Origin of the sequence: Flavobacterium hibisci, from assembly GCF_020026925.1 — a bacterium.
GTDB lineage: Bacteria > Bacteroidota > Bacteroidia > Flavobacteriales > Flavobacteriaceae > Flavobacterium > Flavobacterium hibisci.
The window spans coordinates 57,672-109,412 of the sequence record NZ_JAIQDW010000016.1; the positions used below are offsets into that span (position 1 = coordinate 57,672).

Below are 51,741 nucleotides of genomic sequence, written 5' to 3' on the forward strand. Positions count from 1 at the left end.
TCTGGAAATGGCATATTTTAGCTATTTAGGTGATGAATTTTAATTTTATAAAAAGAAAGCTTATCTATAAACTATCTGAAATTTTAAGCTAACTCTTTTTTCTAATTTTATATACTTTCAAACAATTGAGATAATGTTTGAAATTCTCATTATCGACAGCACTCGGACTAAATTCATAATCTCTTTTAAGCGTGTAAAATTTTATCGAATTAATGGTGTTAGCATTAAGCTTTTTTATATCTGCACCTGTGAGTTCCATAACAGCCGTACCGTCACAATTTACTGAAAATGAATTATTTAAAATATACATATCTCCATTTTTGAAATAAAGTTCTAATGGCTGTTCCTGCTTTACACAAACATTATCTGTAAATATTTTAAAGTATAGATACAAACTACCTTTTCTTTTCCCAAGCTGCAATACCGCATATTCAGAATCTTCATTAAAAACTCTCAACAAAATTGGAGGTGCACTTGCAAAAAGTTTCCCCGAAAGCAACAAATCATTTTGCGAAACAGGGCAGTTTATTTCACTTAGTACAGGCATTTTTTGAGCTTTAACCGAATTTGAAGCTGTTAACAATACAGTGACTGCAAGAAAAATTTTCAGTAGGTTCATAAATTTGAATTATTTGGTTTGACCATTCAAAAGATCAATGTTTTGTTTAAAAAGGAAACATAAAAATATGTTTCCTTTTTATAGAGCTATTACTATTATTTTTGTTCGTAATCTGTATCCCATTCAGCTCCGTCATCTCCTTTGTGTCCATCCATTTTGATAAGGAAGTTTTTTGCAGGGAAATAAGGTTTCATATGGATATCCATATAAATTCTGTCTTTCTGAATTGGATCCTGCTCGAATCTGCGGATTTCAAAATTTTCAATCAATTTATCAGGACCTGTGATTCCGTCAAGGAAAGCTACAATCTGATTCATGATTTCTTTACGCGTTTTTGCTGTAAAGTTTTCGAAAGCACGACGATTAAGGAAATCCATTAATACTTTGGTCACATAATCAAAAACACGAACAACTGAATAGGTCTGTAATCCTAAATTATCACCGCTGAATAATGTTTTGGCAGAGAAAGCCATTACTTTTCCGTACTCGTTTACCATAGGAACCAGTCCTAAGTTTTCAAGGTTCGCAATTTCACTTTTCTTAAGATCAAATTTTACTCCGTCAACTTCATTGATTCCACCGAATTTTTTACCAGCTGTAACCTGAGACATCAACGTTTTGTAAATTTTTCCGGCAAGTGCTGCAGAAGGAGCTATGTGTAAGTCTTCATTTTCACCAATCTGGTCAAATCTGCCACGTCCTACTAACCAGTTACAAGTCATAATTACATTAGAACGGTACACATCTCCACCTGTTAAAGAAGCCGCATCAAACATTTCCATTACATCATCCGGTTCGTCAAGGTGTTCGAAATCGGTAACCAGCATTACTTTATTTTCATGTGCAATTTTTGCCCATTTTTCGATTACTTTATTTGAACCTAAATAGCCTGGAATTACCAAAATACCGTAGTTATTTTTAAGATCTAAACGATCGTAATTGTCTACCAGTTCACCATGAATTGCATCGATAAAACGCGTGTTATCAAGATCCTTTAATTGCTCTAAATCAGCATTTACGATCGTTACATTTTTCACTTTATCTGTTTCCGTGTTCTTGAAGAACAAGGCAACTGTTCTGTAAGCTGCTTCGATTTCCCTTGTATCTTCAACCGCTTTAGCAAGGTTCTTTTTCAACAATGCTTCAGACTCTTTGCTTTTGTCTTCACTTTGTGCCACCATATCAGTCAAAGCTTCGTTGCTGCTTAAAACTGAAGACCATAATTCTAAAGTCTTTAAAAGTGTTTCTCTTTCTTTTGCTTTGTTTACTTCTCCAAGGAAGATTTTTCTTCTTGCTTTTCTCTCCGGATTAAGATTCTGAATTCCTTCAATTGACATTTCCAGTAAATCAAAACCGCCGTACTTAGCCAGTTTTTCAACATTTTTTTCAATTGAACCTGCTCCGGCAATTACTCTAGGTTCTAATACTGCAGTATCTCCGTCGTTATTTTTATATGCTTCTTTATTTGACATCTCTTCGTATTTTTAAAATTTTATTTATTTTGTTTTAGTTCATTGATAAGCGTTCCAAGACTTTCTAATAAGGCTTTTTTTGCTTCTCCGTCTTCTAAAGCCGCTTTCAGGATTTTGTTAGATTTTAACTGACGGATGATTTTTTGATACTGGTCTTTTTCTGTTTCCAGTTCAGATAAAAAGTTACTTTGTGATGTAATTCCTTTTATTCCAAAATCTCCCAAGTTTTTAAAATTTAAAGCTTCCACTTTTGTTGCTCCTTCAGCAGTTTCAAAGTTCACCTTTACTTGTGGTTTAAAGTGTTCAAATGCTTTTTCGATACTTGTGATTCCTTCAACCAACTCTGGTTTAATAGGCGCATCAACCGTTAATTTCTGAGCAATAAGTGTTCTGTTTTGAGGAATAGCACTGATGGCTTCATCAGCATCTAATTTTACTTCATTACCTCCAATTCCATAATTTGATAACATAATTTTTAATTTTTAGTGATTATTCTATTAATTCTTTTTACTCTAATTCTAATTATTGATTTTGATAAATCTGGCGGCAGACGTCCAGATCCCTGCTTACTTTTTCCAGCTCTTCTTTATAGGTTTTTGCCGATTGGTTCAAACTGTCAATAAGGTGTGAGTTATGTGTAAGGCCTCTAATCTGTTTTTTATAGTCGATAATATTTTTATATGCTAGAATGATATTGTTATACAGCTTTTTATTGTCTGTCGTATCTTTTGGGATTTTCTGATACATATTGGCAATCATAACATTCGCCAGTCGTTGCTGAAAATCATTATCAACTTTTGGCGAATTAATCGAATCAATCGTCATCCTGATACTGTCAATTTTTACCGAAAAGTTAGTTTGGTAATCATATTCCCTTTTCATCATTTCGTTTTCTGCCTTAAGCAATTTATTTTCTGCTTTTGGCATATAAAAATTAAATGATACAGCAATTAACATCACTGAAAAAGTCAGGATAAATGCTATTAAAAAAGCTATAAATGCTTTTTGACGTTCTTGTTTATTTAATACTTCCATATTTGTTATTCGTAATTGTTTTTAATCTTTTATGAAGAAACTGTGTCTTTTAGAAGTATGAAGAATATCTTTCTGATCTGTTTCGGCAACAAACAACTCGATATTTTCTTTCTTCTTACCTATATAATCCAGTTTGTTTAAGGTCTCGTATAACTTTTCAATCTTAACCAGGAAGTTCATGACCAGCGTTGCCGTTTTATCGATATGCACATGATCGTATCCGGAGTTAATAAGGGATGCAAAAAGCATTTCCAACTCCCCTTGTGATATATCACACCATTCGGCGAAATAGTTAAGCAGTTCTTCTTTACCCGCTCCCGATTTTGAATCAATAAAATTTTTGATGACTCTTGCAAATGATACTACGGTAGTCAGCATTGCTGCAGGATGCTGATGCAAAGCGAACCAACGAAACTGTGTAAGACAACTTCCTAAATAATAACTGGTTGTATCTGTTAACTGAATTACCGTCTGAGGTAAAATTCCAGATTGCTGAATACGATTAATTTTTTGAGAAATCTGAACCGAATAAATTTCGATCTGGCCAAACGTACGTGCAATCTGTGCGTGCATATCAACCAGTTTTGGATGGCAGGCAACAGTTACCGATGGCGGAATATAATTTTCATCAAGGATTGTGTTATCCCCAATTATAACTTTACCAATAGCCAGATAAAAACCACCATACCCTATTCCGGAACGAAATTCCTCAGCTTTAATTAAATGAAGTTTATATTCAGGTTGCGTGTATGGATATCTTGGCGGAACCTCTTCAGGATCGGGCTCTCCAAACGGAATCCTTTTCTTCGAGTTTACCGAAATACAAGCCAATAAAACCAATTGTTCTCCATCTTTTATTTCATAAGTGTCTTCCGGATACGGAACCTGAAGATCTAATGTATCTGTACTACTCCTGCTAATTTCAATTCTGGATCCATTTGGAGTAATGGCATGACATTCTTCTACGCGAACGCGCAGTAATTTGTGATTGTCGATTCCGAGTGTGATTTTGGTAGCCTCCTTATTTTGATTTCCTGAATACAATAAACCGTAACTCATCGGTGTGGTATGAATTCCTATTGCATCATTTACCAATTCAGAAACATTGTTCTGCATGGACAAGAAATGGCTTTTGTTTATTTTCATCCCGTCTATCCAGTTTACGGGAAAATGATTTAATTTTTCTATCATATATTTTATGTTTTTCTTTTAAACAAACCTTTATTGCATTTTTCCTTTAACCCGAATAATGGCATTATCATAAACCGTATTTTCTTTTAATTCTTTGGCGAGTTTGTAGTAGTTTAGTGCTTCTTCAAAATCATTTTCGTTTTCAAAAATCTTAGCAATATTGTAATAAGCACTGGCTTTTGTGGTGTTAATTGAATTACCCGAAGCATACGTTATTGCTTTTCTGTTTGCGTAAATCGCTTCTGCCTTATACCCTTTTTTGATATACATAAGACCTAAATTTCCGTATGCCTGACCAAATGTTGGATAGTATTCTATGGCTTGCTTGTAAAATTCTAAAGCTGTATCTACATCTTTATTTTGATAGGCCAAATCTCCCTTTTGGTTCAATTGAAGAGCTCTTTTCTTATCTTCATTAGACACATAAATCTCTTCTTCTCTATCATCACTAGAATTTCCACCTATACCAACTTCCTGTGTCGTTTTAGAAATAATATTATTTATATCTATAATTTCCCCATTCTCATTTATCTTAAATAAATTCCAGACATTTCCTTTTTTATTTTTTGGCATGTAATACGTTTTAACTAATGACTGCCCTACGTAAACAAATACTTTTGCTTCGCTTGCAGAAAGTTTATATGAATCCAGGTCATTCTTATTGGAATAATCATGTACAAAATAATGATAGGTTTCTCCAAACTTTTTGTTTTCAATTGTTATGGTTTCCGGTCCGTAGCTATCAGTATCATCTACGTCCAGATTTGCCAGGCTTCCTTCCTTTTGTTGAAAAAAGATATGATTTCCGGGAAAAGTAAGATGTGAATCTAAATCAGAGGGATATTTTCCCCAGTTCAACACTATTCTCATTCCATCAAGATTTTTCATGTATGGACTCAGTGCATACGTCATATCGTTGCAAGGACATTTTACCACTAAACTTGAATAGTTGTCTTTTTTGATAATCAATAATGTGTTTGAATCATCCGGAAATCCACTATTGATTGTGGTTCGACCCTGATTATTTGTCAAACTCTTTGCCGATGATTCACCATTTCTCTGAATCATTACTTCTGCATTACTAATCACTTTATCTTTCTCAACTGCTGACAATACCTGTACATATATATTTTGTGCGCTTACCTTATTGCTAAAAGCAAGAGCTAAAAAAAAGATTGTTAATTTAAATTTCATTATGTTTTTTTATTAAAAAATTACTTGTATCATATGTGTGTTAAAGGTTTTTATTTAAAGATTTTTTGGGTTAATTTTTTATATTAAACAGGTTTAATCTTAAATTTTTTTAATTATTAATTCAATTTACTTTGTGAGGACGAATTGCAAATTTGTGCTATCGGGTTTAATTTTATTCCTTAGTTAAGTCGAGACTAGACTCATCTTTAATTAATTTAACCATTTGCGAACCTTCTAATATATATTTTTCACCATTATTTATATTAGATATTTTTAAAGTACTTCCATTATTCATTTTGAATGTTAACGAATTTGTTTCTTTGTTAATTAGTTCTAATTTTGAACTTTCTTCTCTTAGACTATGTAATTCGTATATTAAAGAGTCTTTAGTTATATTTATATAAACAGTTGCCCAACTTCTTGGGTCATTATATTCTTCTTTAAATTGCAAAAAGGATCCTTTATATATCCCAAACCATTTGTCTTCGATCTGTGACTCTTTATGCCCTAAATTGTCTTTTATAGGTAATATGAAAGAGTCACTTATATTTAAATTTATATCATCATATCCACTACCTAATTTTAATATCAGCTTATTATTTGTTTCTGATACATTGAAATTATATTTTAATTCTATTTCATTTTTATCAAGTTTCACATCAAAGCTTTTACTGCCAATATATTTTATAGTATCTATATTAAATTGATAAACATAAAAAGTATGTCCATATTCTAAAAAAGAATCTATAATTAAAATCATTTTTGATTCATTTTCAAAGAGAAAACTATTAATACCTAACTCTGAAATGGATTCGGTAAGTGAATGATTAAAAGTTTCATTTTTATATTTAAATTCAATAAATGATTTATTATTAGCAACAGAAAATTTATAAAATAAATTCTTTCCATTATTCCCACAATTCGTCGGAGCAAATTGTTCACCATCACAATTTATTGGAATTTGAGAATAATTTGAATTAATTGGCTTGTCCTTTTTTGTTTTAATATCAACTTTCGGCAAACTTGACACAGAATTCATCTTATCGTCTTTGCAAAAGGATAATAGAATTAACAAAAAAATGTATTGAATGTATTTCATAATTGTAAATTTTACTGCCCCGATAGCGTGGATTGTAATCCATTCCTATTCAATTACTATGATTGATTAAAAAATGAACCTATTCATTAGTCGGATTTACATTTTACTAAAACGATATTGCCTTCAGGATTATGAAATTTATAATTTCTACTCATTTTAATATAATAAATCTTTTTAAAACTAGACTTTTATCAGCAAACGCCACACGAAAGGATTCGTGCGGGAGCGGGGGACTACTTCTATTCTTACTTGATAATTCATTTATAAGAGTAAGATCATCAGAAGTGACTTCTGTTTTGTTTCTAAAATCTGTTATTTTATATAAATAAAAATTCTCTTCTGATAACTTACCTTTAATAATAACTTCATTATTTTGATTTAATAATGAATAATTAATATCATTGAACTTTCCGAGACTAAAGATTTTCTCATTATATTTAAAAGTATAAATACCTAAATCATTGAAATTATTTGACGCATCAAATTTAACTACATGAAAAGTTGGTAATTCTTCCGTACAAGTAGGAATCATTAAATAATAAAAAGAATCCTCTTTAAAAAGCTTGAATTGATTCTTGGCTTCTTCCATTGAAGATGTATTGATACAAAAATCTACAGAACTATAATTATTAGATTGTTCAACTTCTAAATAACTTGTCTCTTTATCCTTTAAATAATATATGCGGAAATTGATTAAATCGGTTTCAAAAAATATTTCTGTTATAAACTCATTTTCGGACAATAAGATTTTCACAGGAATTGATGAATTTTCTTTTGCTTTTTTTTCTACAAGGATCGAAGATTGCTTTCTATCTGACTCTTTATTTTTACAATTAAATAATGCAAAAAATGCAAATAGAAAAAATATTTTTGTTATTACCCTCATAAAGATTTTAATTTTTGAAATTTTCCATATTATCATAATTCAACTTATTTTGTCCTTCAAATTCTATTATCTTTCCTTGCTTAGCTTCAGTTTGTTGATCTAATTTCTCTTGCTCCCCGATATTGCGGATTATAATTTATGTTTCCTAAGAATATATTTTTCTTTTTTACCATCAGAATAGGTATAATCTAAATATGGAGAAATCCATAAATATTTTTTACCATCATATATTAAATATCCAAATTCTTTTTCTTCTGCTAATTTGTTATCATTTTCAATATAAGTAGATTCAAACTTAATTAGTCTTTTATATTTTAAATATAGTTTTTCATGTTTTTCAATTACTTCTAATTGATACTCTTTATTTTCAGCAAGGCTTGTTACCTTAAAAAGGCAACTATCAGAAGTTAAATTAAGTTCAATAGTTTGTAAATATTCTTGAGTGCTAGAAATATCGACAAAGTATTTCCCATACCATTTTGGTGAAATATCTATTATTGCTAAATTTTTTAAATCATTTATAATTCTTGAATTGTGTATATAACCTTTATTTTTTTCTTTTGTTTCTACTAAATACCAATCATCAGAATCATCTAATATTGTAATCTCTTCATTTTGAATAACTTTTTGAATTATTTCAGAATTTTTATTTTTATCTTTTCTAAGATTTGTATAGCCATCAGAGTCTTTTATATAACCTTTTTTGATATTTTTGTTACTTTTTAATTTCTCATCAATTAATTTAAATGTTTTTTCATCTTGTTTAAAAAAAGCCAAAACATTTTCATCAATTTTTTGATGTTTTTTTTCTAAGTAATTTAAAAGTTTATTAGTGTCATAAATAATTGCATTTTTGTAAGTTTCAACATAAAGCTCAGCATCAGCACCATCGACAACTTTCCTTAATGAATCCAAAGTAGTATACGATTTTTCATTTGTTGTATGATTATCTATTTGAAATTGAATTCTATTCAATTTTTGAAAATTAGAGATGTCTTTCCCTTGTTGAGAATTGCAGGATATAAAATTAATCAGTAAGATTATCAGTATAATAATTCGATTCATTTTTGTAATATTTATTATTTGTTATTCCTTTTTTTAATATGTCCTCATTTTCTGGATTCTCTATAACTTCCAAATAATCATCAGGAGTAAAATACTTTTTAGAAACTGTATCGTATTTCAAAGTATGATCAACATTAATCAAGTGATTTTCCTTTTTATTAGATTTTTTTTCTAAATTTTCAACCTTTTTTTTAAGCGTAGCTATGGCATCATCAAAAACTCTTAAACACCCACCTGTGTTCCATAAATAAGGATTTGATTCATTGGCTTGTCTTCCTCCGTGAATTTGAATTTCTTCTCTTCCTATTGCTTTAGCCTCACCAGATTCATAAGTCATATCCAATCTATGATTAGATCCATAAATTTCACTACTACCATCATTTCTCCAATTTTCAAATTTATATACTCCTGTTGGAGTATCTCCATATTTTTGTGTTCTACTTTCACCAATTTTATTTGAATATCCTTGAGCTCTGACAATTGTTCTCCAAACTTCTTGATTATTATCATTTTTTAATACAAGAATACCATAACCCATATCCTTTCTATTTGACCATAAATGAATGTCAATGTTCCATCCTTTTCCTTCCAGAGGTTTTATTTCATTTTTATTACAACATTCAATCTTGAAATCTTTTAGAAAACCTTTTTTTAAGTGTAAGTTGCTTTTATCTGCTAATTCTTGTTTCAAAAATGTTTCATAATGTGATAAACATTTATCCATAGGAGTTGCTGGTTGTGGTTTACCATTTAATTCATATTTGCTATTATCTCCTTCATGTGGCAAACTTGCATAAATTGAACTGCCAAATTTCCTTATAGCTTCTTCTATTTTTCCATCTATAATCAATTCCAACATCCCTTTCCTATCTTTCATAAGACAAATACATAATTTATCTTGAGATTCGGGTTGATAATCTATAATATTATATGTTTTTCTATAATCATGATATGATTCGTAGACATCTAGTACTTTAAAATATTTACCTGTCCATTCTAATTTACTTCCTCCTAACCAAGCATAAGTATATCCCATTATCTGATAAGCTCCGGCTGCACTTGATCCACCACTATAAACTTTGTTTGGATGCGTACTTAAATCTGTTATCTCGTTACCTCCAAATGCTGTAGTATATCCTTTTTGAAAGTCATGAGGAATATATATTGTTTCTTTTTTATTGTAATCATAAGATTTTATTAATTCTCCTGTTCCCTCACCTACTCTCAACATTCTCATAAACGCTCTTATTCGCGCTTCACACTCACATTTCTTTCCAATCACAAAATACTCCCCATCTCTTTTCAAAAATTCCTTTTCGTGTTTTACAGTCTCACCCTGGCATTCGGCTTTTAACCAAAGACTTTCGGCTTGTGTTTTGTAAATATCAAAACTAATCGTGTCACCACTAATATAATCTTTGCTTACTAAAGCTTTTTCTACATCGTCTGCAAAGGCTGTTTTTCCGGTTGCTATCTTGGTATTGCCTTGTTTTCCTTCTTTTGCATTTTTTAGTATTATTCCTGCAAATTTATTTTTATTGTCATCTGTAATAGTTGTTTTTTCACTTTTAAATGTATAAGTGTAAGTTTCTTCTTTTTTTCCTTTAAGCAGTTTTTCTTTCCATACTTTTAAATCTTCATCTGCTTTTGGGCGCAATTTCACTTTTACCTTTGCTATGCCGTTTTCAACGGTTGCTTTTAGTGTTGTCAGTTCTGCTCCATCTTCTTTGGCTTCTAAAACAGGTACAGCTGCATCAGCATCCACCATAATGGCTTCTTTTTCTTTTATTGTAATAGAAACTTCTTTTCCATCCAATAAAAATGTTTTAGCAACCACATATACTTCCTCTTCTAGCGGGGCATTATTTATTTTTATATAGTTTGCTCCTAACTTGTACAGATCAAAAGAAACAGGGTCCCCAATATCATAATTATTTTCAGTCAATGCATTTTTAATATCATCAAGTTTGGCATATTTTTTATCTGCTTTTACTTGTGCATCTACTCGTTGTTTGATGATTTTTGCTGCCTTATCTCTGTCGATAGGAGCATTTTTAGTTTTAAAAACGTATTCATGCTGACCCACAGCCTCTGAAGTTTCCAAAGAAAATTCTTCTTTAGCAAAATAAGCCGTGACAATACCTTCTGTTCTTACTATTTCCTCAACAGGAGTTACATCAATTGTCAATGGAGCTGTATTAGTTGGTGCTTCAAATACTGGTATTGTGATTATACTGTCTGCTTTTATTATATTAAACGAAAGTATTTTGTCATTTCCACTTGCATTTTTAATGTAATCTTCTTTAATATCAATTACTTTTATATAAAAATTTTCTACATCGTCAGGCAATCCTGGAAATCCCCAATAACAAGACATCGTTTTAAATGTCGCTTTAATTCTTCCATCTACACATTTTGTTCTTACAGTTTCTAAAGCTTTATCCGTTTTTCTCGCACTATACAACTGTAATGTTAGTGAATTACCATTTATACCCTCTGCTTCTAATGTAATGAATAAGTCATCACCATAACTTATTGCACTATGATCTGCTGCATTTTCTTTTTTACTCCAGGAAGATGAGATTATTTTTTCATCACATTTTCCATATACATGCAGTCCCGTTTTTCTATGATCATGTCCACCATATAAACTAGCTTCTAAATAAAAGGCATAATTCCCACAGAGTTTTTTTGGCAGGTTAACGCCATAAGGAATTCCCGCAGGTTTTATTGTTCTTTTAAAAATCGTTCTTCTTTTTTGATCCATCCATAGCCATGTAATGTCTCTTCTTTTGTCTTCTTCAGGGGTTTCATTATACCATTCGCCAACAACAAACGGAGCTTCTTCGTTTGGTCTGACACAAAGTATTGTATCTTCCAAACTATGATTTCCCAGTACGCCACCAGAACCAACCCATTTTATTTTTTTTACTCCCTTTGCCATTTTATGCTTTTAGAAATAGTGAAATCATTTTTTAACTATATAATATTCCTTCATCTGTATGCTTCCTTTGAAATAGTTCTTCTATATCTACCATCGGGTTTATTTGCTTTTGGACTTCGGTTTTGGCATTCTTTACATTCTGTTCAGCCACTTCTGCTTTTTGTCCGTGTTTATCTACTTCAATACAATCAGCACCTCCTATAGGACAGGTGGCTTTACTGTCTTCCAGTAATATTTTTCCTTTATTAGACAAGATAACTTTTTCATAAAAACCACTCCATTTTGTAATTACTGCCTGACATGGCAGGTAATCGCCACTTCCGTTGGGTTGCATTTTACATTTACCAAAAGTATTTTTCTCAAGTGTCTGCCCAATTTCTTTATCTGTGGCTATGAGTTTATTTGCAGCATCTTTGTCATTCGCATAATGCTTACTATGCGTTTTTACCTTAAGTTTATCTAACTTAGGTTCTACACTAAACTTACATTTTACGGTCGCTCCTTGTACCACTACATGTTTTGCACTCATAACCTTACCTTTTAGATGTTAAAAAAATTACTCTCCTTTTATTTTCAATTAGTTCATCTTTTTTTTTCATTTTCAAAAGCTCAATTTCAATTGTTGTTTTTATGGACTGAACTTTCTCAATATTGCATTCGACATTCATTTTCTCTATAGTATAAGTATCCGAATTTAGAAAGTAAACGGCACTATAATTCACTTTTAAATGGGCATTTCCATATAAAAAACCAAACCCAGAATCTGTATAATTTCCTTTTTGCTCTATTCTAATATAACCCGCGTCATCTAAATTGGGAGCCATTTTATGCTGTACTCTAAATACGGATTCTGTTTCTTTTTGTAACGGAAATGACAAATCTTTCTCAAATTCATAATCAGCTGTATAACCTATATGAATACCATTAAAAAAAGCCCTCAAAAAATAATCCGAACGTAGTGAACTCAATACTCTCTCTGAACTCTCAAGTGTATCTTCTGTATGTTTTATATACTTTTCTACTACTTCACCTTCATAATAATCTAAAATTTCACTTTTAATTTTTCCCCAACGACTTTCTATTTCAGCATGGTTATAAATATCAATCCATTCACCAAATTCATCTACAACAATTTTTAACGGATATAAAACTTCTGCGGTTTTTACAGCCAATCCGTCCATCATGGTGTCAGGAATTCCACCATTTACGTAAACAACTGATGCTCTGCTAATTTCAAAAAGATGGTACTTGTTTTTATCCGAAGCAATCCATTTTACACTCATCTTCATTTCTGTAACATCAATCTCGTCTCCGGCATCATAAGTATATTTTACTTTATAAATTTGGTCGACTTGTTCAGGCGTAAAAGGCAATCTGTAATTTTTTCCTAAATTGACTTTTTTAGGCTTTTTATTAACTTCTTCATCTTCATTTCTGGTTGGCGCCAAAATCAAGAACTCCAGATGCCTGCTAAAATCAGCTTCTATCAAATCTGAAATATCACAATACATATTATGATACCGTCTGAGTTCTTGTGCATCGAAACCTAAATCAACTGCCACACTTTCGAGCGTATCGCCTTTTTTTATTTCATAAAATCGGTGTTTGGTATATGCGGGTTTCTCAGATTCTTCTATATAATACATTGCTGAAGTGATTTCAAATTACAGTTATTAATTCATTTCTGCTTTTGCTCCATAAACAAATTCAGGATCTTCTGACTTGCTTTTTTTGTTTATTTCAACCTTTTTTTCTTTTTGTCGTTTACAGATTATAACCGAGTTTTCTGTAATTCCATTCATTCCTAATGTGTATTTTGCATCTACATATCTCGCTGGCTGATACCATTTTGGCTGAAGAAAAAACACCCAGTTGCAATTTTCTCCTTTATACTTTAATTGTATTTTACTCTCTGCATTATGTTTATTATATCCTGTAACCGTATGATAAAACAAAGCCCCAAAATCAATTCTTACTGGTCCTTTTGATCTGATAGACGTATACGTTTCGCTATTGTCATCTTTTTGAATTAATAAAGTAATCAACAAAAGATCTTTCATTTCTACATTCTCTACTACTGGAAAAGGGTTCTCTCTTTCTGGAATTTTCCATGTGACATATTCTTTTGGAGGTATCTGCATCATATAATTAAAGACGGCGTAAATTCCGGTAGGAACTATAAATACAAGAAAGTGTGAACACATCAAAAAAGTAAGTCCAATACCACTTAATGCCGTATAAATAATGATAAACAATACACTCGAATAAAGCATTATCAAACACGAAAACAGCAATTCATTAGCAACCAGCTTTTGATTAAACTCATTAAAATAAATGCGGTATAAGTAAACATGAAGCGTTCCGAATAGTAAAGAAGCTATCTGGTAAAAAAGGAATTCATCTGATACTTCAGTAAATAATTTGTTGTAGCCTAAAAAACCAACCAAAGCATAAATAAGTACAGCTGAGAAAATATAGATATAAAATTTCTTTTTATATTTTACTGCAAATTCTTTTACTTTATCACTAAAAACCATTGTAAGCAAAATACTTACGGCTATAATTACAACCAAAAATACAATGAGCCTGACATCAATAAGTGCTCCTAAATGCTTTTTTACCATTTCTACAATCGTGTTGAATAGCCCAACACAGGCTCATTATTAAAATTAAACTTTTCTGTTTCGTTGTTTATCAACAATACTATTTTTACCTCTACTTCCATCGGAAAAAAATGTTCGCAAAAGCAGTCTATAAACTTTTTTATATCTCCTTCATTAATATAATTATGAAAGGGTTTGTTAATTATCGGTCCAATTTCTATGGTGACATTCATAGAATAATCGGTATAATTTTTTCCGCTGATAAAATCGACTCCTAATCTGTTTTCGCCTAATATAATCTGCTCACCTTCTTCACTAAGTTCTTTTGATGTTGTGGTTTCAAAATTCACTTTTTCTTCTATAATCGTTGATAAACATTTACATGCCAAATCAATATCGCCAACAATTTTATACGCATAAGGCAAAAGCCTGATAAATTTTGAAACCAATACTGCCGGATAAATATGCGGCAGGCCCCAAAAATCATAGAAAAACTCTAGCGACTTACCTGAATTGAGTTTGTATAAAAAATCTCTTTCAACACCTTCTATTTTGGTTTTGTAATGAAAAATTTCATTCTCAAAAGGACTAAAAAAAGTACGTGCTTCGGCTTCCTGCTTTTTCTGGTGTTTATGTTCCCTGATCATCTGCTGGACAGATTTATCAGCATTGTTCTCTTTTAAACTGTGTATATACCCTTCTGGCAGCGTATCATAAATGCTATCTCTGGACAAGAGTATAGTAAGATATTCGCGTTTATCGTAATTATCATCTTTAATACCTGCACCTAAAATATCACTTCTGAAAGCTCGTGAAAACTGTCCCTGATTAGAAATCATAATTTCGTCCTGAGCAACGGCAGTATTCTCCAGAAGCTCATTAGCGATTACTTCAGCCCTTATGTCGTCTGAAATATTCTCTATTTCCCGAACAAGATCTTCAAGATTCATATTATTTTTTCTTTGTGTCCTCATTGATTCTTCCTGCTCCTATGTATCGCAACTGAAAATATTCGTCGTTAAAATTATAAATCGCCATTCCCTTGCTTGTACATGCCAAAATCCTGTCATTATGGAGGTATATCCCAACATCTGAAATTGGATGATCCTTATCGTATCTGAAAAAAACCAAATCTCCTTCTGCCAAAAAGCTTCTTCCGGTAAAAATCTGTATTGATTTTGATTTCCACATACCGGCAGGGTCTTTAGGAAGCGTAACTTTATAAATTTCACTGTAGAGTGACTGAACGAAATAAGAACAGTCAACACCTGTGCTGGAAAAACTTTTTTCTTTATAAGGGGTATTCACCCAGGGATCTATGTATGAATATAATTTGTAATTCGTAATCTTGTTTGGTATGACACCCAGCACTATAGAATATTTTTCTTTTAAAGCCAGAATGGCATCACTTAAATTCTCTGAATTATCATTTACAACTGTTTTATTACTCAAACCTGAATCCTCCATTTTAGCCTGCTTTTTCAATGTTTCCAAAGAATAATCATATTTAAAAGGAACCTGAGAAATATATTTCTTACTACTGCATCCTACACCAAAGAGCATAATGAGCACTAATACAATTGTTTTATTCATAAAAAAATACTTATTGTTATGCCATGTAATTGATGGCAATGATAAAATCATTTATAACTTATTAATCTTTTCGGATCAGGAACTGACTGAAGTGGTATTTGTCAGTTGATATGTTTTTTACTCGTGAAATAATTCCTTTCACAAATATTGAGGTCGCAAACCTAAGAAAATATTTTGTAAGAATTGTTATGAAATTTATAAAAATTTACGGTATTTTTTTTACAATTTTAAAATAATAAAAACTACTTTTGCCAGCGTCTTTATAAAAAATATCTTACTTAATTATTAGCCCCCGAAAAAAAGATGAATAAAAAAAATATCGATATCAGGGTTGTATTTTTCTTTGTGACCCTACTGTTAATTGGAATTATTGCTTTTATAATTCAATTTTTTAACCACGTTGATTGTGAAGATGTACGATTTTATGTTTTGGCAGAAAATCCAAGAACCGAGGAATCCATTGAGTTTTTTGATAAGACACCAAATGCAAAATCATGGAAGTGGGATTTTGGTGATGGCTCTGAAACTGATGTAAGAAAACATACCTTTCACGTTTATAAAAGACCTGGAAAATATCTAATTACCCTGACCATAAACGGGGAATGCATTCATAATAAAGAGATTACAATTAAAGATAAATATCTAACTGACAAAATAGGAACCCCTAAAATTATTGTCTCAAAAATTATTACTGCAGGACAGCCTACCTATTTCAATTCAGAATCTGAAGATGCTAAAACCTGGGAATGGGCTTTTGGAGAAAATAAAGGCATTGATGATACCTCTGCTAATCCTGTATATACCTTTTCTACACCAGGTGAAAAAACGGTTACCCTTGTTGTTAACGGAAACTTTGGTACAGTGGCAAAAAAAATTATTTACGTACATCCCAAAGTAATAAAAAAAACAAATCCGCTTAATCTGACTTCTTACGAATACGAAAAAAAAGCAGAAGCTTTTTCACTGCCAAGAGGTGCCGCAAAAAAAGACCCGCTTGAGGAAATGCTACAATACGTGCCTGTAGCTCCTAAGACTAAAACACAAAAAGACAGCATTGTAGCAATTAAAAAAGCACCTAATATATCTGAAGACCAATTTGAAATTTTACTGAATAAAGTGGCTGAAGGAAGTAAAGTAAAAGATGATTTTTCAGAATATTTATGCGATGATTTAGATATTCCTATTGTGAAAAATGACACTGATTTATTGACATTTTCTCAACTATGTGCCTCCATTAAAGGAAAAAAAATAAGAATCGAATCTATTCGTCTTAACAAAGACAAACAAAATAATTGCATCAAAGGATTAAATATTAGTTATAAAGTAAAAAAATACCTGATCTGGTCTAAAGATTAAATAAGGATGGAAGAAAAAAATATTTTCAGTACAGAATTACTCAGTGCATTTGAAATTGCTAAAAAAATTGCTAAAAACAATTCAAATAAATTTTACTCTGCATCACATTTGTTAAAAGCCATCCTGAACCGGGATTTATCTCTATTAAAACGTCTTGAGGCTATAGGCAAGGATGTTTACTATCTTGATGAATGGGCTGAAGTCCGTATGGAAGATGAGCCAAAAACAACAAATATTTCCGATGCTGAACCAAGTGATCTGATCGATGAAATTATAAAAGAAGCAGAATCGGTAAGTGGAATTTTAAGTGAAGATGAAATTAGTCTTTATGCGATATTAGTCGCTTTGAGCTCTCCGGGAGTTGGTTTTAATTTCGACCAAATGAAGACCTATCCTATTTCCCGAAACGAATTATTAGAAAATCTTGCAATAGCTGAGCCTAACGTTAATAATACTCATCAGGAAGTAAAAAAAGGTTTCCTGAGTAAATATTGTATCCACAAAAATGCTGAAAAAAAGAAAAGGATTTTGGCGATTGGCCGCGAAACAGAGTTAAATACAATGAAGGAAATCCTGTGCCGATTTTCTAAGCCTAATATTTTATTAATTGGTGACAGAGGTATCGGAAAATCAATTTTAATCGATACACTTGTTCAAAATGTAATTACAAATCAGGTCCCTGAGGTATTAAGTAAAATACAGCTTTTTGAACTGGATTTATCCACACTAATTGCAGGTGCATCTTACAAAGGCGAAATCGAAGACCGGTTAAAAAATTGTATTCAGGAATTAAAACAATTTCCTAAAGCAATATTAATTATCGAAGAAATCCATACTCTACTGGATAAAAACGGAGGCGACTCGGGGGTATCCAACGTGTTGAAAGGCGAATTATCAAAAGGATTAAATATCATTGCCACTTCTACAATTGAAGAATATTCCAAAAGAATTGAAAAAGAACAGGGGCTTTCAGGAATGTTTGAAATTGTAAAATTAGAAGAATCTAATGATGAAACGCTATTCCGAATGATTCGCGAATCGATAAAACCCTATCAGGAGCATCATAAAATTCAAATTGATAACGAGACCATTACAGAATCAATCCGATTATCAAGAAGGTATTTAAAAGAGAAAAGCCTGCCGGAATCTGCCATAAACCTTATTGATCATACCATGTCCGTTTTAAAGACATCAGGTGAAACTTATTTAAAAGAAAAACAATCCCTTTTGGATAAATTATCGCTTTTAAAACAGAATGAAAATGATTTACCTGAAGATGAGTTGCTAAAAGAATACCAATGGTTTCTTTCTGATCTGATTCGTAAAACAACATTTTTAATGATTACAGATGATGAAAATGAACCACAAACTTTTCAAACTTCTGAAGCTATTCTTAAACATATTGAAGGCCTTATCCATATCCTTGAAGAGAGAGCACTTGATAAGCGTATTCATATTGAAGCTTTTGATTTATCACTTATAATTGCTCAAAAAACAGGTATCCCTGCTGGTAAACTTAAAGAAGAGGAAAAACAAAAGCTGAATACTATTGAAGATGTTTTAAACCGCAGGGTAATAGGTCAGGACCATTGCATTGCAACAGTTGCAGGATCAATTTTAGAATCAAGATCCGGATTGAGCAAAGCAGGACAGCCTATTGCATCCTTCTTCTTTTTAGGTCCAACTGGAACAGGAAAAACAGAACTAGCCAAAAGTCTGGCGGAGTTTCTTTTTCAGGATGAAAATGCGATTATCCGTTTTGACATGTCTGAATTTAAAGAAGAACATTCAGCAGCCCTGCTTTATGGAGCGCCTCCGGGATATGTAGGTTATGAAGAAGGCGGACTACTGGTAAATAAAATCAGGCAAAAACCGTATTCTATCGTTTTATTTGATGAAATCGAAAAAGCACATGCCTCTGTTTATGATGTTTTCCTTCAAATTATGGACGAAGGAAAATTACATGACCGACTTGGAAAAGAAGGCGATTTCTCTAATGCCATTATTCTTTTTACTTCAAATATCGGGTCAGATCATATTGTAGAAACCTTCAATAATGGTCAGATTCCAGGTTCATCTTCGCTAATGGAAATCATGGCTAATTATTTTAGACCGGAATTTTTAGGGCGATTGACAGAAATTGTACCTTTTGCGCCTATCAGCAAAGAAAATGCTTTAAAAATATTTGAAATCCACCTCAAAAAAGAGTTTTCTGATTTACTCCAAAATATAAAAATCGAAGTTGAAATTCCAATGGAAACCAAACTTCATCTTGCAGAAAATGGGTATAATGCCAAATATGGTGCAAGACCTATAAAAAGTATCATTAGAAGTCATTTGCGAAGACCTTTGGCAAAGAAAATAATTTCTGGTGAAGTAAAAGATGGCGATAAAATGATTGTTGCTGTAGAAAATGGAGAAGTCAAATGGATTAAAGAAGATATTTTGATAGTATAAAATTTTAAAGCATGGTTTCTAAAATCATGCTTTTTATTTTTTTTCGAAAAAAAGCACCGACTACTCTTCATACATCTCCATCCATAATCTTGTTTCTTCCAAATCCAGTTCCTTCTCAATTTTTCTGAAAATTTCCTCGTTGACAGCACCAGATTTATGCATTGACTCGAGTTTATTTCTTTCTACATTAAGTAAATCGATTTGCAGTTTAGTAAAATCATTGAAGATCTCACCTCCTATCAGATTTCCTTTTCCGAAAAAATTGGCCGGAAGTTCCGTTTTCTGAAGACGATTGAATTTTACCTCATATTTGCTCTTGATATTGTGGAGTAAGTCATCATTGATCAGAGAGAAATTATCTTCGATATGGGTAATCGTCTGAGAAACGATTATATTTCGAACCTCATATTCTTCTGCAAGAATGGAGTATTTTTCAATTTTCAATTTTTTTATCAGCCATGGCAAACTAAATCCCTGAATAACTAAAGTAGAAAGTATGACACAAAATACCAGATAAATAATGAGGTTTCGTAAAGGAAATTCTTCTATCTCGTTCATCATTAGCGGAAGTGCCAAAGCAGCTGCCATCGATACCACACCCCGCATTCCTGACCAGCCGAAAATAATCATGTTCCGGTAATCGAATTCTTCCTGAAGCCGAATCTTTTTACTAATTATCCTGGGGAGCAAAGCTGCGGGAATCACCCATAAAAAACGCACCACAATAACGGTGACACTCACCAGAAAGCCCCATACAAATAACGACCAGCCGGAATAATCTTGAATTCCTGACATAATCTGGCGCAACTGCAAACCAATTAAGACAAAAATCAATCCGTTTAAAATATTGGTTAAAACATTCCAGATTGTTCCTGTCATTATCCTGCTTTCATGCGAGAAAATCGTACCCGATCTTGCGGAAAGAAAAAGCCCGGTTGCTACTACTGCCAGAACCCCCGAAGCTTTAAAGTGTTCTGCAATTAAATACGAAGCAAAGGGCGTCAGTAATGTTAAAGTAGCTTCGATAACCTCATCGCACACAAACCTTTTATGAATAAAGCTCATGATATACCCTACAAGCAAACCAATAGCGATTCCCAGAACTGCCATCACGACAAAATTCAATCCTGCCTGCCATAATACAAAATTCCCGGCTGTAATAGCTGTCAGTGCATACTTATATGCCACCAGACCGCTGGCATCATTTAAAAGACTTTCACCTTCAAGTATTGCAATCAATCTGGGATGTAAACCCAGTCCTTTTGTGATTGAAGTTGCTGAAACCGCATCAGGAGGAGAAACAATTGCCCCTAAAAGAAAAGCCAACGGCCAGGAAATATCATCAATAAGCATGTGGGCGACAATTGCCACTGCAACGGTTGTAAAAAGCACTAAACCCACTGCAGCCAAAGTAATAGGCCGAATGGCCTGTTTAAAATCAGACCAACTGGTGTACCATGCGGCATGATATAAAAGTGGCGGAAGAAAGATAATAAAAACGACTTCAGGACTTAGGGCAATTACCGGAAGTCCGGGGATGATACTAATGATAAGCCCACAAATTACCAGCACAACAGGAATAGGAAAATTGTATCTTTTGCTTATGAGGCTTAAGAATGCAACCCCAAATAGTAGCATAATAATTATGGTAATATTTTCCATTTTTACTGTTGTTGGTGTATTATTTAAGAGCACGAATATACTATTTTAAAACTTCGGGCACTATTCGTTCAAAATTTTATTTAAGAAGATAATTTGTAAAATAAAGTAATGCATTATATGATTTCGTATGCTAACTGAAGCTCAGTATTTATTTTTAGTAACATTTAAAAATCCACGAGGAATAACCCAATGCCTATTATTGGTGAATGACCCTTTAGATTACTTCCGTTTTTGTTATAGCTATTCAACTACCTCACTACTTCTTTTTGTACCTTGAAATTTGATAACAAAAACAACCTTATCTTATAAATGATTTAGTCCTGCTGCTGTTATTTTTGAATTTCCAGAGTTGGTTAATTTAATTAACGAAACCAACGTAAAATGTTTTTAAAAAATACAACTGTCAAATTAAAAGATACATTATATGAACTCCATTTTTAAAAAAAATCAGGAAGTACGCCAAGAGTTTGGCGGTCCTGTCATGAAGGTAATTGGTTTTGAACCTGAACTGATTGAAAATGTTATTACCCAATGGGAAGATGAGGAAGGAACCATCATAACCGGAAAATTTATGGAATCTGTACTTGTACCGGCAGCTGAGTAACTGGAAGTAAAATTCCGCTTTACATCATCTGCTTATCCTTTATTCTTCCGTATTTCGTTTACTTCCCTCTTTACATCTAAAATTAATTCTTTCAAGTCCTGAATTTCATTCAATTCCTGTTTTTTGTCTGTGCGCCCTATATTGCAGCGGTATTCCCAGATTTCGATAATATCTGAGAGCCTGACTTCATAATTTGGATAGAAATTATTGTCTGATTCTAAAACCAAAGCGTTCTTTTTATTTTTATTAAGACGCTTGTACACCATTCCTTCATTTTTTGTAATGAGGATGTAGGTTTTGCCGTCCTGTACATCTCCCAGCCTTTCGACATAGCGCCCTACAATGATGCTTCCGTCTTCGTGCGGTGGCATTGAATCCCCTTCAACGGGAAAGCCTCTGTGTTTGCCTGGTCCCAGAAAAGGAAGTGAAATTTGCTGGAGACTTTCAATATATTCGGGATCTGCGTAGCCATTGAGATAACCCGCTTTTACTTTTTGAGTTACTACTTCAATATAATTTTCTCCCTGATGATCTACCATAATCGGCAAAACCAACCTGTTATTTTCCAGTTTTAGTAAATGCTGGATATCTATTTTACGGATATCTACCGAAAGCAGCAAATCAATACTCATGTGATAATAACGGGCTATTTTCTTTAAAATTTCATAAGGAGCCTCAGAAGTACCATCTTCATATTTGACATACCTGCCTCTCGTAATCTGAAGATTCTCTGCTAATTTTTCCTGTGAGATTTTTTGCCTAACCCTTAAGACCCTGATGTTATCTGAAAATAAGGACATATTTTATTTGTTACAATTTATAACTACAAATATAGAAAAAATTGTTACTACCTGTGTTAATTTTGTATTTTCCAAAACAATGAAAATGACGCTTTTTAATGATACCGAATTGTTTTCGAGCGGTACAGGAGGCAAAAAACAGTTTGATGTTCCTGATGCTGACCTGCTTTTAATCGACAATTTTTTTTCGAAAGAAGAGTCTGATTATTATTACACTACCTTACTTCATCAAACGCAGTGGCATGAATATGATATGCCTATGTATGATAAAATAGTTACCGCACCCAGAATGATTTCCTGGTATAGTGACGACAATTTAGATGGAAGCGAATCCAGTCAAAGCTGGCCGGCTGAACTGCAAGTAATCAGAGAGCGCGTAGAAAAAGAAACCCATATACAATTTAATGCCGTACTGCTTAACCTTTATCGAAACGGAAAAGACGGTGTGGGATGGCACAGCGACAAGACCAAAAGCAGCAACAAGGACATGGACATTGCCTCTGTTACCTTTGGAGAAACCAGAATATTCAGGCTGAGACACAAGTTTCGAAAAGAGATTCCGCAAATTGAGATTCCGCTGCATCATGGCACATTTTTACTGATGGCAGGCGCTACAAACAGTTTCTGGCAGCATCAGGTTCCTAAAACCTCCAGAGATGTACTAACCAGAATTAACCTTACTTTTAGGAGGATTCTTAAATAATTAAGGCACACAAAAACCTTACTAAAACTCTACTTTTGACAATACTCCAGCAAAGAAATAAATGTTTATAACTTCCATTTCTACTTTGCCATAAAATTGCTGTATTCTATGATATAACACCCTATAATAGCGTTTTTGCATCCTTTTATTAATATTAAAAAACATGTTAAAAAAAAGTTTAAATTCTCTATTTTTTCCTGTTAAATTTATTTTATATTTGACCGCCGTAAAATCTATTATAATAAGTCTTTCTTTACAAAGGTTACTGTGCAAAGAATCACTTGATATCACTTAACCTGTCTGCAATTGAAAAAAACTACCCAAAAGTTCACATATTCCTTTTTTTATATTATTTTATTTATCATTTCTGGCACTTTTGCCCATGCAAATGATACTATTACTGCTCAAAAAAAACAATCACTTTTATTAAAAAAAATACCGCAAAAAGAGGTTTCTTCCCTTAGTCCATCTTCGATATCGGTACCAGCAGAAAGTGAATTTACCAGTTCTTTTATTCAAAGCCATTTCCCAATTTCAGCCCAAACCAGCAATGACCTAGGCAAGGCGATGTCTACCTGTGAAGAAATTGACAAGAACATGAGCCTTCTGACGGATTTTCTGGAGCCCAAAAAGCTTTCAACCCTGCCGTTAGGAATCAAAAAAACAATTGGCGGCATACAATATCTTTTAGGGATCAGCAATGCCAAATTTACTCCGGAATATACTGAATTGACCGCTTTTGTAAGGATTACTCTTCCTCAAACTGATGAAACAGGAAAACAAAAGCAGTTATTTTTTGGGGCCAATAATATCAAACTTTCCCATAAAGGCGGCTTGGTTGGCGCTACTAATCTGGTTTTACTTGGCGATGTCCCTATAAAAATCAATGGTGAGAATTTGTTGCTGATTTTAAAAGGCGGCATGGAAATGTCAACCGGCGAAGTAAAGAATAAAACTTATGTAACTATAGATTGTAACGGCTTTAAGGAATTGGGACTGGAAGCTGATGTTGTTTTTTCGAGAAATTTATTAGAGCCGGTCGATGCCAGTTACAATCCTCTTCCTACTGAAAAAAGAGTTCAGGCTTCTTTTAAAACTATTGTATCGAACTGGAATGATATTTTAGTAGAAATATCACTGCCTACTTTTCAACTGACCAATTATAAAGGAACCTGTTTTGAACTGAACAAAGCCGTAATTGATTTCAGCGACCTTCATAATTCCAGTTCTATTGTCTGGCCCAAAGATTATCAAAAAGATTATCTGGTGCCCGGAAATGAAAATTTATGGAGAGGATTATTTGTAAGTTCGTTAAAAGTAGTCCTTCCTTCCCAATTCAAGGAGAAAGGAACCGATAACCGACTTACATTTAAAGCAACCAATCTGTTAATAGACCGAATGGGTGTATCCGGAAATTTCTCTGCCGACAATGTTCTGGATTTAGGAAAAGGCAGTGCTGCAGGATGGCAGTTTTCTGTTGATCATATTGAAATGGAATTCAGGGCAAATTCACTAATGCATGCCAAATTTAACGGAGCTATTGTTTTACCGTTATCTGATAAATCTAAAAAATGCGCTGCTAAAACACGTGGTGAAATTTCATATAATGCTCTTATTAATCCTGTTGACGATGAATATTTATTAAAAGCGGAAGTAAGCGAAAATGTCTGCTTTCAGGCGTTTAAAGCTACCGCCCGATTTGACAAGGGATCTTACATCGAGTTAAAGATAAAAGAAGGCAAATTTTTACCGAAAGCTTTTTTAAATGGAAGCATTACCATAAAAGGAAGTAATAAGCCAAATGCTGATCAGGAACCCGAAGCTTCCGGACCTCCATTATCTTCAATGGGGCTACCGATGGCACAAGCTACCCAAACTAAAACCACTACAACAACTCCAACTCCAGCTCAAGCAGTAGATGAAGATGAAGATGAAAAAGGTGCCGTCGCTTTTCAGGGCATCTTATTTCAGGATTTAGAATTACAAACGGTAACCCCCATTTTCAAAGCGAAATACTTTGGCTATAAAAATGAGGCTGAAACCGATCCTAATTCTTCTAAAGTAGCCAATTTCCCAATCACGATCCATGAGATTGCCCTTATAGCTGATGATGCATCCGCATCCCTAAAAATAGATTTATCTGTTAATTTGATGAAGGATCAATTTAGCGGGCGGACAAGATTTAATGTCGTAGGTAAATTTGGAAAAGACGATGGCATACAAAAGTGGAAATTTTCTCATTTAAAATTTGAACGGGTAGATATTGCTGCCGACTTAGGCGGTATGAAATTCAAAGGAAGCATTGAAATAATGGACAATGACCCTGTCTATGGCAAAGGTTTTAAAGGATCACTAAAAGCTGATTTTTCAGGAGGGATATCTGTTGAGGCCAATGCTATTTTTGGTTCTACCACTTTCAGATACTGGTATGTAGATGCTATGGTGGATAACCTGAATATCCCGGCTGGCGCTATTACTTTTAAAGGTTTTGGCGGTGGTGCTTATTACCGAATGAAAAAAGACGGTTTTAGCAACCGGTTTGCTGCTTCAGGCTCTAATTATGTTCCTGATTCCGAATCCGGTCTTGGGGTAAAAGCCATGATTAAATTTGCCGGAACTGCTACTGCCGATGCTTTTTGGGGAGGTGCCGGTTTTGAAATCGCCTTTAACAATCATGGTGGTGTAAACAGAATCAGTATTTACGGAGAAGGCCATGTAATGCAGCCATTTGAAATACCGGGTGCAGAAGAATTGCAAGGCGCTTTAAAAGCTGTAGCAGAAAATGAAAGCCTTATGTCAAAAGTAGCTTTAGAGGCTCTAAAAACATCTAATCTATCAGAAGCTGCGGCTACGTTATATCCAAATGATGTAAAAAGCTCTATGGGAATCAATGCTTTTGCTGCTATTGAATATGACTTCAAAGCCAAAACTTTACATGGCTCATTTGATCTATATATTGATACCCCCGGTGGTTTTATAAAAGGCCGTGCATCCGGAAATAGAGCCGGATGGGCTGTTTTACATTTTGGTCCGGATAAATGGTACATACATATGGGAAAACCGACCGACCGATTAGGTATTAAATTAGCCATAGGATCAATTGAAGTGGAAGCCGGTGGTTACTTCATGCTGGGTGACGATATTCCGGGCAGTCCTCCACCGCCTGCTATTGTCGCGCAACTTTTGGGAGTTGATGCTTCCAAACTGGATTATATGCGTAATGAAAATATGATTGATTCAGGAAGAGGATTTGCGTTTGGTGCAGATTTTAGCATAAAAACAGGGAATTTAAGCTTTTTAATGTTTTACGCTAATTTTCAAGCCGGATTCGGATTCGACATTATGGTAAAAGATTACGGAGACGCTGAATGTAAGGGTTCCGGACAAATTGGCTTAAACGGATGGTATGCCAATGGGCAATCTTATGCATACCTTCAAGGAGAACTGGGCATCAATATTAAATTGCTTTTTGTACGCAAGAAAATCTCTATCATCAAGGGAGGAGGCGCTGTTTTACTACAGGCCAAACTACCTAATCCGTTATGGATACGCGGTTACATGGCCGGCAAATTTAGTATCCTCGGAGGAGCGATACGAGGTAGTTTCCGATTTAAATTACAGTTTGGAAAAGAATGTGAATTTATAAATGCAGATCCATTGGCAGGATTAAAATCTATTGCTGACATTACCCCAACGGAAGGCTCAAAAGATGTAGATGTTTTTGCAATTCCACAAGTTGCCTTTAATATGCCTGTAGATAAAAACTTTACACTCGAAGATGATCAGGGAACCAAAACATACCGACTCAAACTTGAAGAATATACCATCAAAAAAGATGGTGTTCCGGTTATTGGTACCATAAGCTGGAATACCACCAAAGATTTACTAAGTTTTAATGCCAGTGAAGTTTTGCCTCAGAATTCTAATTTGGTCATAACTGCCAAAGTAAGTTTTCAGGAAAATGTAAACGGAACCTGGAAAACCATTATGGATCAAGGTCAGGTTGCTATGGAAAATGAGGTCCGAAACTTTACTACAGGTGCAGCACCTAAAAATATTCCTGTAAACAATATTGCTTACAGTTATCCTGTATTTGACCAAAAGTATGTATATCAAAATGAAAGTAAGGAAGCTTATATCGTACTGAAACAGGGTCAGACTTATCTGTTTGAATTAAAACCAGGTCAATCCCAACAAGCTATATATAAAACCGGAAATAAAACAACCAGCACTGCTATCCGATATAATTCTGATTTGAAAAAAGTAATTGTTGATTTACCTGTATTGGAACAGGCAAAGCCTTACAATTTATCGTTAATGACACTGGAAAAACAAAATGAAGCCAATGGTAATTTAACCGAAAATTACCAGAGTCAAAATCTGGCTGACAATAATAATGTGGATGTAAAAAACAATGAACTTAAAGAAGTTGTTTCCGGTGCAGAAGCTATTGAGTTGGTACAATACAACTTTAACACCAGCCAATACAATACTTTTCAGGAAAAGATGGCTGCCAAAAAGCCTAAACAAACATTAGTGGAAATTATCTATTCTGATGTTCATGCTTTACAATCCTTAAACAGTTCTACTGAACCTTTTGATGAAGCAGAACTTATTGGTAATTCGAAAACTTTATTTCAACCACTTGTAAGCACGGAAGCTATTTTAGACAACAATTATTACAACAATGAAATTTATCCTCTTATCTATCAGGGATATCCTCTTGAAGCTGATTTAAAACTGAATAAAAGCAGCAATATTGCTTTGGGGGTCCCTCCTGTAAAAGGTGTAGAAACGATGGCCTGGTATCAGGATTATATTTTTAACAATCCAACCAGTTTCATGCTTAAGGAATATCTTCCCTATCGTTATAACCTGCCGTTTTACTATAAAAATGATTTTATTGATTTAAGATATAAAATCGTAAACAAATATCTGAATACCTCTAATCAGGCTATGATAGCGAAATATAATTACATCATTAACGGTGAATTTCCATATTTGAAAAAAGGCAATTACAACATTAAACTGAATTATACACTTCCCGGAGGTCAGGCAGGAACAAGTTCTATTTTTACTTTCAACAAATCAAATTAAGCATGAGATCCCTATTTTCAATCCTATTCTTTTTTACAATAGGCTTTACCAGTTTTTCCCAAAGTAAAGAAGATACTATAACTGAAAAGAAACCCGAAATTCAAGTTATAGCCAGAGTGCAAAAAGACAGAATCTTATTGCGATGGGCTGTTACGACCCCAATTGCCTGGAAAAAATTAAATACTTATGGTTATAGATTAGAAAGATATACCGTGACGCGTGACAATAAAACCTTAACGCAACCTGAAAAATTGATTCTTGCCAAAGTTATAAAACCTGAACCGCTAGAATCATGGGAAAAAGTTATTGAAACTAATGATAATGCCGCTATTATTGCACAGGCTATTTATGGTGAGAGTTTTGCTGTAGAAGGAGGTGGTACTATTCAAAACATTGTAAACCTTTCTGAAGAGAATGAACAACGTTTTACATTTGCCTTATTTAGTGCTGATAAAGATTTTGAAACGGCAAAGAAGGCCGGTCTGGGTTTTGAAGATAAGACTGCCAAACTAAATGAAAAATATGCTTACAGGGTTGTTTCAAATGTTCCGGAAAATGAACTAATTATTGACTATGGCGGAATATTCGTGGGGCTTAAAGAATATGAACCCCTACCAAAACCACTTGATTTTACGGTCCACTTTACAGACAAAAGCAGTATGCTTAGCTGGAATTTTAAAACCTTATCACAAGTGTATGGAAGTTATTATATAGAACGCTCCACAGATAAAAAGACTTTTGAAAGAATTACTGATAAACCCTACACCTCCTTAAATCAGGAAAATGCCAATAACAACCGTATTTTCTATGTCGATTCTATAGCCAACAACAAACCTTACAGTTACAGAATACAGGGAATTTCTCCATTTGGTGAATTAAGCCCTTATTCTGAAGTTATTACCGGAAAAGGAACTACCATTTTGAAATTTGTGCCTCATCTAAAAGTGAAGGATTTTAAAGATGATACAACTGTTACCTTAACATGGGAATTCCCGGTAGAAGGTGATGCTGAAATTTCAGGATTTGAATTAAACCGTTCTGACAGTGATGATATCAACTACACCACAGTTGTAAAAAACATACCGGCAAAAAGTCGTTCTGTAACGTATAATAAGCTTTTATCAACCAATTATTTTACTATTACTGCGATAGGTAAACAAGGGAGCAACAGAACTTCTTTTCCCATGCTTGTACAGCCTGTAGATTCTATACCACCTTCAAAACCTATCGGATTAAAAGGTGTAATTGACAGTTTAGGCATAGTAAAGCTAACCTGGACTGCAAACAAAGAAAAGGATTTGTTAGGGTACCGTATTTACAAAGGAAATACTCCTCACGAAGAATTCGCTCAGATTACAGTAAGCCCACACGAATCTATTACTTACGATGATAAAGTACAAATTAAAAACTTAAACCCTAAGGTATATTATAAAATAATTGCAGTAGATAACCGCTATAATATGTCGGATTTTTCAGAAGTACTAATCATCAAGAAACCTGATGTAATACCTCCTACTTCACCTATATTTTCAGATTTCGAAATAAAAGAGGGAGCGGTTTTCCTGGAATGGGTCAACAGCCAGAGCGAAGATGTTGTCAGCCATCAGTTATACAGAAAAGAAAATGACCAGAAAGACTGGGCACTTATTCTGGATACCAAAAACAAGGAAGAAAAATTTCAGGATAAAACCGTTGTTGAAGGCAATACCTACCGTTATGCCATTTTTGCCAAGGATGAGAGTAATTTAACTTCTAAAGCATCACCCGAAGTCGCTATGTTTGTGCCAAAATATTCAGTAATGCCAGCTGTAAAAGGATTTTTTGCGCAGGCTAATAAAACGACCAATACTATTGATTTGTCATGGGAATATGCAAATATGGAGGTAAACAGTTTTGAAATTTATAAGGCATCAGATACCGAACCTTTGCAGCTAATTCAGGTACTTAATGGAAAAATAAAACGTCTGTCTGATCCTACTATTACCATCAATACCACTTATAAATATGGTATAAGAGCGGTGTATAAAGACGGAAGGACCTCTAAAATGGATTTTTTTAGTTTAAAATTTTAATCTATGAAAGAACTACATTCTACTTTTCTTTTTTCTCATGAAGGAAGTTTTACGGTCAGACTTATATTATTGAAGTAAACAGACAAATATAACTGATAAAATAGCAACAGATATATTAGTATTTATAGTTGGAAGATGATTAATTATTTTAAAAGATAAAAAAATAATTAAATTGACATTGACCAAACAACAAATTAAATATGATAAAAAAATTATTCTTCTTTTTGCTTATTATGGCTAGTATTATTCTTCAGGGGCAAACTAAATATGGGGTTTTAATAAAGACTACATTGCGTCCCGCTGAGAGTTCGGAAAGTCTTTCCGGAAACCATGACATATTTATAGGAAATACCAGGATTAATAAAGGCCCCTATTCTAAAGATATAATAGTTGTAGAATATGACTTTATTAACATAATAGATAATCCAACTTCTATTTCATGCCTGTCCACAACAAGTGATAGCGATGGGACTATAAATTGCATTTTTTCAACATCAATTCCATATAATAAAGCAACTTTTACCTATGGTATTATTAATGCTTGTGTTGCATATTCAGAAATATATGGGATTTATTTGACACAACCTTATGATACAAATATTTGTAAAGAAAAAACAATTACTTTAAACCATGGTTGGAATTGGCAGTATAGATTTGATGAAGAACCATGGTCAGATTTTCCAAGTGCATTTCAGGCAAAAACAAGTATTTCATTTAAATTAACTGATTTAGCCAATCCTGATGGAAAGAAAAAAATAAATATTAAGACGGGGTATTTACCTAATTTTTCAGACGTGATAACTTATGATATTATACCATGTTCTCCAGCATTAGAAATTAACCCCCCTCTAACTTCAAAAACTTTATGCAGTAATGAACGTACAGGAAGTGTTACTTTAAAGTTTAAAGAAAAACTAAATGACGATGAACAATTATTTTTAAATTTATTTAAGAATTCATCTACTCCAATTTTAATAGGTAACCTTTTTGTTCCCAAATCCTCAATAATAAATAATGAATTTACCTGGACAGGATTCGAGAAAGGTAATTACATAATAAAATATCAGGCACAAAGTATTTCTGATAATTCAGAAAATTTAAATTCCAGTGTAGTAGTTACTGATGAATTTATTATAGAGAGTCCTACACCCTTAAAATTTGAAATAAAAAAAGCAGACAACCCAATATGTTTTGGAGACCTTGCAGAAGTTTCTATCGCTGTAACCGGCGGAACAGGAGATTATAAATTTTACGTCGACGGAGTCGAAAAGACAACCCCAAAACCGGTAAAAGAAGCAGATGGTTATTATCATATCAGAGGATTAATCCCTACAGCAGTAAATAGTATTAAGGTAATGGATGGAAATAACTGTATTGAGAAAACACTTTAGTTTATGAAGAAACTTTTATTCCTTTTTGTTTTTATAAATTCTTACTGGACATTTGGGCAGCTTACTTATACTTTTGATGTTGAGTATTATGCTTGTGGAGTGTCTTCCAATTATTGCTCTCCTAATTCAACTTCAGGCAGTTGGTATTACAGCAATGAAACCTTTAACTCCTATTTTTGGAGTTTTGGATCCGCCGGTGAGGATTTTCGAGGAAGCAGGGATACACCTAGAACAGGAACTTATACAACAACTATCGACAATGAATTTATGCTCTGGTATCATTATGATTATGACAATTCTTTTAATCCCATAGACTCTAAATTCCCTGGAAGAAATGTCGAGACACAATACAGTCGTTATTATTGGCCTGGCCAATATCCAAATCCACATTCTGATCTATATTATGGTGAAGCGAGGGGCCGTATTTTTTATCAGGACAGACATATTAACTGGAATTATGAAGTTAGATATACAGGATCAAACACTTGGGGCACTGACACCTATGATGATTTAATTATAGAAGTTCCGTTTTCAAGAGTATCGGGTTCAAATTGCTATAGTCGCATTCCTTACGGGAATGAAAATACAATTGCAAGTGATCCTTTAGATCGTGATTATTGTATAGAATGTTCTATTATCACGGGGGGCATTGCTTATGATGGTGTTGATGATACTCCGGACGGCCATATTACAATAAGTAATTTCCGCCCCAACGATTTAGTCATCTCCCGAACAGATAAAAATTCAACAAATATAATAGCAGGTGAACAAATTACACTGGAAGCCAAAACACCTGCAGCAAATACCACTAATTTATTCCCTGCTTTTGTATATAACTGGCAGTACAGCACTGATGGTGGTATTTATTGGCATGATGTTCCTGACAAGTTAGTCAACAATCTTAAAATAAACAAAACCAATAAAACCATGTTTACCATGCAGGAGATGCTTGGTGCCGGACATACGTCTGTTTTTGGTCCTATCGATTTCAGGCTGGGATATGGAACGGGAGACAGGTCTTTTTGCAATATACTACATTTTAATTATGACCCTGGTGCGCCTGTAGTAACGGGAGTAGAATATGTTGCCCCTAAATGCAGTGGTGATCCCGTAACAAGCCTTGATGTATATTTCAGCCGAAAATTAGAGGCTGGAGAATCTTTATGGCCTGTGCAAATTGTCCGTTATCCTAAAGAATCCCAAGACCAGCCTAAGTTGTCACAAGATGTGGTAACCAATCTGGTTTATGACCCAATAAAAGGAAAATACAAACATTCCTTTATTATTACAACTGTCAATAACAAACTCATAAATAATACCACCTATGCTGTAGAATACCAAGGCATGGTCAATGGGGTTGGAAGAGGTTATCTTCTTTCAGAACAACCATTTGTATATCAGGATCCAGAGCCGCTTACTTTTACAATTAGCCCCACAGATCCTTTATGTCATGACGGAGAAGGAGGTTTGACAATAAACGTTAAAGGAGGCTCCGGAAAATACTCTTATTCTTTAGACGAAGGAACTAAAATTCCGTTTACCGTTACAACAGTTGAAACTTCAACCACGACAAACAATATTATGACTATAAGCCGATCTGCCAGTCAGCCACTGAGCTTGTCTGTAACCGATGCTAAAAAGAGTTATAAAATAAAAGTAACTGATGAGCATGGCTGCATCGAAAAAACGCTTTAGTATATGAAAAGACTTTATTTATTGCTAGTTATGGGATTTATTCACTATAGTTTTGGACAAACATACAGTTTTGATCTCTATTATTCTGTAGCAACTCAAAAATACTGTTGGCAAGGACAATATGGATTTTCTGTTCGTGGAGGTACTAGCAATGCAAAAATTAGTGAACAAATAAAAAATAAGATTCATTATGTTGAAGATGTATACGAAGAATATTTCTCAGTCCCAAACTACAATCAATTCAAAATAACGATAAAATCTACTTGTTTCTCGAATAATGGAACATCTAGTTGTGATGGAGATGAAACAAGGACTGTTTCAGCAATTTTTTTAATAAAAAGCGGTTCAGTTACCTTAAATCGATGTGTAGATGAAAGTCTCAAAATAAATAATTTTAAACCAAACATTATCATACAAAATCTGAATACTAAAAATCCTTCAGAAGTCTGTGCAGGTTCACAACTAGAATTAGCTGCTTTTCCTGAAGGGTTTCCCGACGAAGCTTATCACTGGCAATATTCTCTCGATAACCAGACAATCTGGATTGATGTACCAAATAAAATGGTAAACGGAATGAATATAAATGATACAAAAGTGTCTAAGTTTACTGTCTACGACATTTTAGATGAAGTACATGAAAATTATTTTGGGAAAGATATTTATTTCAGAATTGGGTATGGTGACAGACCATTTTCTAACAATGTGATTCAAATTAACTATTCGGCGTGCGGCCCAACTGTTTCAGAAGTTTCTTTTAAAGGACCTCCATGCAATGGTGATATTGTTGAATCGTTATCTATAACATTTAACGAGAAACTGAATACTGCAATAAAAGAACAAATAGCTTCACTTTCTGTAGTTGATGTTGAAGATGATTCTAAAATATTTATGCAGATTCCAGAACCAATATCATATCCGGATGACACCAAAAAATATACATACACCAGTTTTCAACAATTAGAAAACGGTCATACCTATAGGATAAAATATCAGGCACAAATACCAAATCCTAATGATGCTTCAAATCCTATTATGAGAGGTGTTTTGTATTCTCCGGAAGAATTTAATTTCAGGTATACTGAACCCGCCCCTTTAAAATTTGAAATAAAAAAAGCAGATAACCCTATCTGTACTGATGATCTTGCAGAAGTATCTATTGCTGTTACCGGCGGAACAGGTGGGTATAAATTTTATGTCGATGGTGTAGAAAAAACAAGTCCTAAACCTGTAAAGGAAGCTGACGGTTATTATCATATTAGAGGATTGGTTCCAACAGCCGTAAATAGTATTAAGGTAATGGATGAAAATGATTGTATTGAAAAAACACTTTAGTTTATGAAAAAAATTATACTCTTATTTTTTGTTTTTTGTTTTAAAAACTTAGTGGGGCAAACTCTTAGTTATAGCGCAACTGCATCCTACAACTATATTACTTGTACCGGTTCTGGACTTAATTGTTCTAATAGTTCTGTTAATTATAGTTTTAGCGGTGCACCAGGACAAGATCAAATAGTTAATTCCAGTAATAGGACAGTTACGAAAATTTTTAATAATATTCCATTAGCCAATTCTTATACATTTACTCCTTCCGGAGGTTATTGTATGACCAATAATGGCAGTGTACAGGTTGCTCAATATCCGAGTACTCAAAGCGCAGGAAATTTGATAGCTAATGCCAGCACTAATCTTTTAATATCAGGATGTTTTGGAAATGCATTTTTCAGCGGTTTTACTCCTAATAATATGAGCATACAAAATTTAAGCGCAACCAATGATGTTTGTGCAGGTGAAAGATTAAACTTAGCGGCATTACCCAATGGATATCCTCCAGAAGCTTATAACTGGCAGTATAGTCTGGATAATCAGGCAACCTGGATAACTGTTCCTCAAAAAATAATTAATGGTATCTCAACAAACCGAACTACTAATTCTAATTTTTCTATTTATGATATTTTAGGAGCTGATCACATTAATTATTTTAGAGCTATTTATTTTAGAATAGGATATCCTGGCAGACCTTTTTCGGCAAATACAATCCGAATAAATTATTTGCCGTGTGCTCCTTTAATTACAGATGTTAATTACGAAGGTCCAAAATGCAATGGTGATCCCATACAAAAATTAGAGATTACATTTAACAGACCATTAGATGCTACAAAAAGTGAAAGTTTATATCAATTGTATGTTAGAGAAACTACCAATAACCCACCGCCCATTAAAACAACTCCTATGTTTTCAATGAGTAATATAACATATCCTGATGAATCTAAAATATATTCTTATTCTAATATATCAAATTTTACGAGTTTAGAAAGTGGACGTGAATATGAAGTAATATATCAGGCTCAAATAAAACATCCTACTGATCCTAATCCTACTGTAAGAATATTAAAAGGGGTTTTAGTTGGGTCAAAACCTTTCACGTATAATGATCCAAAGCCACTCACCTTTAAAGTCATAGCAGATAATCCAAAGTGCCATGATGGCAAGGTTGATATAACCATTGAAGCTGATGGCGGCACTCCTCCTTATTTTTATAATAACCTAAATGGAGAAACTGAAATTATCAACGGAGTAACACACGTAAAAAGAATACGGTTTGATTCATCAGACAAAAACAAAAAAACCGTAACCATACAACAAGCAGAACTAAAAGAGTACAACATCAAAGTAACAGATTCAAATAACTGCATTGAGCAATAATCCTAAGATAAAAATTATGAAAAAACATTTACTATTATTATTGCTTATCACAAGTTTTTGGGGTTATTCACAAACTGAGGCTAATGTTACCCCAAATGCAGTTGATGGTGCCAGAACTGTAACTTTTGTTAATCCTGCTCCTATTGAGATTAACGGAACTCCATCTATCATTCCAGCAACAGGATTTAATGAACCAAATGGAAAAATAGTCATTACATTTAAAGGAGGCTCAGATAACTATAATTACATCCTAACGAAGAAAGGTGTTACTCCTATTACTCCTATTCCTGAGTTGACAGGACTAATGGCAGGAGATTACATTTTAATAGCAGAGGATAAAGAATCTGGATGTAAAAGTGAACCTTATGAGTTTACTATAAAGCAGCCTGAAAAATTGTTAGTTACTATTACCGTAGAAACTGCAATAAAATGTCCTAATGAAACCGCAACCCTTACAGTAGCAAATACACAAGGAGGGACAGAAACAATAGGTTATAAATATGAGTGGTTTAAAGATAACGGAACTACTTTTGTTACTACAAACTTAGAAGGCAAATCTGCCAGTGGACTGGGAGCAGGAACTTACAAAGTTAAAGTAATCGACAATGCTCTACCTGTAAATACAGCATGGTCTGATCCGATTTTAATAACAACTATTCCTGCAATAAATGTTGCAGAAACCCAAACTAACGTAACCTGTAATGGCAGCAATAATGGTACTATAACACTAAATATTAACGGTGGTACCCCAGGATATTCAATTCTTTGGAATGGTACCTTTACCACAACACATATAGCAGGACAACCAGACAGGACAGGCTTACCTCCAGGAAATTACTATTATACTATTACCGATGCAAATGGCTGTACCTATGATAGCAGTAATGATATAATAATCACAGCCCCTCCGGCTGTAATTATTACCTCTTTAACAACAACGCAGCCATCCGGCACGAATAGCACTGATGGAAAAATAACTATTAATGCTACCGGAGGTACAGGAACTTATACCTATTTAATTACGAAAGGCGGAATTACATCATCACACAGTAGTAATATCATTACCAATCTTGAAAATGGTACTTATGAGGTTTTGGTAAAAGACAGTAACAATTGTACTTCTTTACTTTCTGTAGCAAAATTAGAAGCTTTAGCTGTAACTTTAGTCAGCCAGCAAAATGTGAAGTGTTTTGGAGAAAATACAGGTTCGCTCACCATACTGGCTACCGGAGGAACTCTTGCCAATAACTCTGCTTACCAATATCAATGGTACAAAGGTGCCACCAAAATAGATAACGAAACAAATGCAACAATACATAATCTTGTAGCAGGTTCTTACTCTGTTCAGGTAATGGATGATAAAATGGTACCTGTAACCTCAGCTGTTTATACAATTACATCTCCATTACAGCCACTATCGGTTACAAGTAATGCCGCAACCCAGCAACAGAATGTTTCCTGCAATGGTGGAAGTGATGGAAAAATTGAAATTAACGTAAGTGGAGGAACTTCAGGATATACATACAAATGGATTGACGGACCTGTCAGCAAAGACCGACACGGACTATCAGCGGGAACATATTCTGTAACCGTTACAGATGCAAACGGATGTACACAAAACCTCAATGATATCATCATTTCAGATCCGCCTAAAATAACCATTACATCTCCATCTATAACACATGTTGCTATTAACGGTCAAAGTACAGGATCTGTCCTTTTCCCGTCAGATCCTGTGGGCGGTAATGGCGGCTATACATATAAATGGACATCCAATAATGGCTTTACAGCAAGTGTTAGAGATTTAAATGGAGTGAGTGCAGGAATTTATTACTTAACAATTTCCGATAAAAACTTATGTCAGTCTGTACAATACACTTTTACGGTTCTGGAAAAAACCAAACTTGAAGTACTTATTAAAGAATCTGCTTTTATTAAATGTAATGGAGATTCTAATGGACAGTTGATTACGGAAGTTACAGGAGGTGTTGCTCCTTATAAATACAGATGGGAAAAGAATGGAACTACATTATCCGGAGAAAATTCAGCAAGCCTATCAGCTATAGGATTTGGCAACTACAGTGTTTATGTAACTGACAGTGCAAACCCTGAGCCGGGACCATTTGCCTCTGCGCAACAAATCAATTTTAAATTAGCACAGCCTGACGCTTTAAAAGTATCAGTTGCTAAACAAACCAATGTTTTATGCTTTGGTGCCGCAACAGGCGCAATCGAAATTGCAATTGAAGGAGGAACTGCACCTTACACCCAGCAATGGACAAAAGATGGCACAAGTTATACAGGAAACTTAAATACGCTGGAAGCTGGTGAATATAATGTAATTGTTAAAGATGCAATTGGACATGAATGTACTGCAACTCTTAGCCAGCCAGTCAAAATTACCCAACCCACTGCCCCACTTCAGGTTTCAAGTCCGGGACCTGTACATCTAAAAGGTTTTGAAACCAATGATGGAAGTATATCCGTTACTGTTTCCGGTGGAAAACCAAATTATAGCTACGAGTGGAGAAAAGGCAGTGCAACTGCAATAATTGGTACTGGAGCGTCAATAGCCAATCTGAGCGCCGGAATTTATCACTTAATTGTAAAAGATGCAAATGGCTGTACACTGCCTCAAATTGACTACACTGTTAACCAGCCTGATAAATTAGAAGTAGTAAGTTTAGCTCAGACACCTTTTACAAATATTCTTTGTAAGGGAGATTTGTCAGGCGAATATACTATTATTGTTAAGGGTGGTGTAAAAGAATATAGCTTTGAATGGATCAACACTACAACCGGAACAAAATATACTTCTACCGAGATTATTTCTGCTGCTTCAACGTCTTCAAAAGCATCTGGTTTAGGAGCAGGCAGTTATGTAATTTCTGTTAAAGATACAAATAGTAATGCTCTTTTTGGCACCAATACTTTTACAATTACTGAACCGGATCAATTAGCTTTTACATACACGAAAGAAAATGTTTCCTGCTTTGGAGGAAATAACGGAACGATTACACTCCATATAACTGGAGGAACAAAAGATACTGACCTCACAAAACCCTATTCTATAATTAGCACTGGAGGAACTGTAGATTATCAGAACGGAATCATTTCAGGACTTTCTGAAGGAACTTACACAATACGAGTAACTGACAAAAATCTTTGCGGACCTGTTGAACAAACTATTCAGATTACCCAGCCTGCTAAATCCGTAATTATAGAAGATAATGCAACAGTTACACCAACTACGGGTTTTGGTTTATCAACTGGAAAAATAGAAATAAGCGCAGTGGGAGGAACATTACCTTACACCTACCAATGGAAAAATAATGCAGGGACAATTGTGGGTACAAACAATCCTGTGCTTTCTAATGCTCCTGCTGGTATTTACAGTGTTACGGTAACCGATTCTAATCATTGTTTTGATTCAAAAACATATATAATTGAGCAGCCTACGAAACCTGCACTTACTGAAACTCATCTTCAGGCTAAATGTAATGGCTTGTTAGGTTCGTTAGTTGCTACAGCCAATGGCGGAGCAACTTATAATCAAAATCAGGCGGATAAAATTTACACCTATAAATTAAAAAATAAGGCTACAGCTGCCGTTACCAACATTAACGGAAATACAGCAAATTTTGCTAACATAGCTGATGGAGATTATACACTTACTGCAACTGATGTAAGCGGAATTGAATCGAATAGTATTGATGTAGTTTTTAAACAACCTACGCCGATTGTTGTTTCATTAGCTTCAAAATCAAACGTAAGATGTTTTGGAGATAAGGACGGAGCGATTGCTCTTTCTGTATCAGGCGGAACGCCATTAATAGTGAACGGAATGCCAGAATACAGTTACCAATGGAAAAGGAAAAACCTCTCCAATTCTATTTACGAAAACTTTACCCCAACGTCATTAAATACTTTCCCAGCAGGTAGCTATGCAGTTGAAGTTCGTGATGCAAATTATAATATTGGCGATGCTACTCATTGTATTGGTGTTTTAGAAAACATCGAAATTACGCAACCTGCCGATTTTGGTTTTGATATCGAAAAAATAACGTACAGCAACCCTACTGCTTTAAATGGAAATGATGGTAGTCTGCACTTTGAAATCACAGGTGGAAAAGCTAACTATGAATATAAATTTTATACAAAAAATAGTGCAGGCGCAGAAACAATAATACAAACGATTTCCAACAGCCCCTTAATGACAGCTGATTTTTCCGGATTAACAAAGGATCATTATTATATCTCTGCCCAAGATGCAACCGGATGTATCAAATATGCTGATTTTGATTTCAGGGACAATCCTTTAACTATAAGTGTAAACCAGACTCAAAATATTAGCTGTTATGATGCAAACAACGGTATTATAGGAGCAAATGCAGCTGGCGGATTTGGTCAAAAAAAATATTCATGGTACCGCAATTCTATTTTATTAGCTGACGAAACCGAAGATGTCCTGGTGAATGCAAAACCGGGTAGTTATTATGTTGTTGTAAAAGATTCCAAAAAAGTAGAAGTAACCAGTAATACAATCGTTGTTATACAGCCTGATCAGTTAGTATTTTCAACAACACAGGAACCTGTAAAATGTTTCGGAGACAGCAACGGAACAATAACTGTGACAGCCTCTGGAGGAAATGGAAATTTCAGCTATCGCTATTTTCATAAAGGTTTACTAGTTAAAGACTGGCAAAATTTTACCAATGCAACAAATACAACTATTTCAGATTTAGCGGAAGGAGACTATACAATTGATGTAAAAGACTCCCAGGGATGTAGTAGTGCAAATACGACTGTAAAAATTACTACTCCAACAGCATTAAGCATAACTGCTGTCACCTCTGCCGCTACAGGAAAGGGTTTAAGCAACGGATCTGCTTCAATTACTGCTCAGGGCGGTAACGGAAACTATACCTATAAATGGTTTAAAAGTGATAATACTAATATCAATCAAAATACAAATACAGTAGCAAACTTGGCTGCAGGCAAATATTATGTTATAGTTTCAGACTCCAAAAGCTGTGAATTGACTTCTGAATTATTAGAAATAACAGAACCACCATTACTGGAAACAAGTATTGCAGTTCAAAATGTTATCTTGTGTAATGGCGATAAAAACGGAAGTTTAAAACCAACGACAACAGGAGGATTCTTAAAGTCCGGAGAAAACTACACTTATCAGTGGTTTGAAAACGGAAACCCAACCACCCTTGCATCAACTGCAATTTTAAGCGGTATCGGTAAAGGTTCTTACTATGTAATTGCTACTGATTCTAATGGTAATAAGGCTACAAGTCCAGTTTTGACTGTAACAGAACCTGCAATTTTAACTAATATACTGACATCTGATTATGTATTATGCGGAGATTTTAATGACTGGACTATAAATGCAACACCGGCCGGTGGTACCCAGCCGTATAATTATTCATGGAATACAGGAGCTAAAACGGCCAGTATACAAAATGTCCCTCCCGGAAATTATACTGTAGTGGTAACCGACAGCCGTGGTTGTACAATTACAAAAACGATTACAACAAAAGCACCGGCTCATCTGGATGCAGCAGAAAATATAAAAATCCCAACCTGCTATGGCGGTTCTGATGCTACAATAGTGGTAACTCCTATAGCCGGAATCGCACCCTATACTTATGCATGGAATACCGGAGCAAAAACAAATACTTTAAACAATGCATCGGCAGGAGATTATACAATTGAAATTACAGATGCTAAAGGCTGTATTATTTCAAGAACTTATTCAATTGTAAATCCTCCTAAAGATGTTATAGATCTTGGTAAAGATGTAACATTATGCTTTGATCAGACTTTGACCATTAATGCTACAATCGACGATGACAAAGCAACTTATTTATGGAAATCTGATAAAGGTTTTTCCAGCAATAAAGCTATGATTACTGTTTCTGAACCTGCTAATTACACCGTAACTGTAACCAATAAATTAGGCTGCGAAGCTACAGATACCATTCAGATATTGAGTCAAAACACAGCTATTAGTGCTGAATTTGCAATGTCAAGTCAGGTATTTAAAAATGAAAAAATTATAATTGTGGATATCAGTAACCCCGAAGCTGATGAAATTGAATGGACTTTACCGGCTAAAGCAAATATTGTGACTAAAAATAAGGATTATGCCGAAATCAGTTTTAGTGAAACCGGAAAGTATGAAATTACTTTAAACACTAAAAAAGGAAATTGTACCGCTTTCCAGACCAAGCAAATTCTGGTTACTGAAGGAGAATATGAAGAAAATCCTGATGAGGATCCTATTACAGAGAAAAAATTTGACCTGAAAATTTATCCGAACCCGTCACAGGGAATTTTTACAGTTGATGTAACACTGGATAAAATTATGCCAGCTCACGTGAAGGTGTATAACTTAAACAACAACCTGCTTATTGATTCTAAAACCGAAGAAGGAAAAGACAATTACCTTTTCAAATTTAATTTAGGCGGATTGCCACCAGGACTTTATTTTGTACTGTTTGAATCGCAACAAGGAAGTAAACTAAGAAAAATCATTATTCAGTAATCTTAGACTGATCCGGCAAAAAACATCAATTTAATAATGAAAAAGAGCGGATATTTTCGAATTCGATGCTCACAGCATATAAAGAATGACTTTAAAAAGAATATTATTTAATACTTACCTGCTCTTACTAAGTGCTTTTGGTTTTTCGCAAAACTTTAATGTACAGGAACTGCGCAAAGCCAAATTAATCAATGTAAGCGGTGGTGCATCTGCCAATACTGTTTTCTATTCTGGGAATGCTGCAAGAGAACCTTTCAGTTATTTTCTCAACGGAAATATTAATGTAAATGTAGCAGGCTTATACAATTTACCTTTTTCATTTTCATACACCAATCAAAAACTGGGCTATGGGAAACCGGTACTGATGAATCGTTTGAGTATCCATCCATCTTATAAATGGATTACCGGACACATTGGAGATGTAAGCATGACTTTTTCTCCTTATACCCTGAGCGGACATCAATTTTCAGGAGTAGGTGTTGACCTTACTCCACAAGGCAACTTTAAGATTAGTGCGATGTACGGACGTTTATTAAAAAGCAGCGAGTATAACAATCTTTATCCGGAAATTGTTCCAACTTATAAAAGGTTAGGATATGGTTTTAAAACATCATACGCTTTTGAAAAAATAAATCTGGGTGTTACCTTTTTTAAAGCAAAAGATGAAGCAGGATCATTATTAAACCCTGTCCCATTTGAATTAGGTGTAACTCCAAAAGACAATGCCGCTATCAGTATTGAATCTTCTTTTAAAATACTTAAAAAAATGCAGGTTTTTGCTGAATATGCCAACAGCAGTATTACTGAGGACTTACGTGCTGATGGAAATGGAACAGGAAATAGCCTCTCCTCTTTCTTCTTAAACAAAAACAGTACTACAAGCAGCTACGATGCTTTTAAAGGTCAGCTTACTTATCCTGCCGGGAAAGGAACCCTTGGGCTAGGATACGAAAGAATTGATCCTAACTACAGAACTTTAGGAGGTTATTATTTCAACAATGATCTGGAAAATATTACCGTAAATGCGACCCAGAATATAGTAAAAGACAAAGTTTCACTAGCGTTAAACCTGGGTCTTCAGAAAGACAATCTGGACAAACAAAAACAAAGCCAGATGAAACGCGTGGTATCTTCTGTTACTGCCGATTTCAGACCAAATGAAAAACTAAACCTAAATGTAAACTATTCTAATTTTCAGTCTTATACCAACAGCCGAAACCAATTTGACTACATCAATCAGGTTTCTGATTATGACTATCTGGATACCTTAAACTTCAGACAGGTCAATCAAAATGCGGCTTTAAACATCAATTATCTCATAAAGAACGACAAGCATCTGAAAAAAGCCATAAATGCTAATTTTTCTATGCAGGATGCCGTAAACCAACAACAGGGAAGAACAATTGAAGGTGGCGCTTCAACTTACTACAACTCGGGTATTGCCTATACGGTAGGTTATCCTGACAAAGATTTGAATTTTACAGGATCCTTAAATAATACTTACGGTAAGACTGATTCCGGGAGAAACCTCATCATTGGGCCAACAATTGGTGCCTCAAAACTCTTTTTTGACAAAAAACTGACCACCAATGCTTCTACAAGCTACAATACCAGTTATAACAATGGAGATAAACAAAATGACATCATCAATTTCAGGTTAAACGGATCTTATATTTATCTTCAAAACCACAATTTCAATATGGGTGTAATTGCTTTATTCAGCAATTCAGCAACCCAAAAGAATAATGATCTTACAGCAACCTTAACCTATACGTATTCCTTTGATAAAATTAAAATGCGTCCGAAGAGAGAACCTCTTTCTGAAAATCAGGATAAAACAGCTTCTGCACCTGTCTTAAAAATCAATTTTAAGAATCAGCTATTTGAAGGAACCCGTGAAGAGATTATAGCCCAGCTGAAAGAAAAACAACTTTCTTTAAATTCTTTGCCAATAGCCGAAAAAGAGCATTTAGAGCATTTAATAACGCTGGCTTCCCTTACGCCTGACGATAAGGAACTGAAGGAAAAAGTACTGGATTACCTGGAAGCATTTACCGAAGAAAAAGGGAATTCAGAAAAATATAACACTTATTTAGCTGAAACTGCCCAGAAACTGGAAAAAGAAATGAGCCAAAAAGATGAAGGTCTTGAAAATGCTTACACAGCAGCTATTGGAAGAGTAAACAGTCACCCGCTTCATCATATAAATGAAACCGATATTACCGACAGAACGAGTTATAATTCATATTTAAAACTGGTAGAAAGAAGCAACAACAGCCGCAACCAACTGAAAAACCACCGATGGATGCTGCGTGAAATGGCCCTGCTTTCTAAAATCCCTTCACAAGAAATCCAGCAAAATGAAAATGCAGCCGAATTCAGCAAACAAAATATTGAAGCCATTTTTAAATTGATCAAAGAAAAAAAGAATGCATCCGAAATAGTAGATGCCATCGAACTAAAAATAATTCCGTTTTATCATGATCTGGCAGTTAAAAATGCCTCAAATGATGAAATTGATTTAAAATATATTCAAAAATAAAGTACATCCCAGGATATTAAACCGCCAAAATAATGGACAAGCCTAACTTACCTAAAATGCTAAAAAAAATATATCTGTATCTATTGCTGTTAAGCTCTTTTGCTGGCTTTGAGAGCTATGCTCAGAGTTATCCGATATCGGTATCAACGCAAATCAAGCAGCCGTCTCCTATTTATCTGAGCCATTATGCTGATGCCTCTACAATTAACAGTCCGATAAAAATTCAGATTGTTTTAAACGATTTAACCATTTCGAACCGACAGGTAAAACTGAAAATTTACTTTCAGGGGAATGGAATATCGTTTAACACCAATGATTTTGTTGCAGGTGCCCGTCCGTTGTATCTTGAAGGAGGAGTTCCATTACAGTTAACCAATGTAGATCTGGCTCCTTATTTTGAATATCAAAACCTTCTGGGACTTACTCCTAACCAATATGCGCAGCCTTTACCGGAAGGACTTTACAATATTTATGTAGAAGTTTATGATTTTGCTACCGGCAGAAAGCTTTCTAATAAAACCGGCACGAATACTATTATTTTTCAGAACGATCCTCCATTCTTAAATCTGCCTTTGAATAATGCTTCTTTTATGCAGCAAAATATTCAGAATATAGTTTTCGGCTGGACGCCAAGAAGCATCAATGTCAGCAATGTAGAATACGAATTCTCACTGGTAGAAATCTGGGACAAATATACTCCTGTTCAAAATGCATTTGCCTACTCTCCTCCCTTATACACTACTACCACAAGAAACACAACATTACAATACGGCATTAATGAACCGCAGTTGATTCCCGGAAAAAAATATGCATGGCGCGTCAAAGCGAAGGCCATTTTTGGCGCCGAAGAAATAGGTGTTTTCAAAAATAACGGGTACAGCGAAATTTTTTCTTTCGATTATGAAACGTATTGTACCGCCCCTCTTGCCATAACAACTTCGGGAATTAGTGAAAACCAGGCTAAAATAACCTGGAGCGGTAATATTGATAATTATGACTATGAAGTAAACTACCGTGAAAAAAATGCGGATTCAGAATGGTATAAACTCGTTACACCAAGGGAAAATTTAACGCTTAGCAACCTAAAACCAAATGCTGTTTACGAATACACCGTAGGAGCTTCATGCGAAGTTGGAAAATATACCCATAGTACGATTAAGGAATTTACAACCCTTGTTAAAGACGAAATTGCTTTTCAGGGCTGTGGTATCAAACCGGATCCTAAAGATTTGGCTAATAAAAATCCGCTGCCTGAGCTTTTCCCTAATGATGTGGTCACCGCAGGCGATTTCCCTATTGTTGTCCTTCACAGTACCGGTAGTAACGGAACTTTTACCGGAGATGGTTATGTAACACTTCCTTTCCTTGAAAAATTCAGAAAACTAATTGACGCTGCTGATGCACTCGGAGGTGAAAAGATCAATATCGGTCAGTTCTCACGCATCAAAATTACTTTCAAAGATATTGGTGTCAATACCGACTTTAAACTCATTTCGGGTGAGATTGTGGCTAGTTATGATGCAGCTAACTGGGACAAAATGCTCGATGTCGATAAAATTACTAATGATATTGCAGGAAGCAACGGTAAACCTATTGAAGGCAAGTTAGCATATGAAGTAAAAGAAGACGGAGTTACATTGAATCCGGATGGCAGTACCACCATCAAAGGTACTAATGGCGAATCGACCACATTGCCTAAATCAGTTTATGACCAGGTTTATATTGATAAAAGCGGTGATGTAGTCAATATTCCGGCTAATGGCAGCGGTGCGCCTACCTTTATCAAAGCAGCAGAAGGCGGTAGAGCCGTTGCGGCAAACACCAATGGCGTCTCAAGCGGCGGTGAGGTTACACAAATATCCTCTCCCGATGTTTCCATTACTTTTGAGGACGGTCCTAAAGCCATTTATGCTTTTGATGAACTTCCTGATAAAGGGCCTAAAAAACTTAAAGATACGTATGAGACTCTTCCAACAAAAGACGGAAGTGTCTATAACGTAAATTATAAAGCCGTCTCAGATTTGAATGGTCCCGATACCTTAATCGCTGAAGCCGATTTTGAAAACGGAAAAACCAAAGACGATATTGTTTTTAAAACCAATACCGGGGCAGCCGTTGATGTAAAATGGACAAGCGCTACCAAAGCAGAGATAAAACTGAAAAGAACACTAAACTTTTCTAAAGAAAGCATCATTGCAACGGTAAAAGGGGCTAAAGAAAAAGATCCTAAAGACGAAACCAAAACAATTTACGGAAAATCAGACATTGCAGGAAAAGTAAACATTTGGCAATTAACCCAAAAACCGGTTATAAATATCACCCTTTTAAGTGTAAATGGAGCAAGTAGTCCCGGCGCTGGCGAGGCTAAAAATTTCTTTAACGAAGTTTATAACAAAGTTGGGATTAAGTTTGATGTTACTACTCAAAAAGTTGCTATTGGAGCATTACCAAATGAAATCCAATGTGGAGAAAGTGGTGTCTTTGATGTTTATACGAATGATCAGAATAATATTATCAGCCAGATTGAATCCAGTGCTGATTTTAAATATAACGATAAAACGTATTATGTTATCTACACCGGAAAATCAGGGCAGAATGGTTATAAAGGCTTTATGCCTCTTGGAGGTCAGTATGCTTTTGTATTTAACAACGGTAATATAAAAACGGCTGCACACGAATTAGGTCACGGTATTTTTGGCCTGAAACATCCATTCTCAGCTGAAGCTGAATCAGGAAAAACAGATCTTTTGATGGATTACGGAGACGGTACTGTACTATCTCATAACAACTGGGATATTATCCATAGCGGCGGCTGGAAATTTTATGGGTTTCAGAAGAGCTCTGACGGGGCTTTGGCTGGGGGGTATGGACTTACACCTCAATGGGAATTTGTACAAACTAATACTCGTACAATATTATCAGGCAATCAAATTCCAAATATGGATGAAGGAATGCTCGGAGCTTTCGAATATATAGCTGGCAAGGATACACTAAACTATATTTGGAACGCATACTCAAAGAAATACAAACTAAATGGGAATGGTAAAGATTATGAAGCTGAAAATTATTTTAAAAAACCTAGTGATAAAGCTCCAATTTGGTTAATCTTTAAAAACAATGAGCCTTGTAATAATAGAAAATATCTCCGAACTGATTATAATGAAAGATTAAAAACTATTATAGAAAAGCATGATACAGCAGCATTAGCCCAATATATCGCTGATTACAGCATTGCTCAATATCGTGTAAAAGACAAAGAAACCAGAAGTATTTATTGGGGGGATTTAGGTTGTAATCTACCGGATAACATTGAAGGAAATGGCAGTAATGTTAATTATAAAAACTATGTAGTCAATCTAGGTAAAAATGCTAATAAAACATATACAGAAGATAAAACAGACGTAGGCACACAAACAACTCATGTTTTTGATTTAGCAACAGTAATTACCTCAGAAGAAAAGCAAAAAATATTAGGTCAATTAGGAGGTATTAAGAATGGCACCGGAATTTTATGTAAAATTTATTTAATAGATGCGAATACTCCGGATACGAAAAGAAATGAAATTACTGGTTATTTAGGCTCTTTAAAAGGAAAAGAAATTGGTTTGCTAATTGATTTTAAAGATGCAGAAAAACCTGTAATAAAAACGTTTTTAGGAGATGGTATTGAAGGTAAAGGCACCCCACAGATGAATAAATACCTTCAGGCTTTAATTGACATATTGCCTAAATTTGATGGTACTTATACTCCCTTTAATCCTTTAACAGCAATGTTAGATGGATTGGCAGGTGTTATTGGGGAAGCAAAAATTCCAATTCGTTTTTACAACCCTGACGAAAAAGATTATAATCCTATCCCTGGCCAGGTCTACTCATTAATAACATTTAGTGTTATTAAAGACAAGGTAAATAATTTTATATCAAACAATAATGAATATATAGCCAAATACTCCGAAAGCAGATGTAATTTTGCATTTACTTGCGGTATATGGAATGGTTTAGTTACCGCTATTGGAGGTGTTCCTGAAGGAGCCTCAATGATAATTAAACTAATTACAAACGAAGACGATCAAGCTGTAAAATTATGGAATGGCCTGTCTAAACTCAGTTGGTCAACAATTGGTCATATGGCAGGAGAACAATGGGATAAATATTCTGCCAATCCATGCATGGCTTCTTATGCAACCGGGGAAGTTGGATTTATTGTCATATCTTGTTTCTATGGAGCAGGCGAAGCAAAAGGATTATCTGCATTTTTCCAAACTTTAGATAGACTAGATGCTGTTGGGGCAATAATGGGTAAATTTGCAAAATTAAGCAGTCCATTTATAAAGGCCGGCGTGAATAAACTTGGAAAATTTGTTATCACCCCATTAGCCAAATTAGAACCAGCTGTCAGCAAAAAATTACGAGATATTTTAAAAGCAAATTTTAAAAGAATTCTTAAAAGATCTGATCAAATATCCATAAGTTTACATGCAACAGATCAGGGTAAATTTTTAGTTGACGGAATAGAATATAGTCCGGAAGAATTAGGTGAATTATTAAGTAAAAAATTAAGCGATAAAAAAGAAATTATTTTATTATCGTGTAACGACTTAGCCAGCGCCAAAGCACTTTCTGAAGCTACCGGCAAAGTTGTTTATACAACAGAAGGAGCAATTACTGTTTTCGAAAATGGAGTACAGCGTGCAGAAGGTACCAAATGGTATAAAGTAGAACCAAATGGAACAACTACTGAGGTGGCTCCTCCTGTAAATGAATGTGGAACTAATTGCATCGGGGATGGTGCTGAAATGGGGAAAACATTCTCAGGTAATCTTGACAAACAAGTACTTGAAGATCTTGAAAAAACATTAGGCTCTACAAGATTAGCTGAACTGCTTGAAATCACAAAACAATTACCAAGTACCTGGACAATTAAAAAGCTTGACGGCAAACTTGTTTTAGTTGACAGTAAAGGTAAAAAATGGGCAGAAATTTTCGACAATGAAATACATGCAACCGCTGGTGATGCTGGCCAAGGATGGAATAAACTATTAAATGTTTCTCCTCCTCTAATGAAAAACTTCAGATATGTTGTTGACAATGGCAAATATATTTTTGAAACCGATGATTTAGGCAGAGTTAATAAAACTGTGATGGAAGATCTTGATTTCAGTTCACGAGCAAGAAAAGAAAGTTATCAGCAGGATACCAAAGTTGTAAAAGATGGTCTCTCAAACGATGATGGTGGACATATTTTTAGAAATGAATGGGGAGGACCAAGTGAACAGATTAATTATTTTTCTCAAAATGCCGGACAGAACAGAGCTGGAGGGGATTGGTTTAACATGGAAAAGGCTGTATCAGACTTCAAAAGAGCAAATCCTAATAAAAAGTTAAAAGTCGAAATGGAGTTTTATTTTGATGGAAATTCAAAAAGACCAATTTCTACTAGAGTAGATATTTTTGTTGATGGAATTAAAAACAATGATTTAAGTAAAAGGGCAATTGCAAATCCTTAGTATTGTAATTAAAAATAATTAGGTATGAAAGAACAAGAAATAGTAAACGCTTTTTGTAATTATTATATTGAGGAGCTTTATGATTTATTAGAAGTAAAATTTATATTTACTCTTGGAGGAAGTTATGATATTTATACATCTTATTATAAAGATGGAAACAAGATTAATACTGATCTAGATGGAAGGGAATTATTTTTTTATGAAAATCAAGTATCAAATTTTTTCAAATCGAAAATTGCTACAAAAGAGAAATTTAATATTGTAATTTTTAAAATTAAGGATAGTGAAAATTATTCGATATCATACCATTGGGAAAACAGCAAAGAAAAACAAGACTTATTGAATTATGCAGAAGTATTCTACCAATGGGTAAACGAACGAATGATGTCAATGCTATTTGAATATGAAAAAGACAACAACCTTTTACCCACACAATATGATGATGATGGAGATTTAGACTACCTGAGTTCCTGGGATAGTGGAATATTTACTTTCCACATTAGTAATAAAAATGAATTAAAGCATAATATTGTTCTTACCAAAGACGGAAAAGAAAGAACGGTAGAAATGCCATTAAAAGATTATTTCATCGAAGGACTTTTGGAGCATCATAGCATAACTAATAATGAACTGTCAGACGAATGGAAACCATGGAACACTATGATATTAAAGTCGCTACATTATGACATTCCTTATGATAAAAGAGAAGAATTTGTGAGTTACCTCCTAGAATAAGCCCCTCTCCCGCTCTACGAAGTGTTCTCATGAAAAGCTGCGCATTCTATGATAAAAAACAATTAAAAAGTGTTAAAATTTAAGATGCAAATTTATAGGTGTTTATGTATTCTGTTTCTCGATTAATAACTGCGAATATCCTGCTTATAAGTTTGCA

32 protein-coding genes (1 of these 32 cut by a window edge) are annotated in these 51,741 nt (G+C 34.3%); 14 read left to right on the forward strand and 18 right to left on the reverse strand.

Annotated features, from left to right (window positions below):
* From K8B81_RS15795 to K8B81_RS15870, 16 genes are all read right to left on the reverse strand, one after another.
* A protein-coding gene (locus tag K8B81_RS15795) for a hypothetical protein (protein WP_223682524.1) crosses the window boundary here: on the reverse strand, window positions 1–14 show its start. 700 nt of this gene lie to the left of the window's left edge; 14 of the gene's 714 nt are visible here — the first part of the coding sequence; its start codon is at window positions 12–14; the stop codon falls past the left edge of the window.
* A gap of 74 nt (window positions 15–88) precedes the next feature.
* The gene (locus K8B81_RS15800) at window positions 89–619 is read right to left on the reverse strand and encodes a hypothetical protein (protein ID WP_223682525.1); all 531 of its coding nucleotides are present in this window, start codon (window positions 617–619) and stop codon (window positions 89–91) included.
* 95 nt (window positions 620–714) lie between these two features.
* Window positions 715–2,091: a DUF5458 family protein gene (locus K8B81_RS15805; protein WP_223682526.1), complete on the reverse strand. Its 1,377-nt coding sequence runs from the start codon at window positions 2,089–2,091 to the stop codon at window positions 715–717.
* Between the two features lie 20 nt (window positions 2,092–2,111).
* The gene (locus K8B81_RS15810; protein ID WP_223682527.1) at window positions 2,112–2,561 is read right to left on the reverse strand and encodes a hypothetical protein; all 450 of its coding nucleotides are present in this window, start codon (window positions 2,559–2,561) and stop codon (window positions 2,112–2,114) included.
* A 52-nt stretch (window positions 2,562–2,613) separates the two neighbouring features.
* Window positions 2,614–3,126 carry a type VI secretion system TssO gene (gene tssO / locus K8B81_RS15815; protein ID WP_223682528.1) on the reverse strand — a complete coding sequence of 171 codons (513 nt, stop codon included), beginning with the start codon at window positions 3,124–3,126 and terminating at the stop codon, window positions 2,614–2,616.
* Between the two features lie 21 nt (window positions 3,127–3,147).
* Window positions 3,148–4,317 carry a hypothetical protein gene (locus K8B81_RS15820; RefSeq protein WP_223682529.1) on the reverse strand — a complete coding sequence of 390 codons (1,170 nt, stop codon included), beginning with the start codon at window positions 4,315–4,317 and terminating at the stop codon, window positions 3,148–3,150.
* Between the two features lie 30 nt (window positions 4,318–4,347).
* Window positions 4,348–5,511 (reverse strand): tetratricopeptide repeat protein, encoded by a 1,164-nt coding sequence (locus tag K8B81_RS15825; RefSeq protein ID WP_223682530.1) that lies wholly within the window; start codon window positions 5,509–5,511, stop codon window positions 4,348–4,350.
* Between the two features lie 172 nt (window positions 5,512–5,683).
* Window positions 5,684–6,610 carry a hypothetical protein gene (locus K8B81_RS15830; RefSeq protein WP_223682531.1) on the reverse strand — a complete coding sequence of 309 codons (927 nt, stop codon included), beginning with the start codon at window positions 6,608–6,610 and terminating at the stop codon, window positions 5,684–5,686.
* Between the two features lie 151 nt (window positions 6,611–6,761).
* Complete coding sequence (locus K8B81_RS15835; protein WP_223682532.1) at window positions 6,762–7,532, reverse strand: hypothetical protein; 771 nt, start codon at window positions 7,530–7,532, stop codon at window positions 6,762–6,764.
* A gap of 93 nt (window positions 7,533–7,625) precedes the next feature.
* Window positions 7,626–8,471 (reverse strand): SH3 domain-containing protein, encoded by an 846-nt coding sequence (locus K8B81_RS15840; RefSeq protein ID WP_223682533.1) that lies wholly within the window; start codon window positions 8,469–8,471, stop codon window positions 7,626–7,628.
* A gap of 52 nt (window positions 8,472–8,523) precedes the next feature.
* Window positions 8,524–11,505 carry a glycoside hydrolase family 24 protein gene (locus K8B81_RS15845; RefSeq protein WP_223682534.1) on the reverse strand — a complete coding sequence of 994 codons (2,982 nt, stop codon included), beginning with the start codon at window positions 11,503–11,505 and terminating at the stop codon, window positions 8,524–8,526.
* A 31-nt stretch (window positions 11,506–11,536) separates the two neighbouring features.
* Entirely contained in the window at window positions 11,537–12,034 is a 498-nt protein-coding gene (locus K8B81_RS15850; protein WP_223682535.1) for a DUF4280 domain-containing protein, read from the reverse strand.
* A gap of 4 nt (window positions 12,035–12,038) precedes the next feature.
* The gene (locus K8B81_RS15855; protein WP_223682536.1) at window positions 12,039–13,151 is read right to left on the reverse strand and encodes a peptidoglycan-binding protein LysM; all 1,113 of its coding nucleotides are present in this window, start codon (window positions 13,149–13,151) and stop codon (window positions 12,039–12,041) included.
* A 27-nt stretch (window positions 13,152–13,178) separates the two neighbouring features.
* Window positions 13,179–14,129 (reverse strand): TssN family type VI secretion system protein, encoded by a 951-nt coding sequence (locus K8B81_RS15860; protein WP_223682537.1) that lies wholly within the window; start codon window positions 14,127–14,129, stop codon window positions 13,179–13,181.
* A 2-nt stretch (window positions 14,130–14,131) separates the two neighbouring features.
* Window positions 14,132–15,058 carry a type VI secretion system baseplate subunit TssG gene (locus K8B81_RS15865; RefSeq protein ID WP_223682538.1) on the reverse strand — a complete coding sequence of 309 codons (927 nt, stop codon included), beginning with the start codon at window positions 15,056–15,058 and terminating at the stop codon, window positions 14,132–14,134.
* Between the two features lies 1 nt (window position 15,059).
* Window positions 15,060–15,701, reverse strand: coding sequence for a C40 family peptidase (locus tag K8B81_RS15870; protein WP_223682539.1), 642 nt, complete (start codon window positions 15,699–15,701; stop codon window positions 15,060–15,062).
* A gap of 303 nt (window positions 15,702–16,004) precedes the next feature.
* Here K8B81_RS15870 and K8B81_RS15875 point away from each other — a divergent pair, with 303 nt between their 5' ends.
* Both K8B81_RS15875 and K8B81_RS15880 read left to right on the forward strand, forming a co-directional pair.
* Window positions 16,005–17,057 (forward strand): PKD domain-containing protein, encoded by a 1,053-nt coding sequence (locus K8B81_RS15875; protein ID WP_223682540.1) that lies wholly within the window; start codon window positions 16,005–16,007, stop codon window positions 17,055–17,057.
* A gap of 6 nt (window positions 17,058–17,063) precedes the next feature.
* Window positions 17,064–19,514, forward strand: coding sequence for an AAA family ATPase (locus K8B81_RS15880; protein WP_223682541.1), 2,451 nt, complete (start codon window positions 17,064–17,066; stop codon window positions 19,512–19,514).
* Window positions 19,515–19,574: 60 nt separating this feature from the next.
* Here the strand turns inward: K8B81_RS15880 and K8B81_RS15885 are convergent, their stop codons facing one another.
* Entirely contained in the window at window positions 19,575–21,176 is a 1,602-nt protein-coding gene (locus K8B81_RS15885) for a Na+/H+ antiporter (RefSeq protein ID WP_223682542.1), read from the reverse strand.
* A 424-nt stretch (window positions 21,177–21,600) separates the two neighbouring features.
* Between K8B81_RS15885 and K8B81_RS15890 the strand changes: the two genes are divergently transcribed.
* Complete coding sequence (locus K8B81_RS15890) at window positions 21,601–21,780, forward strand: hypothetical protein (RefSeq protein ID WP_223682543.1); 180 nt, start codon at window positions 21,601–21,603, stop codon at window positions 21,778–21,780.
* A 32-nt stretch (window positions 21,781–21,812) separates the two neighbouring features.
* On the opposite strand, the gene K8B81_RS15895 is transcribed toward K8B81_RS15890, so the two are convergent.
* On the reverse strand, window positions 21,813–22,580 hold the full coding sequence (locus K8B81_RS15895) for an XRE family transcriptional regulator (protein WP_223682544.1): 768 nt from the start codon (window positions 22,578–22,580) through the stop codon (window positions 21,813–21,815).
* An 85-nt stretch (window positions 22,581–22,665) separates the two neighbouring features.
* Between K8B81_RS15895 and K8B81_RS15900 the strand changes: the two genes are divergently transcribed.
* The 11 genes from K8B81_RS15900 to K8B81_RS15950 all read left to right on the forward strand — a co-directional run bounded on the left by K8B81_RS15900 (window position 22,666) and on the right by K8B81_RS15950 (window position 51,584).
* On the forward strand, window positions 22,666–23,283 hold the full coding sequence (locus tag K8B81_RS15900) for an alpha-ketoglutarate-dependent dioxygenase AlkB family protein (protein ID WP_223682545.1): 618 nt from the start codon (window positions 22,666–22,668) through the stop codon (window positions 23,281–23,283).
* Window positions 23,284–23,589: 306 nt separating this feature from the next.
* Window positions 23,590–28,380, forward strand: a complete 4,791-nt coding sequence (locus K8B81_RS15905) for a hypothetical protein (protein WP_223682546.1) — start codon at window positions 23,590–23,592, stop codon at window positions 28,378–28,380.
* Between the two features lie 2 nt (window positions 28,381–28,382).
* The gene (locus tag K8B81_RS15910; RefSeq protein ID WP_223682547.1) at window positions 28,383–30,452 is read left to right on the forward strand and encodes a fibronectin type III domain-containing protein; all 2,070 of its coding nucleotides are present in this window, start codon (window positions 28,383–28,385) and stop codon (window positions 30,450–30,452) included.
* A gap of 200 nt (window positions 30,453–30,652) precedes the next feature.
* Window positions 30,653–31,843, forward strand: a complete 1,191-nt coding sequence (locus K8B81_RS15915; protein ID WP_223682548.1) for a hypothetical protein — start codon at window positions 30,653–30,655, stop codon at window positions 31,841–31,843.
* A 3-nt stretch (window positions 31,844–31,846) separates the two neighbouring features.
* Window positions 31,847–33,538, forward strand: coding sequence for a SprB repeat-containing protein (locus K8B81_RS15920; protein WP_223682549.1), 1,692 nt, complete (start codon window positions 31,847–31,849; stop codon window positions 33,536–33,538).
* Between the two features lie 3 nt (window positions 33,539–33,541).
* Window positions 33,542–34,870: a hypothetical protein gene (locus K8B81_RS15925; protein ID WP_223682550.1), complete on the forward strand. Its 1,329-nt coding sequence runs from the start codon at window positions 33,542–33,544 to the stop codon at window positions 34,868–34,870.
* A 3-nt stretch (window positions 34,871–34,873) separates the two neighbouring features.
* Entirely contained in the window at window positions 34,874–36,241 is a 1,368-nt protein-coding gene (locus tag K8B81_RS15930; RefSeq protein WP_223682551.1) for a hypothetical protein, read from the forward strand.
* Window positions 36,242–36,257: 16 nt separating this feature from the next.
* On the forward strand, window positions 36,258–42,800 hold the full coding sequence (locus K8B81_RS15935) for a T9SS type A sorting domain-containing protein (protein ID WP_223682552.1): 6,543 nt from the start codon (window positions 36,258–36,260) through the stop codon (window positions 42,798–42,800).
* Window positions 42,801–42,885: 85 nt separating this feature from the next.
* Window positions 42,886–45,342, forward strand: a complete 2,457-nt coding sequence (locus K8B81_RS15940) for a hypothetical protein (protein ID WP_223682553.1) — start codon at window positions 42,886–42,888, stop codon at window positions 45,340–45,342.
* 56 nt (window positions 45,343–45,398) lie between these two features.
* Window positions 45,399–50,849, forward strand: a complete 5,451-nt coding sequence (locus K8B81_RS15945; protein WP_223682554.1) for a DNA/RNA non-specific endonuclease — start codon at window positions 45,399–45,401, stop codon at window positions 50,847–50,849.
* A gap of 24 nt (window positions 50,850–50,873) precedes the next feature.
* The gene (locus K8B81_RS15950) at window positions 50,874–51,584 is read left to right on the forward strand and encodes a hypothetical protein (protein WP_223682555.1); all 711 of its coding nucleotides are present in this window, start codon (window positions 50,874–50,876) and stop codon (window positions 51,582–51,584) included.
* The last annotated feature ends 157 nt before the right edge of the window (window positions 51,585–51,741 follow it).

Coding starts and splice junctions, on each gene's coding strand:
- K8B81_RS15800 (WP_223682525.1), bottom strand. CDS start 619: ATGAACCTACTGAAAATTTTTCTTGCAGTCACTGTATTGTTAACAGCT.
- K8B81_RS15805 (WP_223682526.1), bottom strand. CDS start 2,091: ATGTCAAATAAAGAAGCATATAAAAATAACGACGGAGATACTGCAGTA.
- K8B81_RS15810 (WP_223682527.1), bottom strand. CDS start 2,561: ATGTTATCAAATTATGGAATTGGAGGTAATGAAGTAAAATTAGATGCT.
- tssO (WP_223682528.1), bottom strand. CDS start 3,126: ATGGAAGTATTAAATAAACAAGAACGTCAAAAAGCATTTATAGCTTTT.
- K8B81_RS15820 (WP_223682529.1), bottom strand. CDS start 4,317: ATGATAGAAAAATTAAATCATTTTCCCGTAAACTGGATAGACGGGATG.
- K8B81_RS15825 (WP_223682530.1), bottom strand. CDS start 5,511: ATGAAATTTAAATTAACAATCTTTTTTTTAGCTCTTGCTTTTAGCAAT.
- K8B81_RS15830 (WP_223682531.1), bottom strand. CDS start 6,610: ATGAAATACATTCAATACATTTTTTTGTTAATTCTATTATCCTTTTGC.
- K8B81_RS15835 (WP_223682532.1), bottom strand. CDS start 7,532: ATGATAATATGGAAAATTTCAAAAATTAAAATCTTTATGAGGGTAATA.
- K8B81_RS15845 (WP_223682534.1), bottom strand. CDS start 11,505: ATGGCAAAGGGAGTAAAAAAAATAAAATGGGTTGGTTCTGGTGGCGTA.
- K8B81_RS15850 (WP_223682535.1), bottom strand. CDS start 12,034: ATGAGTGCAAAACATGTAGTGGTACAAGGAGCGACCGTAAAATGTAAG.
- K8B81_RS15855 (WP_223682536.1), bottom strand. CDS start 13,151: ATGTATTATATAGAAGAATCTGAGAAACCCGCATATACCAAACACCGA.
- K8B81_RS15860 (WP_223682537.1), bottom strand. CDS start 14,129: ATGGTAAAAAAGCATTTAGGAGCACTTATTGATGTCAGGCTCATTGTA.
- K8B81_RS15865 (WP_223682538.1), bottom strand. CDS start 15,058: ATGAATCTTGAAGATCTTGTTCGGGAAATAGAGAATATTTCAGACGAC.
- K8B81_RS15870 (WP_223682539.1), bottom strand. CDS start 15,701: ATGAATAAAACAATTGTATTAGTGCTCATTATGCTCTTTGGTGTAGGA.
- K8B81_RS15875 (WP_223682540.1), top strand. CDS start 16,005: ATGAATAAAAAAAATATCGATATCAGGGTTGTATTTTTCTTTGTGACC.
- K8B81_RS15880 (WP_223682541.1), top strand. CDS start 17,064: ATGGAAGAAAAAAATATTTTCAGTACAGAATTACTCAGTGCATTTGAA.
- K8B81_RS15885 (WP_223682542.1), bottom strand. CDS start 21,176: ATGGAAAATATTACCATAATTATTATGCTACTATTTGGGGTTGCATTC.
- K8B81_RS15890 (WP_223682543.1), top strand. CDS start 21,601: ATGAACTCCATTTTTAAAAAAAATCAGGAAGTACGCCAAGAGTTTGGC.
- K8B81_RS15895 (WP_223682544.1), bottom strand. CDS start 22,580: ATGTCCTTATTTTCAGATAACATCAGGGTCTTAAGGGTTAGGCAAAAA.
- K8B81_RS15900 (WP_223682545.1), top strand. CDS start 22,666: ATGACGCTTTTTAATGATACCGAATTGTTTTCGAGCGGTACAGGAGGC.
- K8B81_RS15910 (WP_223682547.1), top strand. CDS start 28,383: ATGAGATCCCTATTTTCAATCCTATTCTTTTTTACAATAGGCTTTACC.
- K8B81_RS15915 (WP_223682548.1), top strand. CDS start 30,653: ATGATAAAAAAATTATTCTTCTTTTTGCTTATTATGGCTAGTATTATT.
- K8B81_RS15920 (WP_223682549.1), top strand. CDS start 31,847: ATGAAGAAACTTTTATTCCTTTTTGTTTTTATAAATTCTTACTGGACA.
- K8B81_RS15925 (WP_223682550.1), top strand. CDS start 33,542: ATGAAAAGACTTTATTTATTGCTAGTTATGGGATTTATTCACTATAGT.
- K8B81_RS15930 (WP_223682551.1), top strand. CDS start 34,874: ATGAAAAAAATTATACTCTTATTTTTTGTTTTTTGTTTTAAAAACTTA.
- K8B81_RS15935 (WP_223682552.1), top strand. CDS start 36,258: ATGAAAAAACATTTACTATTATTATTGCTTATCACAAGTTTTTGGGGT.
- K8B81_RS15940 (WP_223682553.1), top strand. CDS start 42,886: ATGACTTTAAAAAGAATATTATTTAATACTTACCTGCTCTTACTAAGT.
- K8B81_RS15945 (WP_223682554.1), top strand. CDS start 45,399: ATGCTAAAAAAAATATATCTGTATCTATTGCTGTTAAGCTCTTTTGCT.
- K8B81_RS15950 (WP_223682555.1), top strand. CDS start 50,874: ATGAAAGAACAAGAAATAGTAAACGCTTTTTGTAATTATTATATTGAG.